This is a genomic window from Bacillus sp. RO2 (assembly GCF_012911845.1).
Classification (GTDB): Bacteria; Bacillota; Bacilli; order Bacillales; family Bacillaceae_I; genus Sutcliffiella_A.
Map to the genome: position 1 here is coordinate 1 of NZ_JAAXCU010000055.1, position 57,671 is coordinate 57,671.

At 40.9% G+C, this 57,671-nt stretch carries 61 protein-coding genes, 1 riboswitch and 1 other annotated feature (1 of these 63 running past the window's edge); of the genes, 20 read left to right on the plus strand and 41 right to left on the minus strand.

Features of this window, described 5'->3' with window-relative positions; all coding sequences use genetic code 11:
• Positions 1–409 precede the first annotated feature (409 nt).
• Positions 410–928 (minus strand): hypothetical protein, encoded by a 519-nt coding sequence (locus HF078_RS18545; RefSeq protein WP_060664728.1) that lies wholly within the window; start codon positions 926–928, stop codon positions 410–412.
• Between the two features lie 170 nt (positions 929–1,098).
• Between HF078_RS18545 and HF078_RS18550 the strand changes: the two genes are divergently transcribed.
• Positions 1,099–1,539 carry a YtoQ family protein gene (locus HF078_RS18550; RefSeq protein WP_169292482.1) on the plus strand — a complete coding sequence of 147 codons (441 nt, stop codon included), beginning with the start codon at positions 1,099–1,101 and terminating at the stop codon, positions 1,537–1,539.
• A gap of 11 nt (positions 1,540–1,550) precedes the next feature.
• On the opposite strand, the gene HF078_RS18555 is transcribed toward HF078_RS18550, so the two are convergent.
• Both HF078_RS18555 and HF078_RS18560 read right to left on the minus strand, forming a co-directional pair.
• Positions 1,551–2,087: a DUF84 family protein gene (locus HF078_RS18555; protein WP_169292483.1), complete on the minus strand. Its 537-nt coding sequence runs from the start codon at positions 2,085–2,087 to the stop codon at positions 1,551–1,553.
• Positions 2,088–2,154: 67 nt separating this feature from the next.
• Positions 2,155–3,225, minus strand: a complete 1,071-nt coding sequence (locus HF078_RS18560) for a M42 family metallopeptidase (RefSeq protein ID WP_169292484.1) — start codon at positions 3,223–3,225, stop codon at positions 2,155–2,157.
• 245 nt (positions 3,226–3,470) lie between these two features.
• On the opposite strand from HF078_RS18560, the gene HF078_RS18565 reads away from it, so the two are divergent.
• Positions 3,471–3,782 carry a PepSY domain-containing protein gene (locus tag HF078_RS18565; RefSeq protein ID WP_060664724.1) on the plus strand — a complete coding sequence of 104 codons (312 nt, stop codon included), beginning with the start codon at positions 3,471–3,473 and terminating at the stop codon, positions 3,780–3,782.
• 36 nt (positions 3,783–3,818) lie between these two features.
• On the opposite strand, the gene HF078_RS18570 is transcribed toward HF078_RS18565, so the two are convergent.
• Together HF078_RS18570 and trmB are read right to left on the minus strand one after the other, a co-directional pair.
• Complete coding sequence (locus tag HF078_RS18570) at positions 3,819–4,667, minus strand: YtnP family quorum-quenching lactonase (RefSeq protein WP_169292485.1); 849 nt, start codon at positions 4,665–4,667, stop codon at positions 3,819–3,821.
• A gap of 97 nt (positions 4,668–4,764) precedes the next feature.
• Positions 4,765–5,406 carry a tRNA (guanosine(46)-N7)-methyltransferase TrmB gene (gene trmB / locus HF078_RS18575; RefSeq protein WP_169292486.1) on the minus strand — a complete coding sequence of 214 codons (642 nt, stop codon included), beginning with the start codon at positions 5,404–5,406 and terminating at the stop codon, positions 4,765–4,767.
• A 143-nt stretch (positions 5,407–5,549) separates the two neighbouring features.
• Between trmB and HF078_RS18580 the strand changes: the two genes are divergently transcribed.
• Positions 5,550–5,828: a YtzH-like family protein gene (locus tag HF078_RS18580; RefSeq protein WP_148987943.1), complete on the plus strand. Its 279-nt coding sequence runs from the start codon at positions 5,550–5,552 to the stop codon at positions 5,826–5,828.
• On the opposite strand, the gene HF078_RS18585 is transcribed toward HF078_RS18580, so the two are convergent.
• From HF078_RS18585 to thpR, 6 genes are all read right to left on the minus strand, one after another.
• The gene (locus HF078_RS18585; RefSeq protein WP_205831683.1) at positions 5,823–6,623 is read right to left on the minus strand and encodes a phosphotransferase family protein; all 801 of its coding nucleotides are present in this window, start codon (positions 6,621–6,623) and stop codon (positions 5,823–5,825) included. The two genes, HF078_RS18580 and HF078_RS18585, sit on opposite strands and share 6 nt — an antisense overlap.
• A 169-nt stretch (positions 6,624–6,792) precedes the next feature.
• A complete protein-coding gene (gene pulA, locus HF078_RS18590) occupies positions 6,793–8,943 on the minus strand; it encodes a type I pullulanase (protein WP_169292488.1) in 2,151 nt (716 codons plus the stop codon).
• 102 nt (positions 8,944–9,045) lie between these two features.
• Entirely contained in the window at positions 9,046–9,987 is a 942-nt protein-coding gene (locus HF078_RS18595; RefSeq protein WP_169292489.1) for an NERD domain-containing protein, read from the minus strand.
• A gap of 16 nt (positions 9,988–10,003) precedes the next feature.
• Positions 10,004–10,693, minus strand: coding sequence for an LrgB family protein (locus HF078_RS18600; RefSeq protein WP_169292490.1), 690 nt, complete (start codon positions 10,691–10,693; stop codon positions 10,004–10,006).
• Positions 10,683–11,069, minus strand: coding sequence for a CidA/LrgA family protein (locus HF078_RS18605; RefSeq protein WP_169292491.1), 387 nt, complete (start codon positions 11,067–11,069; stop codon positions 10,683–10,685). Before HF078_RS18605 ends, HF078_RS18600 begins: the two co-directional genes overlap by 11 nt.
• Before the next feature lie 24 nt (positions 11,070–11,093).
• On the minus strand, positions 11,094–11,651 hold the full coding sequence (gene thpR, locus HF078_RS18610) for an RNA 2',3'-cyclic phosphodiesterase (protein WP_169292492.1): 558 nt from the start codon (positions 11,649–11,651) through the stop codon (positions 11,094–11,096).
• A gap of 131 nt (positions 11,652–11,782) precedes the next feature.
• Here thpR and cysK point away from each other — a divergent pair, with 131 nt between their 5' ends.
• Complete coding sequence (gene cysK / locus HF078_RS18615; RefSeq protein WP_169292493.1) at positions 11,783–12,772, plus strand: cysteine synthase A; 990 nt, start codon at positions 11,783–11,785, stop codon at positions 12,770–12,772.
• 414 nt (positions 12,773–13,186) lie between these two features.
• Here cysK and HF078_RS18620 read toward each other — a convergent pair whose 3' ends face one another.
• The 4 genes from HF078_RS18620 to HF078_RS18635 all read right to left on the minus strand — a co-directional run bounded on the left by HF078_RS18620 (position 13,187) and on the right by HF078_RS18635 (position 17,742).
• Complete coding sequence (locus tag HF078_RS18620) at positions 13,187–14,365, minus strand: MFS transporter (RefSeq protein WP_169292494.1); 1,179 nt, start codon at positions 14,363–14,365, stop codon at positions 13,187–13,189.
• 107 nt (positions 14,366–14,472) lie between these two features.
• Positions 14,473–15,888, minus strand: coding sequence for a dipeptidase PepV (gene pepV, locus HF078_RS18625; protein WP_169292495.1), 1,416 nt, complete (start codon positions 15,886–15,888; stop codon positions 14,473–14,475).
• A gap of 7 nt (positions 15,889–15,895) precedes the next feature.
• Entirely contained in the window at positions 15,896–17,032 is a 1,137-nt protein-coding gene (locus HF078_RS18630) for an ABC transporter permease (RefSeq protein ID WP_169292496.1), read from the minus strand.
• The gene (locus HF078_RS18635; RefSeq protein ID WP_169292497.1) at positions 17,032–17,742 is read right to left on the minus strand and encodes an ABC transporter ATP-binding protein; all 711 of its coding nucleotides are present in this window, start codon (positions 17,740–17,742) and stop codon (positions 17,032–17,034) included. Before HF078_RS18635 ends, HF078_RS18630 begins: the two co-directional genes overlap by 1 nt.
• Positions 17,743–18,039: 297 nt before the next feature.
• On the opposite strand from HF078_RS18635, the gene HF078_RS18640 reads away from it, so the two are divergent.
• Positions 18,040–18,261, plus strand: a complete 222-nt coding sequence (locus HF078_RS18640; RefSeq protein ID WP_010195377.1) for a DeoR family transcriptional regulator — start codon at positions 18,040–18,042, stop codon at positions 18,259–18,261.
• A 73-nt stretch (positions 18,262–18,334) separates the two neighbouring features.
• Here the strand turns inward: HF078_RS18640 and HF078_RS18645 are convergent, their stop codons facing one another.
• The 3 genes from HF078_RS18645 to HF078_RS18655 all read right to left on the minus strand — a co-directional run bounded on the left by HF078_RS18645 (position 18,335) and on the right by HF078_RS18655 (position 21,169).
• Positions 18,335–19,045 carry a pseudouridine synthase gene (locus HF078_RS18645; protein ID WP_169292536.1) on the minus strand — a complete coding sequence of 237 codons (711 nt, stop codon included), beginning with the start codon at positions 19,043–19,045 and terminating at the stop codon, positions 18,335–18,337.
• 52 nt (positions 19,046–19,097) lie between these two features.
• Positions 19,098–20,711 (minus strand): putative polysaccharide biosynthesis protein, encoded by a 1,614-nt coding sequence (locus HF078_RS18650; protein ID WP_169292498.1) that lies wholly within the window; start codon positions 20,709–20,711, stop codon positions 19,098–19,100.
• A 77-nt stretch (positions 20,712–20,788) separates the two neighbouring features.
• On the minus strand, positions 20,789–21,169 hold the full coding sequence (locus HF078_RS18655; RefSeq protein WP_169292499.1) for a hypothetical protein: 381 nt from the start codon (positions 21,167–21,169) through the stop codon (positions 20,789–20,791).
• Between the two features lie 128 nt (positions 21,170–21,297).
• On the opposite strand from HF078_RS18655, the gene HF078_RS18660 reads away from it, so the two are divergent.
• A complete protein-coding gene (locus tag HF078_RS18660; RefSeq protein WP_169292500.1) occupies positions 21,298–22,575 on the plus strand; it encodes a BaiN/RdsA family NAD(P)/FAD-dependent oxidoreductase in 1,278 nt (425 codons plus the stop codon).
• Here HF078_RS18660 and HF078_RS21120 read toward each other — a convergent pair.
• Positions 22,561–22,683 carry a hypothetical protein gene (locus HF078_RS21120; RefSeq protein WP_262372513.1) on the minus strand — a complete coding sequence of 41 codons (123 nt, stop codon included), beginning with the start codon at positions 22,681–22,683 and terminating at the stop codon, positions 22,561–22,563. The two genes, HF078_RS18660 and HF078_RS21120, sit on opposite strands and share 15 nt — an antisense overlap.
• Positions 22,684–22,847: 164 nt before the next feature.
• Positions 22,848–23,027 carry a sporulation protein Cse60 gene (locus HF078_RS18665; RefSeq protein ID WP_060664705.1) on the minus strand — a complete coding sequence of 60 codons (180 nt, stop codon included), beginning with the start codon at positions 23,025–23,027 and terminating at the stop codon, positions 22,848–22,850.
• 209 nt (positions 23,028–23,236) lie between these two features.
• On the opposite strand from HF078_RS18665, the gene HF078_RS18670 reads away from it, so the two are divergent.
• Entirely contained in the window at positions 23,237–23,848 is a 612-nt protein-coding gene (locus HF078_RS18670; protein WP_169292501.1) for a hypothetical protein, read from the plus strand.
• A 39-nt stretch (positions 23,849–23,887) separates the two neighbouring features.
• On the opposite strand, the gene HF078_RS18675 is transcribed toward HF078_RS18670, so the two are convergent.
• The 12 genes from HF078_RS18675 to HF078_RS18730 all read right to left on the minus strand — a co-directional run bounded on the left by HF078_RS18675 (position 23,888) and on the right by HF078_RS18730 (position 37,838).
• A complete protein-coding gene (locus HF078_RS18675; protein WP_169292502.1) occupies positions 23,888–24,280 on the minus strand; it encodes a hypothetical protein in 393 nt (130 codons plus the stop codon).
• A 316-nt stretch (positions 24,281–24,596) separates the two neighbouring features.
• Positions 24,597–25,586 carry a nuclease-related domain-containing protein gene (locus tag HF078_RS18680; protein ID WP_169292503.1) on the minus strand — a complete coding sequence of 330 codons (990 nt, stop codon included), beginning with the start codon at positions 25,584–25,586 and terminating at the stop codon, positions 24,597–24,599.
• Positions 25,587–26,110: 524 nt separating this feature from the next.
• Positions 26,111–26,416, minus strand: a complete 306-nt coding sequence (locus tag HF078_RS18685; protein ID WP_169292504.1) for a rhodanese-like domain-containing protein — start codon at positions 26,414–26,416, stop codon at positions 26,111–26,113.
• Positions 26,417–26,539: 123 nt separating this feature from the next.
• On the minus strand, positions 26,540–28,957 hold the full coding sequence (gene leuS / locus HF078_RS18690; protein WP_169292505.1) for a leucine--tRNA ligase: 2,418 nt from the start codon (positions 28,955–28,957) through the stop codon (positions 26,540–26,542).
• A gap of 51 nt (positions 28,958–29,008) precedes the next feature.
• Positions 29,009–29,254: a binding site (T-box leader), on the minus strand.
• Positions 29,255–29,361: 107 nt separating this feature from the next.
• Positions 29,362–30,138: a 3-hydroxybutyrate dehydrogenase gene (locus tag HF078_RS18695; RefSeq protein ID WP_169292506.1), complete on the minus strand. Its 777-nt coding sequence runs from the start codon at positions 30,136–30,138 to the stop codon at positions 29,362–29,364.
• A gap of 29 nt (positions 30,139–30,167) precedes the next feature.
• A complete protein-coding gene (locus HF078_RS18700; RefSeq protein ID WP_169292507.1) occupies positions 30,168–31,490 on the minus strand; it encodes a GntP family permease in 1,323 nt (440 codons plus the stop codon).
• Positions 31,491–31,742: 252 nt separating this feature from the next.
• A complete protein-coding gene (locus HF078_RS18705) occupies positions 31,743–33,113 on the minus strand; it encodes a sigma-54 interaction domain-containing protein (protein WP_169292508.1) in 1,371 nt (456 codons plus the stop codon).
• Positions 33,114–33,242: 129 nt separating this feature from the next.
• The gene (locus HF078_RS18710) at positions 33,243–33,623 is read right to left on the minus strand and encodes a VOC family protein (protein ID WP_169292509.1); all 381 of its coding nucleotides are present in this window, start codon (positions 33,621–33,623) and stop codon (positions 33,243–33,245) included.
• 129 nt (positions 33,624–33,752) lie between these two features.
• Complete coding sequence (gene htpG, locus HF078_RS18715; RefSeq protein WP_169292510.1) at positions 33,753–35,633, minus strand: molecular chaperone HtpG; 1,881 nt, start codon at positions 35,631–35,633, stop codon at positions 33,753–33,755.
• A gap of 167 nt (positions 35,634–35,800) precedes the next feature.
• Positions 35,801–37,000, minus strand: a complete 1,200-nt coding sequence (locus HF078_RS18720) for an MDR family MFS transporter (RefSeq protein ID WP_169292537.1) — start codon at positions 36,998–37,000, stop codon at positions 35,801–35,803.
• Between the two features lie 394 nt (positions 37,001–37,394).
• Complete coding sequence (locus HF078_RS18725) at positions 37,395–37,559, minus strand: glycogen biosynthesis protein GlgD (RefSeq protein WP_148987966.1); 165 nt, start codon at positions 37,557–37,559, stop codon at positions 37,395–37,397.
• Positions 37,560–37,574: 15 nt separating this feature from the next.
• Positions 37,575–37,838 carry a YtzC family protein gene (locus tag HF078_RS18730; protein WP_010195299.1) on the minus strand — a complete coding sequence of 88 codons (264 nt, stop codon included), beginning with the start codon at positions 37,836–37,838 and terminating at the stop codon, positions 37,575–37,577.
• Between the two features lie 156 nt (positions 37,839–37,994).
• Here HF078_RS18730 and mnmL point away from each other — a divergent pair, with 156 nt between their 5' ends.
• Together mnmL and mnmM are read left to right on the plus strand one after the other, a co-directional pair.
• Positions 37,995–38,963: a tRNA modification radical SAM protein MnmL/YtqA gene (gene mnmL, locus HF078_RS18735; protein ID WP_169292511.1), complete on the plus strand. Its 969-nt coding sequence runs from the start codon at positions 37,995–37,997 to the stop codon at positions 38,961–38,963.
• Positions 38,960–39,532, plus strand: coding sequence for a tRNA 5-(aminomethyl)-2-thiouridylate-methyltransferase MnmM (gene mnmM, locus HF078_RS18740; RefSeq protein WP_169292512.1), 573 nt, complete (start codon positions 38,960–38,962; stop codon positions 39,530–39,532). Before mnmL ends, mnmM begins: the two co-directional genes overlap by 4 nt.
• A gap of 101 nt (positions 39,533–39,633) precedes the next feature.
• On the opposite strand, the gene HF078_RS18745 is transcribed toward mnmM, so the two are convergent.
• On the minus strand, positions 39,634–40,704 hold the full coding sequence (locus HF078_RS18745) for a tetraprenyl-beta-curcumene synthase family protein (protein WP_169292513.1): 1,071 nt from the start codon (positions 40,702–40,704) through the stop codon (positions 39,634–39,636).
• 2 nt (positions 40,705–40,706) lie between these two features.
• Positions 40,707–41,498, minus strand: coding sequence for an alpha/beta hydrolase (locus HF078_RS18750; protein ID WP_169292514.1), 792 nt, complete (start codon positions 41,496–41,498; stop codon positions 40,707–40,709).
• 81 nt (positions 41,499–41,579) lie between these two features.
• Between HF078_RS18750 and HF078_RS18755 the strand changes: the two genes are divergently transcribed.
• The 5 genes from HF078_RS18755 to abc-f all read left to right on the plus strand — a co-directional run bounded on the left by HF078_RS18755 (position 41,580) and on the right by abc-f (position 46,397).
• Positions 41,580–42,098, plus strand: a complete 519-nt coding sequence (locus tag HF078_RS18755) for a gamma carbonic anhydrase (RefSeq protein ID WP_169292515.1) — start codon at positions 41,580–41,582, stop codon at positions 42,096–42,098.
• A gap of 330 nt (positions 42,099–42,428) precedes the next feature.
• Positions 42,429–42,968 carry a phosphatase PAP2 family protein gene (locus HF078_RS18760; protein WP_169292538.1) on the plus strand — a complete coding sequence of 180 codons (540 nt, stop codon included), beginning with the start codon at positions 42,429–42,431 and terminating at the stop codon, positions 42,966–42,968.
• A 17-nt stretch (positions 42,969–42,985) separates the two neighbouring features.
• A complete protein-coding gene (locus HF078_RS18765) occupies positions 42,986–44,128 on the plus strand; it encodes a glycosyltransferase family 4 protein (RefSeq protein ID WP_169292516.1) in 1,143 nt (380 codons plus the stop codon).
• A 122-nt stretch (positions 44,129–44,250) separates the two neighbouring features.
• Positions 44,251–44,382, plus strand: a complete 132-nt coding sequence (locus tag HF078_RS21125) for an RAxF-45 family protein (RefSeq protein ID WP_263290307.1) — start codon at positions 44,251–44,253, stop codon at positions 44,380–44,382.
• Positions 44,383–44,513: 131 nt separating this feature from the next.
• The gene (abc-f, locus tag HF078_RS18770; protein WP_169292517.1) at positions 44,514–46,397 is read left to right on the plus strand and encodes a ribosomal protection-like ABC-F family protein; all 1,884 of its coding nucleotides are present in this window, start codon (positions 44,514–44,516) and stop codon (positions 46,395–46,397) included.
• A gap of 70 nt (positions 46,398–46,467) precedes the next feature.
• On the opposite strand, the gene metK is transcribed toward abc-f, so the two are convergent.
• Entirely contained in the window at positions 46,468–47,667 is a 1,200-nt protein-coding gene (metK, locus tag HF078_RS18775; RefSeq protein WP_148987974.1) for a methionine adenosyltransferase, read from the minus strand.
• Positions 47,668–47,844: 177 nt separating this feature from the next.
• Positions 47,845–48,010: riboswitch (SAM riboswitch) on the minus strand.
• Between the two features lie 402 nt (positions 48,011–48,412).
• On the opposite strand from metK, the gene pckA reads away from it, so the two are divergent.
• Complete coding sequence (gene pckA, locus HF078_RS18780; protein WP_169292539.1) at positions 48,413–49,999, plus strand: phosphoenolpyruvate carboxykinase (ATP); 1,587 nt, start codon at positions 48,413–48,415, stop codon at positions 49,997–49,999.
• A gap of 757 nt (positions 50,000–50,756) precedes the next feature.
• Here pckA and HF078_RS18785 read toward each other — a convergent pair.
• Positions 50,757–51,578 (minus strand): alpha/beta hydrolase family protein, encoded by an 822-nt coding sequence (locus HF078_RS18785; RefSeq protein WP_169292518.1) that lies wholly within the window; start codon positions 51,576–51,578, stop codon positions 50,757–50,759.
• A 73-nt stretch (positions 51,579–51,651) separates the two neighbouring features.
• On the opposite strand from HF078_RS18785, the gene HF078_RS18790 reads away from it, so the two are divergent.
• Genes HF078_RS18790 through HF078_RS18800 form a run of 3 tightly spaced genes read left to right on the plus strand, consistent with a single transcriptional unit; the run spans position 51,652 to position 54,222 of the window.
• On the plus strand, positions 51,652–52,647 hold the full coding sequence (locus HF078_RS18790) for an ABC transporter substrate-binding protein (RefSeq protein WP_169292519.1): 996 nt from the start codon (positions 51,652–51,654) through the stop codon (positions 52,645–52,647).
• Positions 52,648–52,658: 11 nt separating this feature from the next.
• Complete coding sequence (locus HF078_RS18795; protein ID WP_169292520.1) at positions 52,659–53,438, plus strand: ABC transporter ATP-binding protein; 780 nt, start codon at positions 52,659–52,661, stop codon at positions 53,436–53,438.
• Positions 53,416–54,222, plus strand: coding sequence for an ABC transporter permease (locus HF078_RS18800; RefSeq protein WP_169292521.1), 807 nt, complete (start codon positions 53,416–53,418; stop codon positions 54,220–54,222). Before HF078_RS18795 ends, HF078_RS18800 begins: the two co-directional genes overlap by 23 nt.
• Before the next feature lie 17 nt (positions 54,223–54,239).
• Here HF078_RS18800 and ytkD read toward each other — a convergent pair whose 3' ends face one another.
• From ytkD to HF078_RS18815, 3 genes are all read right to left on the minus strand, one after another.
• On the minus strand, positions 54,240–54,713 hold the full coding sequence (gene ytkD, locus HF078_RS18805; protein ID WP_169292522.1) for an RNA deprotection pyrophosphohydrolase: 474 nt from the start codon (positions 54,711–54,713) through the stop codon (positions 54,240–54,242).
• A 105-nt stretch (positions 54,714–54,818) separates the two neighbouring features.
• Positions 54,819–55,139 (minus strand): hydrolase, encoded by a 321-nt coding sequence (locus HF078_RS18810; protein ID WP_169292523.1) that lies wholly within the window; start codon positions 55,137–55,139, stop codon positions 54,819–54,821.
• 73 nt (positions 55,140–55,212) lie between these two features.
• Positions 55,213–55,611 (minus strand): phage holin family protein, encoded by a 399-nt coding sequence (locus HF078_RS18815; protein ID WP_169292524.1) that lies wholly within the window; start codon positions 55,609–55,611, stop codon positions 55,213–55,215.
• Positions 55,612–55,758: 147 nt separating this feature from the next.
• Here HF078_RS18815 and HF078_RS18820 point away from each other — a divergent pair, with 147 nt between their 5' ends.
• Positions 55,759–55,995 carry a hypothetical protein gene (locus HF078_RS18820; protein WP_169292525.1) on the plus strand — a complete coding sequence of 79 codons (237 nt, stop codon included), beginning with the start codon at positions 55,759–55,761 and terminating at the stop codon, positions 55,993–55,995.
• Between the two features lie 66 nt (positions 55,996–56,061).
• Here the strand turns inward: HF078_RS18820 and HF078_RS18825 are convergent, their stop codons facing one another.
• Complete coding sequence (locus tag HF078_RS18825) at positions 56,062–56,502, minus strand: Dps family protein (protein ID WP_169292526.1); 441 nt, start codon at positions 56,500–56,502, stop codon at positions 56,062–56,064.
• 158 nt (positions 56,503–56,660) lie between these two features.
• Here HF078_RS18825 and ytzI point away from each other — a divergent pair, with 158 nt between their 5' ends.
• A complete protein-coding gene (ytzI, locus tag HF078_RS18830) occupies positions 56,661–56,816 on the plus strand; it encodes a YtzI protein (protein WP_169292527.1) in 156 nt (51 codons plus the stop codon).
• 114 nt (positions 56,817–56,930) lie between these two features.
• Here ytzI and HF078_RS18835 read toward each other — a convergent pair whose 3' ends face one another.
• A protein-coding gene (locus HF078_RS18835) for a TIGR03943 family putative permease subunit (RefSeq protein ID WP_169292528.1) crosses the window boundary here: on the minus strand, positions 56,931–57,671 show its 3' portion. The gene runs 267 nt beyond the window's last position; 741 of the gene's 1,008 nt are visible here — the last part of the coding sequence; its start codon lies beyond the right edge, outside the window; the stop codon is at positions 56,931–56,933.

The following is a 57,671-nucleotide window of genomic DNA, read 5'->3' on the forward strand; positions in this document are numbered from 1 at the left end:
CTCGGCTACGCCTGTGGGGTCTCCACCTAGCGCTATCTCCCTCAGGACAAGGAAGGCTTCGGCAGCGAAACATCGCACGAAGAAAATGCGTAGCATTTTCGAGGAGTCTTCGCCTTTTGCTCCAATCCACAGCTAGAAATAACAAGAACAATAGAGTTGATTCTTTCAGTTAACTCAAATACCTAATTATAAACCTTATGTTTAATGAAGAAACCTTTGATTGAAGTGGAAGGGGCGAAGACGCCCGCGGGAGGAAGGGACAGGTGAGACCCCGCAACGGAGTGAGGAGGCTCACGGACCGCCCGCAGGCAAGCGAAGCGCCTGGAACGGAAATCAACTAGATTAACTGCTTTCTTATCTTTTAAAAGTAGATTACTCCAGGATTCCCCTTTTCATTCTTTACTCACACTTATTTAATTTTCACAGAAGAAATAATCTCCATCATGCTCTTTGTACTAGCTTCCATATTGCCCGTTTCTGTTACCGTTGTCATTTTTACTCCGCCCAACCCCACTGTCACTTCGTAAAGCTCTTCCTCTTCCCCATCAACAGGAGAAACCAGCAAGTAACCTAAACGACCTTCATCAGTTATTGTATGATCTACCAATAGATCAGAGAAATTCACTTTTGTAGAATCATATAATACCTCTGAATCTTTTGGTTCAAAAGGGTTTACAAACAAAAGGTAAGTTTGCTCGTCCTCTGTAAGAACAATATTGTTCTCCGATTCCGAATCAATGGTAAACCCAGTGGGTAAATGATAAGCAAATATATCTGTATCCTCAGAAGTATCTAGTGATTGCGCTTTAAATGTTTCTTCAAAAGTATCAACAGATTTTTGTGTTGCGTCTTCAATAGACACAGAGCAACCTGTTAAAAATAGTAATGATAAAAATAAAATAGAAATAATGGCTCTTCCAAAAGTCAAACTCTCCACTCCTTTTAGTACAATAAGACTAGAAAATACACACCAAACTTATCATACCTATAAATCTTCACCCTTGACAAGGATAAGTTGGAATTATCACTTAATTCCCCTATTTTATGATAGACTAGAAAATAGGTAAATAACAAGAGGTACTATTTGGAGGGATTGTAATGAAATTTACTGTTTACCTTGCTGGTGAAGTCCATACTAATTGGAGAGAAGAATTAATAGAAAAAGCACAAGCACTGGATCTTCCATTAGAGTTTGTAGGACCAATGACAGACCACGAGCGCTCAGACAACATAGGAGAAGCAGTTATGGGTACACAACCTAGCTCTATTGCAAAAGACGAAGCAGCATCTCAAATCAATAATCTTCGTACGGAACTCTTAATGAAAAAATCTGACCTTGTTATCGCCCTATTTGGAGAAAAATATAAACAATGGAACACTGCGATGGACGCAAGTGCCGCCATTAGTTTACAAAAACCGCTTATTTTAATTCGTCCGGAAAACCTTCATCATCCATTAAAAGAGTTATCTAATAAAGCAAATGTAACCGTAGAAACAGTCAACCAAGCTCTAAAAGTACTTACCTACGTATTGGAGTAGAAGCAGGCAATTTAAGCCTGCTTTTTCTCATTATATCTCCACTGTCCAATCAATAGCTTGCTAACATGCTGAAACATTTCCTTTCTTGAAACTACACCATCGGAAAAGATCCCCAACGCTCCTTCATGTTTCCTAATGTCTTTCCGCTGACAGTACTCATCCATTATGTCCCCTAGCTCTTTTCCTGCTAAAATCTCCTCTTTAAAAGCATCAGGTAAAGGTATTCTAGCACCACCAGCTATGTATTCCTTGCCGTCTTTAGCAACTAGCGCTCCCCAATTACAGACCATTACTTCTAAGGATGGTGTGGAACCAAGAACCACGCCACCTTCAAGTCCGATAGCAAAGTCTGCATCTTCTATTTCTTTTAGAGCCCCTCTTGCACGGTGCAATGCCCCTTCAATCGTTTCTTGATCTGTCATGGGTTGTTTACTTACACCAGATTCTACTTCAAGTGAAATTGTTTCAACTTCCATCTCAAGCTCTCTTATTGCACCCTGAACCGCCTCGTATTTTGCAGGGTTTCTTGAACCTACTACCACTTTCATCTTTATCTCACCTTCCCATTAAAAGAAAAACGATGGGGATTCCCCATCGCTTCCCAACTTTATATTATTATCTGCTTCTAATGGACTCTACTGTGGAATGATCCGCAGATTTTACAAGTTTGACAATGAGCTCTCTTGCCGCGGCATAATCATCCACATGGACCATGGAAGCGTGTGTGTGGATATATCTTGAACAAATCCCCACTACCGCTGAAGGAACTCCCTCATTAGATGTGTGGACACGACCAGCGTCTGTTCCACCTTGAGAGATGAAATACTGATAAGGAATGCTGTTAGATTCAGCCGTATCCAATACAAAATCCCTCATACCAGTGTGAGTTACCATAGAGCGATCATAAATACGCAATAATGCACCTTTGCCTAAATGGCCAAATTCCTTCTTATCACCAGTCATATCGTTTGCAGGTGAAGCGTCAAGTGCAAAGAAAATATCAGGCTTAATCATGTTCGCAGCTGTCTGTGCTCCACGTAAACCTACTTCTTCCTGAACCGTAGCTCCTGAGTAAAGGATATTTGGTAATGTTTCACCTTGAAGATCTTTCAATAGTTCAACGGCAAGTCCGCATCCATAACGGTTATCCCATGCTTTAGCCAGAATCTTCTTCTCGTTTGCCATTGGTGTGAACGGACAGATAGGAACAATCTGTTGACCTGGTTTAATGCCGATGTTAATTGCGTCCTCTTTATTGTCTGCACCTATATCAATTAGCATATTTTTTATATCCATCGGCTTGGCACGTTTCGCTTCATCTAATAGATGCGGAGGAATCGATCCAATAACTCCAATAACTGGACCATTGTCTGTCATTACTTGCACACGTTGAGCAAGCAAGACTTGGCTCCACCAGCCGCCAAGCGTTTGGAATCTTAACATTCCGTTTTCTGTAATAGAAGTGACCATAAAGCCGACTTCGTCCATATGGCCTGCGACCATGACTGTTGGGCCAGTTTCGTCGCCTTTTTTCACTCCGAAAATACCACCAAGTCGATCTTGTACCACTTCATCTGAGTACTTTTCCAATTCACTGCGCATAAAGCGGCGAACTTCATGTTCAAAGCCAGGTGCCCCTTGTAGCTCCGTTAACGTTTTAAATAAAGTCAATGTTTCCTGATTCAACTAAGTCAGCTCCTTTTTTCAAAACCTATATGTAGAATGATCCTTTATACTTCGTTAGATTATCGAAATATTTTAACTATATTGTATCGAACTTTCTCTATTGTTTCCAGCTTTAGCATGACATTTATTTGTTTTACAAGTTATACTATTAGTAAGATAGGCAGAATCAATTCAACTCATCAGCTACTCCCATTTGAAAAGGCTTACGTAAAATAAGAGTATGATATATGGAAGGATGATACGAAATGAAATGGAAAGCACTTCTAATCGGTGCTGGAATTGGTGCAGCAGCCGCATATCTTTTTACTGAAGCATCAAAGCAGCAAGCCATAAAACCTGAAAAAGCGTTAAAAATTGCCAAGGAAGCTTTTAAAAAGCGTGGCCCTGTTGATGGCTCCTGGATCCAAATGGTGCCTGAAACGATTATTCGAAATGATATGTCCTACTCCATCTACAGAGGCGGAATTTCCCGAAGAATAGAGGACGTCTTGGAGCAATATGAATTTATTGTAGACAAGAATACGGGAGTCATATTGGATGTTAATCAATTAAAATGAAAACATGCCTGGCAGATAAAAACTGCCAGGCATATTTTATCTTTTCCGCTCTATTTTTTCTTGTATTTCATAAGTTTCATTCCATTTTACTGCGCGGTAAAATGCATCATGATAAAAAGTAAACCAGGCATTACGTCTTACTCCCTCTTTAATCCATTTCTCTTTTGCTTCAATCGATGTCATCGGATAATCATCATAGGCAAGGACCCACAAAGACGGAGAATGCGCATGGGTAGGCATGAGATCTGCCATATGAATAAGGCTTTCCTCCCTTTGTGTCATTTCAATAATGGCATGGCCATCACTATGGCCTCCGGTATGTATCATTTTTATTCCATTGATGATGGTTGTCTCGTCTTGAAATGTTTTTACCTGTTCTTCAATTCCTTGCCAGTTTATCTCCCAATACGTATTTCTTGAACGTATATTAGGGTTTCTCATTTCATTCCATTCAACCTCTGATACATAAATAGTTGCATTAGAAAATACAGATACGTATTGATTTTTTTCGGCATCCCATTTGGTCAGTCCGCATACATGGTCAAAATGAAGATGAGTCATGATGATGGTGTCTATGTCTTCTGGTGTCAATCCAAGTTTTTGCAAATCTTCCTCCACAGACGACTCTTCTGTTGCACCATAATTTCGTCTTTGTTTTTCAGAGAGCTTCCCTTTCCCAAGTCCTGCCTCAATAAGGATATTACTCTCCTCTGTTTGAATAAGAATAGGATCCGTTCTAAGCTCTATCTGATTTTTGTCGTTCACAGGATATTTTTTTGACCATAAGGCCTTCGGGACCACTCCGAACATTGCACCACCATCAAGATGCGTTACTCCACCGTTCAACCAAGTCAGCTTCCACTTACCGAATGTTAGCGTTTCCATATCAGCCATCTCCCTCTTTGTACAATTTGTATGTATGCCCCTATTGTATCAAAAAAAGCGCCCTTCCACTAAAGGAAAAGGACGCTTCGTGTTTTATTCATTTTGGATATTTTACCTCACAACGATAGATAGGGAATCCCTTGCTAGAAAACTTCTCCTCATATTCCGTCATGATGTTTCCTTCAAACTCACTATTATGAAGGTCTAGACTAACATATTTCAATAATAACCCATACTCAGAAAAGCTCATTAACGAATACTCAAAAAGTCCACGGTTATCTGTTTTAAAGTGAATCTCACCTTGTGGAACCAAAACTTCTTTATACAAGTCCAAGAACCCTTTGTACGTTAACCTTCTTTTTTCATGTCGGGTCTTTGGCCATGGATCAGAGAAGTTCAAATAAACTCTGTCCACTTCACCGGCCTCAAAGTAATCAGATAGCTTTTGTGCATTGACATTCAACAGTTTGACGTTTGGAATATCAGCTGCTACTGCTTTTTCCAGTGCTTTTACAATAACACTTTCAAATAATTCTATGCCGATATAATTTATGGTCGGATTAGCTTTTGCCATTTCCGTAACAAATGTTCCTTTTCCCGTTCCCACTTCAATGTGGATCGGGTTGTCATTTCCGAAAATCTCACTCCACTTCCCTTTTTTATTTTCGGGATCTGGAATGCAGTAATAGGAATTTTCAGCAATAAAATCTGCTGCCCATGGTTTGTTTCTGAATCTCATGTCGTTTGGTCACCTCGGCGTTTTATTAGTTTATAGTCGATGACAGAAAAAAACCGATCGCGATGGACCGATTCTTTTGTCGTGTATAAGAATGATAAATAAACAAAGGCTAGTACATATATAAAATAAAGGAGTGCTGACAAATGCCGTTAAATTATCATGATCAAATACATCTTCTAAAGGATATTTTGGCGGATCATCAAATTGATTGCTGCGGTTCTGTTGCTGAATACGAGCAGTTGGAGCGCGTCATTAAATCATTAATGGTCAATAATGAAATCGATCATAATGTAAAGAATATCTTGCAAGACATCTATACCTATAGCCAAGCTGGCATCAATTCCAGCAATGACCATGATCACAATCAATTGCATCAATCAAAATTCACCAACTGGATCGATAGCATCGATCAATACTCATAGTTCAACCGGTAAAAGTCTTTCCAAATAGTTCAACCAGTTCTGTTTCTCTTTTTCAATGTCTTTATGGTGATACCATTGTACGGATAGAATAGTTTGAGCTATCACATACCAGTGCATACGGTGGCGCAAATCGTCTGTAAGTGGTATCCCATAAGTGGAAAGCCAGTCATTCCACTCCTGTTCAGGAATATACCAATATAATAACATGCATAAATCGATGGCTGGATCCGCTATAACAGCTCCATCCCAATCAATTAAGAAAAGCTCTTGATTATCGGAAAGCAACCAATTGTTATGGTTCAAATCACAATGGCAGACTACCTTATCTCTATACTGGACATTTTTAATTTCCTTTGTAAGAAAATCGAGTGATTTTTGAATCACGTCCAAAGAAAAGAGATCTAAAGCCATCCCATTCTTAATATCTTCCAGTATAGTGGATGGTTCCACAGGTTCTTTACCCAATCGAGTAAGCATATCAAGCAACTCTTTGGAGTGGTGAATCTTGTGAAGAAGCTGAGCCACTGTTTCCATATTCATGTCGTTTGGTTTAAGTTCTCTTGCACTTATCCAGTGCTGAGCCGTAATGACATCCCCATTTTCCAGGCGTTTCGTCCAGACCAATTTCGGGACAATTCCCTCTGCTGAAAGAACAGCCAAAAATGGCGATGAATTCCTTTTAAGGAAGAGCTTTTTCCCTTCATTTTGAGCGAAATACGCATCTCCCGTCAAACCACCCGCAGGACTGATTTTCCACTCATCACCTAATAAATGTTCCAACCATTTCACCTTCAATTTCAACACAACTTTTCATTATCAAATATTAGAAAAGCGCAAGCGCTAAATAAGAATTTTCATATTAACAACTTTTTTAAGCAAAAAAACAGCTATTGAACAATTTCGCAATAGCTATCTTTTAAATTTTATCGTTATTTCCCAATTAAATCAAGTCCTTGTGTAACAATTAATATTGTGCCAATACAACCGTGCTGATGGGTGGCACCTGTACTTCATAGTTTACTTTTCGGATTGGTAAATCGCCTGCTGTACTGCCTTCTACAAGAACTTCCCACTCTCCTGAGAATGGAAGGGTTACGTTTTCCGTATTCGTCCCGTTATGGAAAATAATCAATAGATGGTTGTACTTTCCATACTGTTTCACATCACTGAGGTGATACATGAGCATATTTCCTTTATCGAGAGGAAAGCACACATGCCTTTTTATTTCCGTAACTGTCGATAACCGTAAAGCTTTATGTGCTTTTCGAAGCCAGATCAGCCCCCTCACATAAGCCACATTCTCTGAGTAACGATTTTTTCTTTCCCAATCCAAGCTATTGACGGAATCTGGAGATTTGTAGCTGTTCTCTTCCCCGCCTTTTGTCCGGAAAAACTCTTGCCCTGCGTGTAAAAATGGGATGCCTTGAGATAAGAGTGTGACGGAAGCGGCAAGGCGATGACGCTTCATTCTTGTTTCTTCATCTTCATGGCTATTGCAGACGGCTATTTTATCCCACATTGTATGATTATCATGTGATTCAATATAGTTGATCGATTGAGCAGGCTCAAGAAAAAGTCCTTTATGGTTCGGATCAATTTGTACACTACCTGCAAGCGATTGTTTCAATAGAGCCGTTTTGTGGGTATTGCCAAGCGCAAATCCCCTGTCGAATAAGTTGAACGTACTACCTTTTACCGAATCGCGAACCATGTCATTAAAGAATGCGATTCCCGGCATCTTCTTGGCATTCAGTATCATTGCTTTACGGTCAGCTGCTAAAGGGGTGTTCAGTTCCCACCCTTCTCCAAGGATGATGGCACCTGGTTTGATGACAGATACCGCCTCTTTTACTTCATTCATTGTCTGAACGTCTAATATTCCCATCAAGTCAAATCTGAAACCATCCACATCATATTCCTGCAACCAGTATCGAATGGAATCCAGAATAAACTTACGTACCATTTTCCGTTCGGATGCAATGTCATTACCTACTCCCGTCCCGTTAGATGGCATGCCATGCTCATCATGTCGAAAATAATAACCAGGCACTATTTTTTCAAAAGAGGAGTCCTCGCGGATATACACGTGATTATATACAACATCCATAATTACCCTTAAGTCTTTATGGTGTAATGTATTTATTAGATTTTTCAGTTCCAATATTCGAGAGTAAGGGTCATTTGGATCGAGCGCGTAGCTTCCTTCAGGTACATTAAAAAGAAGAGGGTTATAACCCCAGTTGTAGTCTTTATCAGGTTCTGCTTCGTCCACTCCGCCAAAGTCATTTAATGGTAATAACTCAATATGAGTTACTCCAAGACTTTGGAGGTAAGGAACGCCTGTGATTCCAATATCGGACACCTCTAAAGGATCCTCTGTAAAAGCGGCATACTTACCCTTATGAACCATTCCGCTTTTTGAATGGGAGGAAAAGTCACGAACATGCAACTCGTATATAATGGCATCTGTTGCATCGTTAAAGGGAAGCATAGACACTTTTGGAACGTTTATTCTTTCTTTATCTAAAATCACGGCAGACTCACTATTAATAGTAGATGCAATCGCATACGGATCGACGGCTTCCCTCCATACAAGATTCACGCAAACTAGATAAGTGTAATGAAAACCTTCTAAATCTCCCTGTACCGTAATTCGCCATATCCCTTTTTCCTCACGAATAAGACTATAGAATATGCTCTCCTTACTTTTAGGAGCTACAAGTTTTATTTTCACTGCAGATGCCGTTGGCGCCCAAAGGGTAAAGGTGGATTCCCCCTTTTGATATTGCGCCCCAAGGTCATCCTTTTCATAATAAAATGCTTCATCAAAAGCTGGTGAGCGGATAACTGCCCCAATTTGCAAATCTGTTTTCCTACTATGTTCATCAATAATCATATATTTGGTGCCTATGAAGATTTGCGTATTTGTTTTACATATATATTTAACCGAGCCCTGTAGGGTTTTTCTATCTATAATTTCAAGCGGGTAAGTAGATTTTTCGTCTGATAGGGTAAAGGAAGCTGATTCTCCATTGTAACTTCCGTTAGGCAAAAGGATTGTGATCTGATCCATTTCATCTAAATAGGCCTCGAATTCTCTTTTGATGAAAATCATGCATTTCCCTCCCTGTCTCCTAAAGTGTTCTTCTAGAACTGGCCATCTTCTATATTATTCAAGCATAGTCATGACCTTGACATATATTCATACAATTCTTCATTATTGCCATTCTGGTCTGTCTATATAAGTGGACTGACAATGAGAAAGCAAAGCTCCAGCCGCTTTTAGCTGACTATGTTTTAAAGGAAGTTTGTTCGCCCGCATTTTCTCAAACCATTTTGCATATGTACGCTTATCTACTACTTGAACATCTGCCGGCCCATCCGTTATGTCAATATACCCTTTTGGGTGCAACAAAAGTTTAGTAACAGGCAAGCTCACATCATATAGCGGAAGGATATTTTTAATGATGGCCCCCATCCTGTTGAGGCTGATCGTTGGGTTTACTATTTTTCTTTCCTTTTCTCTTTCCCGAATGGACCAGAAGCGGTCATTATTTCCTAAAACCACACTCTCTTCTTGCTCCTCCATGTAATAGAGCACCATAATTTCGTTTGGGGTAATAAGGATGATTTCAAGTTCCACTGGTGCTTGCTTTACTAAAAAGATAGGTTTATACATCACAAAAAACGTATCTGGAAACCTTTGCAAAAAATATTTCAGTAACCATTCACGTTTATAATTCTTCTGCAGATAGGACATTTCTCTGATGGTGGAACTTGCCCATTTTAACTGAAGAGGAAGAATGGAATCAAGAAATTGTTGTTTGCTCTCTTCTGCCGTCTTACTGCCTGTGACACGGGGAAGTTCCCACTCTTCTTCGTGTTCGTTATCAACGTTTAGGATGTTAACAGTGAACGACTCATCTTCTTGTTCCTTTTTCCTAAAGGACTTCATAAGGCTGATTAACCTGCCATCTTTTGAGGATGTTACCTCCGTATGAGCATTAGGAGAAGGGCTCTTTATATCAACCGGGTTTCTTAACATCTCTTGATAGGTATTCCATTGTTGCTTTTTTAATCTGATATATTGGTTTGGATAGCGATATATATCGGCTTCATAACGGGTGATATAATCTTGCAATTTTATTAATTGTGCCAATGGTGGTCACTCTTTTCTATAATAAATAATGAATGGCTACAGGTAATATTATGGCGTATAGTAATGCAGATAGTGTCATGCTGATGGAACTGAATGCCGCTTCCTCTTCTCCATATTCCATCGCTTTAGCAGTCCCAATCCCGTGTGCAGCACACCCAAGCCCCACTCCAACCCCTAAAAAGTGGGTTATTCCAAGTATTCTCATTAGGACTGGCCCAAACAATGCACCAAAGATGCCACTTAGTATAACGAGCGCTGCCGCTAAGCTTGGTATACCCCCTGTAAGGTCTGCAATCTCCATGGCGATAGGGGAAGTCACAGATTTAGGAAGGAACGACGCGGAGTATATAGAAGGAAGGTTAGCAACCTTTACATACAAAAACCCAGTAACCATGCCGACAACTATTCCAGACAATATTCCTGCAATCAATGGGATCCGATAACGTATAATTTTTGAACGTTGATGGTATAGGGGGTAAGCAAGCGCAACAACCGCCGGCCCGAGCAACTCCTGAATCCACCAACCTCCTAGCATATATGTATCATAAGATATATCAGTCAAATGCAAGCCAATAATAATTACTAGAGTCGTAGTGGCGACAGGATTGAAAATCGGCATACGTAATCGGTTATAAATATGTCTCATTGCCAGAAAAGCTAGGTAGGTAGTAAGGATGAACAAGAAACTAAACCAACTATTCACCATTCAACACACCTGTTGCTTCTGTCTTATTATCGACAGATACTGCCGTTTTTTGAGCAACCACTCCCGAACATACCAAGACGATAATGGTTCCTACTAAAAGAGCGAGCAACATAATCATTCCTTCTGTTCCTGATAGAATGCTAAAGTAGTCCATCACTCCAACAGTGGCGGGGACAAAAAACAAAGGGAGATAGAAAAGAAGTACATTTGCTCCGTCTTGCAAATATCTCTCCTTCACTACACCTGTCAAAAGCAGAATAAGCAGAAAAACCATTCCAATAATACTACCTGGAACTGGGATGTCAAAAGTACTTTGTAGTACTACACCAATTTTGTAAAACAAATAAAATACAATTACTTGAATTAATAGTTTCATTCCCCTCATTTTCTAATCCTACTCCTATACTAAAGAAAAAAATTCCTTTTCTTCATATTTGGGCAATCTGTTTAAATGTGTTTCATATAAAATGATATTGTTCACATTAAACGTCTCTTTCTGCGAACTGTGGACAGGAAGCAGATCATGATTAATGGATCCTGGCCCCTTCCACTTCCTTGCAATGGTGATATGTGGATGAAATGGCCGTGAGTCGAGCTGAAGTCCAACCATCTCACATGCATCATATACAGATTTTCTCAGCAGATTAAGCTCCATTGACTTTTCGATACCGTACCAAAAAATTCGAGGTGACTGAGGATTCCCAAATGTACCAAGCTCACTTAATGTGATCGAAAACTGCTGATGATTTGTGACAGTTTCTGAAAGAAGGGTTGTCAACTTTTCTTTTTGTCCTTCTTCCAAATCACCTAAAAAAGCGAGTGTGATATGAAGGTCTTCCGGATGCACCCATCTTGTAAACGGAAAGTGGTTTTTTAATTTTTTCATATATAAATGGAACGCTTCCTTTAACGGTTGTGGAAGAGGTACAGCAACAAAATAATGAGTTTGAGTCGTCATATTCTCACCCTTCTTAATTTTACCAGATATCTTTTATTGTCTTGCATATTATCTTAGCACCAAACAGACGATATAGTTAATTTAATCTTAATCCCTTAATAAGCCATGTGCTTAGTCCGTTTTTATAATTTATGATACAATACGGATTATTGAGACATGAAAGAGAAAGGTTGTGCGTAGTAGTGAAGGTAGTTTCAAATATGGCTGATTTAATTGGAGATACTCCACTTGTTAAGTTAAACCGCATTGTGCCTGAAGGAGCGGCGACGGTTTATTTAAAATTAGAATTCCAAAACCCTAGCGGCAGTGTAAAAGATAGAGCTGCGTTTAATATGATTATCCAGGCAGAAAAGGATGGCCTCATCAAACCTGGTGCAACCATCATTGAACCAACTAGCGGAAATACCGGGATTGGTTTGGCGATGAATGCAGCAGCAAGAGGCTATAAAGCGATATTGATCATGCCGGATACGATGTCTAAAGAACGGATAAACCTTTTGAAAGCATATGGTGCAGAAGTAGTATTAACACCAGGCGATGAAAAAATGCCAGGTGCTATTAAAAAGGCCAAGGAGCTTGTAAAAGAAATACCTAACAGCTTTATGCCGATGCAGTTTGAAAACCATGCCAATTCTGATGCACACAGAAAGTCTACGGCACTCGAAATTATTGATGGTATGCAACAAATCGGCAAGCCATTAACCGCTTTCGTAGCAACGGCCGGAACTGGCGGAACCATTACTGGTACAGGAGAAGAGTTGAAAAAGCATTATGAAGGGTTGACTGTCCATGTCGTGGAGCCTGCAGGATCACCTGTCCTTTCCGGCGGGAAGCCTGGCAAACATAAGCTTGTGGGAACTAGTCCTGGGTTCATTCCAGATATCTTGAACCAGGAAGTTTATGATGAGATTTTCAAGATTGAAGATGGGGATGCATATGAAATCACTCGTAAGCTTGCTCGTCATGAGGGCATATTGGTTGGACCGTCTTCCGGTGCTGCTTGTTATTCTGCGATTGAGGTGGCAAAAAGGTTGACTCCTGATGATGTGGTAGTTTGTATCGCATGCGATACGGGAGAAAGGTATTTGTCTACCGACCTTTTTGATTTTGAGAATGAATAAACGAAAAGACCCTTGGCTGCATTAGCTGAGGGTCTTTGTAATTTTAACCGTTCCTTTGCGCTGCAGGCACTCGCTTTCCGCGGGGCGGTGCTGGAGCCTTCTAGGCTTTGCCAAAGCTACTGAAAAAGTCTTAGAATTTATATATTGTTTTAGACACCGCTGTGGATTTCCGCAAATGGCTTCGCTTTCCTAGGAGCTGACGTGAGCCTCCTCGGCTTCGCCTGTGGGGTCTCCACCTAGCGCTATCTCCCTCAGGAGTCTTCGCCTTTTGCTCCAATCCACAGCTCAAAATTACTAAGTACTATATCATATCTGTTTTTCAGTGGTTTCACTTTGCCTATGGGGACTCAAGTCTGCCGCTATTTCCCGCCGGAGTCGAGTGCCTTCCGCTCCAATCCACTCATTTTTATGAACTTATGATGCTTTTGCGAGTTGTTTTTTATCGGCTTGGTTGATCATCAGGATGAAGACTAATCCGCACATTGTTAAAAGGCCGAAGAACAAATAGACATGTGCAACGGAATAGTACTCTGCAATAAAGCCGCCAAAGAATGTACAGAACCAACTCCCTAACCCATTACCGATGGCAGTATATAGAGAAACCGCCGTTGCACGTGCAGAGGTTGGGGCGATATCCCGTACAAACTGCAGCGCTGCAGGTATGAAAAGTCCAACAGAAAAACCTTGGGCAATCGTAGTCGCATACACCACATACAGTGGCGGCTCGAAGAAATATAGCACCCAACGGATCATCGCAATGGATCCCGCACTGATCATGATTGTATGAAGGCCAAAGCGCGCTATCCACTTTCCTGCCACTCTCATAAAAGGCGCCTCACTTCCAGCAGCAAGCAAGAAGGCAATCCCTACTCCCGTAACGGTGCCTCCAATATCAGTAATAAACAGCCCAAAATAAAAGTTGTTGGCAAATACAGGGCCGAATACAAGAAACGTTGTCACAAGGAACATCACAAACTTAGGCAACTTCATAAGCGTTCCGATGCCATCGCGGACATTGACACTGATTGTCTGACTTTCCTTCGGCAGGAAGCTCGATACCACCGTACCTAGCAATAGAGCTATTGCAAAGGTAAAGAATATTACTTTTAAAGAAAAGAAATCAGAAAGCCATCCCGCAACTAGAACAGCCACAGCAAAACCTATCGCTCCCCATAACCTGATGGAACCATAATTCCCTTTTGTCCTCTGAACATAATTAAGGGTAATGCTGTCTGAAATGGGTACAAGGGCGCTTTGCGTAACTGCCAACAGAAACGCGACAGCAAGCAAGGCTCCATAGCTCTCCATAAATGAAAAGGCAATACCTGTTACTGCTGTGAGAAAAAGCGTCCAGAGCAGGATTTGTTTTGGTTTTTGGGTATAGTCGCTAAAGACTCCCCACAATGGCTGTATGAATATCATTACAACAGGACTAATCGACATGATCATCCCAATTTGTGATCCGCTCAGCCCCACATCTTCTTTTAAATATACTGTTAACAATGGGAATAGAGCCCCAAAGCTGAAAAATGTTAAAAAGTAAAAACTGTAAAAGTAGCGAGTTGTTTTGTCTTTCATTGAGGCAGTACTCATGATATATCCTTCTTTCTTCTCGTCAAATAAAGGAAAAAGTAAAAGGCTACTGCCCCATAGGGAAGTAACCTTTACATTCTACCACAATTATATTTAGGATAAATATGTTATTTTGCTAATTCATAGATAGCTTGTGCATAGATGGCAGTCGCCTTGATGAGATCTTCAATGTAAATATGCTCATCTTTTTGATGCGCCACGTCCTCCCTACCAGGGAAAAGCGGACCAAAAGCCACACCTGCTTCAAGCGATCTTGCATATGTTCCACCACCGATGGACAATAACTCCGCTTTATCTCCAGTTTGTTCTTCATAAATCTTCTGAAGAGTTTGGATAAGCTCGTGATCTTGTGGCACATGGTGTGCAGGAGAAACATTGAATTTTTTCACGTCAAAGCCAAACGTCTCTGCCTCATTACGCAACTGCTCTTCCACTTTCTTTGTATCGCATGTAACAGGAAAGCGAATGTTAACCCCTAAAGTGCCGACAGATGCTTCGCGGTCATATCGGAAAACACCTGTGTTGATGGTTAGGTCGTCAGTAATCTCGTCGTGGAAATTGATGTTAAGCTTTTTCCCACGAGAATCAAATGAAAGCTTTTCACTGATAAAACCGACAAAGGATGCACCACTTGCATCTAGCCCTAAAGAGTGAAGGAAGTTCGCCAAATGGTAACCTGCATTCGTACCATTATCCGGCTCCATGGCATGGGCTGACACCCCTTTGATGTTAAGGTACAAAGCATTGCCTTCCTTCGTATAGCCACCCTCGATACCTTTTTCTGAAATGTATTCATTAAAAGCGTGCGTGATTTCGTCCATTTCTTCCGTCACTTCAAGTGACGCTTTCGCATGATCTGGCACCATGTTCAACCGGCGACCTGATTCAAATGTTAACAAGGTGACATTTGAAGATGGAGTCTCACCTTTGAAATCAAGCCCTAGCTGAATATCACCTATTCCTTTTTCCGCATAGATGATTGGGAAGTCCGCGTCAGGGGCAAACCCCATTGTAGGCATTTCTTCATGTTTAAAATAGTGCTCTACACACTGCCAGTTGCTTTCCTCGTCTGTACCAATAATGATGCGCACACGTTTAGAAAGTGGGAGATCTAGCTCTTTTACTATCTTCAAAGCATAATAAGCCGCCATTGTCGGACCTTTGTCATCCATTGCACCACGTGCGAAAATTTTCCCGTCACGAATGGTGGCACTGAATGGTTCATCTGTCCAGCCGTCTCCTTCTGGGACTACATCCACATGACATAGGATTCCTACAAGCTCTTCTCCTTGGCCGTGTTCGATATGACCGGCATAATGGTCAACATTTTTTGTAAGAAAGCCGTCAGCTTTCCCCTTATGTAACAAATATTGAAGCGCCTCTTCTATTCCTTTTCCAAAAGGAGTCTCTGTGCTTGCCTCTTCTTCATTCAAGACACTATTAATTTGTAAAAATTCCTGTGTATCTTTTATTAAGGAATCTTTTCTTTTCTCTACTTCTTCCAACCAATTAATATTTCCCATTTAATCATCACCTCATTAGAAAATGAAAAAGCGTATTCATCATAAGTACAAATCCAACTAATCCGACGGCCGGATAATACAGCCATCTTGTTACAAGATCTTGATAGTGTTCTTGAACCAGCTTCTTCCCCTTATGCATATTCAAGAAGGGATGTCCCACCAATTCATCATATACTATATTTAACCACTCTTTTAGAAAAAAGAAAAACGCCATAAACAAGCCGAATGTCATCCATAACGGGAGATACCCCATGACAGCAATAGTGATACCAATCAGCTGCAAATACGAAAAAATATGACGAGAGTTTCGCAACAGATATTTAAAGAACAATTCCGTCAAGGCACTATGGGGGCTCCTGTCTTCGATTATCCTTTGAGACCGCCTGAAAAATAAAGGCTTGTTTCTCTCAGAAGAACGAGGAACATGCACATATTCCGAAACATAGAAAATCATTCCGACATATTTCTGACGCACCTTTTCGTTATGAACCATATCGACCATAAAACTCTCTGTTCGCAAGTAAATGGTAAAAAAGGTTATGAAACCAAGCATAAGGAGAGCAGTTGATACAATCCACATAGATTGATTAACTGTTAGATAAGTAAAAAGTCCAAGAAATAGAAAAGCTGTGAACGTAATCAGTTTTCGCTTCCATCCAGACCAATGTAAATCTATCACTTTACCTAAAACGGTAGTGAATAGAAACAATGCAAGATAAAATGATATCCACTCAAGCAATGGGAAAGTAGACGGGCTGATCGCCTCCATTAGCAAATAGGTAAGAATAGCAATGAGCAAGGCTTTTATCACATTCAATCCCATACTCGCTATCACACCCCACTTTTTCAACCCTTGCAATAAATCTCTTCGGTGAACAAAAAAGTACATATCCGCTTGCTGATAATAAACACGGATAGCCCCCGTCCAAGCTAGATAATAGATAGCAAAAAGGGTTAAACCGTATGGAAGTTCCTGAAGCAAAGCAATGAAACTCGGAAACATATCATAAATCATGGCTGCAACGAATAATAATGTAAGGACCATATAGACCAGGATCGTCCAATCAACAACAGCTTTTGTATTCTTCCATTGATACTGACGCTCTTGTTTTAAGCGATCCTTGTATAAACGGAATGCCGTCATCACTCCTGCTCCCTTTCGGATAGTGTGTAAAAACAATCTAGCAATGAAGCACCGGGAAGTTGGCAATTTATTTGTATATCTTGTAGGGTCCCTTCTGCTTTCTTGCGCCCGTCAGCCAAAAGAATAAACCTGTCACAAATCTTTTCCGCCGTATCCAGAACATGGGTACACAACAAGATGCCTACACCCCTAGCCTGTTCCTGATGAAAAAGCTGGAGAAGCTTCTTCGTTGCAATCGGATCAAGCCCGATAAACGGTTCATCCACAATATATAAAGTAGGCTTAGACATGATGGCAAAAATCAGCATGGCTTTTTGCTGCATCCCTTTTGAAAAGGTAGCAGGAGACTCGTGAATGACTTTTTCCAAATCAAACAACATCAATAGTTCCTCTACTCTCTCTTTCCAAACCTTTTCTTCTATCTCCAGCAAAGATGCCATCAAATCTATATGCTCCCATAATGTCATATCATAATAAAATACAGGCTTCTCAGGAATATAGGCATATGATTTATCGGAAGGAAGTGATATCTCTCCTTCAAAAAAAGGATTTAAGCCAAGTAAGGTTTTGATAGTTGTACTCTTACCGGCGCCGTTTGGACCAATCAGCCCCACCATCTCACCTTTTGAAACAGTAAAATCAATATTCTGCAAGACAGACATTTCATCATCATATCCTGCTTTATCTAACTGTAAGGTTAGTAATTTCATTTAGGGTCACACCTCTCTCCTGTCTTATACGATGTTTTAGGTCTAAAGTTTCATATTTTTCAAATAATTACTAGCAGAATAATGTCGAGTAGTGTAAAATAATGTATATAGACTCATAATTTATTCATTTACTCTTAACACATCCAAGACTAAATGTTAATATTGTGTAAATTGCATCATTATTCTAGAATTTTTTCCACATATTCGTGTACAATATAAACTAACTAAATACCTAACACCTATCATCAAGAATTTAGCGAGTAGTACCATGTTAAATACCGGATAAGGAGTGGTTTTTTGAAGCCTTCAACTAACCGTATGCTAACCCGTATTAAAGCCGTCTACATGTTTATTCATGAAAAGGGAACTGTCTCTACACAGCAGTTGGTCGATGAATTTGGGATTACACCCCGAACCGTCCAGCGTGATTTAAATGTGCTGGCATTTAATGACCTGGTTCAAAGTCCTACGAAAGGTAAGTGGACTACTACGCAGAAAAAAGTTAGGTTGACTTCATAAGACTACATATACAATGTATGACACCATAATAAAGCCCCATTCCTTTTTTATATGGAATGGGGCTCTTCGTTATTTATCTTCGCTGCAGTAGTTCCAATTCTTCATCTGTCAGCTCACGGTACTCCCCAAGCTCCAGATCTTCATCTAGCTTCAGTTCTCCCATGCTCAAACGCTTCAGGTAGATAACCGTTTTTCCAACTGCCTGGAACATCCTTTTCACTTGATGGAACTTTCCTTCAACGATGGTAATCTCTATTTGTGATTCCGAACCAGCATCAAGTATTTTCAGTTCAGCAGGCAAAGTTTCATAGCCATCATCTAAGGTGACTCCTTGTTTGAACGCTTCAATATCCTCTACTGTCACCTCTCCATCAATTTTTGCATAATAAGTTTTCGGTACATGTTTTTTGGGAGACAACAACTGGTGTGCAAGCTGCCCGTCATTTGTCAGAATAAGTAGACCTTCTGTATCTTTATCCAAGCGTCCAACCGGGAATGGTTCGAACATCTTATCCTCTTCTTGCAAAATATCTACTACGGTTTCTTGTCGGTAATCTTCCGTTGCAGATAATAGTCCAGGTGGCTTGTGCATCATCAAGTAAATGAACTCACGGTATTCCACGATATCATCATGGACAGTTACCTCCTGCACCTCCGGATCCACATGCACCTTCGCATCCTTTACCACATTTCCATCCACTTTTACCACACCAGTTTTTAAAAGCTTCTTTACTTCTTTTCGCGTTCCAAACCCGCTGTTGGCAAGCATTTTATCCAATCTCATATTTCGTGCCGCTCCTTTCATAGGGAAAGAGGCCCCCTTTGACTCGAGACCTCTATCCTCTTTGTTGTCTATTTAAAAATGAAAAACGATTTCCAAAAAGGTACATTAATAGATTACTTCTGTAGCTCAGGAAGAAGTAGATGCCGGCTCCCACTAGACCGCTGACAGCCACTACGATGATAGCTTGAAGTCGGCCTTCGCTGTAAGGGACAAAGCCTTCCAATAGTTGAAGGACAATTAAGACTGCAGCAATCATGATGACGTTGAAGATGGTCATAAGAAAACCACGTCTTATTACCATGGAGTAATCAAATTCAGTAAACTTCTTAATAGCCCATAGATTTATCACAACACTGGCTGTATAGCCAATTGCCGTTGCAATGATAGATCCTTCCGCACCCATCAACAGAATAAGCGGATAATTGAGGACCAGTTTCAATAGCAATCCAATCGCAAGTCCTACAACCGTATATTTCTGTCTGTTTATACCTTGCAATACGGAGGCAGTGACTGTGAAAATTGCCAATGGTATTGCTGTGGGAGCATACCAAGTTAATAGTTGCCCACCTAATTCATCATTGGAAAAGAATGCTGCATATGCTGGCCCTCCGAGAAGGGATAACCCTATACAAGCCGGGACAGTCAAATAGAGTAAAATCTGCAAAGTCACACTAAGTTGTTTTTGCAAACTTTGTTGCTGACCATTAGTAAACGATTTTGTTATTGCAGGAAGGAGACTCAGTGCAAAAGCAGTCGCAAGAGTAATTGGAATCATAATCAACTTCTGACCATAGTTGTTGATAATACCAAATGCGGTGTCTGCGTAGATTGCAGTGAATCCTGCTAACACCATTGCATCGTTAAAAGAAAATGTATCTATTAATTGATAAAGGGGCATGGCCAATCCCACGAAAACGAATGGCATCGCATAGGAAACCAATTCCTTATACATATCTTTATAAGAAAGATCCACTGTCTCTGGGTCTTTTTCCAGCATGGCATCCAAATTCTTTTTCCGACTAAACCAATACCAAACTAATACGACAAGACCTCCAATGGCCCCGATAAAGGCAGCAAATGTTGCAAAGCCAATCGCAACTGTCATATTCCCATTTAAAACTTCCAGTATGAAATATAGACTTCCCAATAGGAAAACAATTCTTACTAGCTGTTCCACGACTTGAGAAATTGCCGTTGGGCCCATGGATTCATACCCTTGAAAAAACCCACGAATCAAACTCATAATAGGAACCACCAGCAAAGCCACGCTTACCATTCTGACGACAAATGTAATATCTTCATAAGTATGTTTACCTTCTTTTATGATCATAGGAGAAAGATATGGTGCCAACAGAAACAGCGCCAAAAATGATATCACTCCTGTAATACTCATGACCATAATACCGGAACGGAAAAGCTTTCTCCCAACACTATACTCACCCAAAGCATTATACTTTGCGACAAACTTGGAGACTGCCAATGGAACCCCAAGTGTAGCGATACTTAAGAAGACAGAATATAACACATAAGCATATGAATAAAGAGCTCCACCTTCATTACCAACCATGGCATGAAACGGGAAAATATAAACTAAACCTAGAATTCGTGACAGCATCGTTCCCACTGTCAAAATTAAGGTACCTCTCAATATATTAGATGTCGACATAAAATCCCTACCTACTATTTGTAACTTTTTGTCTAACCTTTGTATTTTAGCACACTTCATATTGCAGAAGCACTATTTTACCATCCCGCCAGTAAACTTCTAGAGAGTGAAATCTTTGGAAAAGATAGATATGGCGTATCGTCTTTCAAGTTCTCCAGGTCCTCTTTTGTCACAACTACAGTGAATTCGTCATACGCCTCCTTATCTAGTAAGAGAACTCCCGCTTCTTTTTGACTAAAAATAAGTCCGAATTCTTCTTGATTATTTAGTCGGATGCAAAGGACATAGGCATTCATTTCTTTTTCAAAGAGCCATGTATACGAGAATTTATGTATTTTTGTGTTCATTTTTAATGGAAGCGTCGGGACAGAAAGCAGCAGGACCGGGGTTTCATTTTCCTCTGTCCAACCACCGTCATATGGAATATGAGCTTCTGAAAGATTTGGTGAATATGTCATGGGATACCCCTTTTCTTTGATTTTTAATCTATTTAAAAATCATACGGAATGTTGCTCTTTTTGTCCAACAAGAGAATAGAGGGTATAATAAGCAACATGTAAGCAAAAAATAGTTGGTTGGTGAAAAAATGAAATACGATGTGATTATCATAGGCGGCGGTCCATCAGGGCTTATGGCCTCCATCGCTGCAGCAGAACAAAAAGCAAGAGTATTACTGATTGATAAAGGAAATAAACTTGGGCGGAAACTTGCCATTTCAGGAGGCGGTCGCTGTAATGTGACGAACAGGCTTCCTGTGGATGAAATCATCAAACATATCCCTGGTAACGGGAGATTCCTATATAGCGCATTTTCGGAGTTTAATAATGAAGATATCATCAAATTTTTTGAAAAGCTTGGGATACAACTCAAAGAAGAAGATCACGGCCGGATGTTTCCTGTTTCAGATAAAGCGCAAAGTGTGGTTGACGCGTTGTTGAACAGGATGAAGGATTTGCGCGTGGACATTCGAACCAATACTTCTGTGGAAACAGTGGAATATGATGAGGAACGTACGCGTGGTGTGTTGTTAAAAACGGGAGAATTTTTGGAATGCTCATGTGTAGTCATCGCTGTTGGTGGAAAATCAGTACCGCACACAGGTTCCACTGGTGATGGATATCCTTGGGCAAGGAAAGCTGGGCATACCATTACAGATTTATTCCCAACTGAGGTTCCGTTAAATTCACAAGAAAAATTCATACGCGAGAAAAGATTGCAAGGACTGTCCCTGCGCGATGTAGCTTTAAGTGTCTTAAATCCTAAAGGGAAAGTGGTAAAAACACATCAAATGGATATGATTTTCACTCACTTTGGGGTATCCGGTCCTGCTGTATTACGCTGCAGCCAATATGTTGTGAAGACGATGAAGAAATTCGGTGTAGATCGAGTAACGATGAATTTGGATGTCATGCCTTCATTGAATGAAGAACAAGTATTTCAACAGCTTAACAACGCTTTGAAGGACGAACCAAAAAAAGCCATCAAGAATGTTCTTAAAGGGCTTGTACCTGAGCGTTATTTATTGTTTTTGTTAGAAGTTTGTGGAATTGATGAACAGGAGATTGGCGCGACCTTGGCTCACGAAAAAATAAGGGAACTTGCGAAAATGTGCAAACAGTTCCGTTTTGAAGTATCCGGCACCCTTTCCATTGAAAAGGCATTTGTTACCGGAGGCGGCGTTTCGGTGAAAGAAGTTCATCCGAAAGAGATGTCTTCCAAAATGAAAGACGGATTATATTTTTGTGGAGAAGTGCTAGATATCCATGGATATACTGGTGGTTATAACATCACCTCGGCCTTGGTGACAGGAAGACTTGCAGGCCTGAACGCCGGGAAAAAGGCGGCAAGCCTACGTCGTTACTAGCAATACGAAAGACATAACAAATGCTAGTCCTACTCCATACATGCCAAACTCATTGATAAATGATTTACTTTCTTCTTGAAGTACCTCGTTTTGAGTGTGGTGGTTCATAGTGAATACATCCTTTCAGTTTTTATGTTTTGGTTGTTGATTATATGACCTGTTACTAATTAGACGAGTAGTGTTACAAAAATGTTTCAATTATTTATGAATTATTTTAGATATTTATCAATACCCACAAAAAAGAACCTGATAAACATCTTTCTGGGAAGTTTTCAGGTTCTAAATATTACCATTGCAGAGAAGCAATAGATCTGTTCATCTTCGTCGTTGATACACCCGACTTGATACTTAATGTCTATCACATCCCTGTCAGACAACCCCTTAAGAAAATCATTAACCGCATCCTCGAGGTCCCGCTCATGCTCCTCATCAAACACCCTAATCTGCACCAACCCCGACACCCTCCTTCAAGCATGGTTTATATAGCTTGTATTCTATTACTATGTATAGGAGGAATGTTTGGGTTTTATACTTTTGTTTGGGGGAAATGGAGAAAAATGAGAAAAAAACCCTTTGGGGGTCAGACCCCCAAAGGGTTTTTGCACTTTACGTCGAATATAATAGAGTTAGATAATTTTATTGATTTGAAGGGGTAATGTACGTGAAAGAAGTTTGGATTTCAGAAGATGGAGATTTTAGTGAAATAGAGGATGATGGGTTTTATCGTTTTTATCTTTACAGGTTTGAAGATGTGGATTATCAGGAAGAAAATAAACAGTTGCTTTTAGATTTTATTGGGAAGCTTAATATTTTCCCTTTAAATGTATTGATTGAAGGTTATGATGAGGAAGAAGAAATGCGGCAGATTTTTGACGGCTTATCTTTCCCCTATTCGGTTGACTATTTTACCGATAAGCGAATGTATTCCACGGGAGGGAAAAACTTTACCTTCCATCCCCCATTTTTTCAAATCAAAGCCTCCTCCCTTAAAGAGTTGCAATCAATTTTGAAAGAAACCTACCATTTAGCAACCCAAAATCAATTTTACGGTATATCGTTAAAAAATAATGTTCATCTTACATCTCGAAATGGATACTCTTTTCCTAAGCTAAGTAAAAACAAAGACATTGCCGCGTTGAAGGTGGGCCATGACGGGCAAGGGTTCTATTTTTATTCCAACATGCCTTCTCTTCAAGATATGGAACAAGTGATTTCCATGCTCCCAGAAGGATATGTCGTAACACAAATAAATGATAGGGTGATTGAAAAGTAAAAGGAGCTTCGCTGTTAATAAGCGAGGCTCCTTTTATGTTTAGAATCCAAGCAATTGCATGCATCCAATGTATATAGCAATTGCTGCGATAATCAATGAAATTTTGTTGAATTTGAAGAATGAGATAGGTGGCCTTTCCTCACGAAGATCCCCCACCACTTCCTTTATATAATCCTTATCGGCGAAATTTTGGAACTCCACCTCTAAACCACTTGTTTCAAGATCCTTCCACTTGATTTTGATAGTTTGATTAGAATCATCTAAATAATACATCGTGACATAGTTACTGCTGATATAATCATCATTTGCTTTGACATCTTTTTTATAAGAATATCTTTTGTCGTCCAGGTTTCTTTCTAAGATATCCATGACAGTCTGGGGTTCATATTTCTTGATATGTATCTCGTCTTTTTTTCTTTGCATGATCATCATGATAAATGGCACAAGGATGGGACTCAGGGCGATATAAAGAGAGTTAATATCCCAATAATTTTCATTAGAAGTCGTGTACACCAAGAGGCCAAACGTTATGAGCCCTGTTATTAGTATTCCTTGAAATCTATTACCAGTAGAGATCTTTTAAACTCCTTTTTGATGGAAGTTTGTAATTGCATTTATGAAGAGTATTGCACCTATCACAAGAAGAAAAAGTGGAAAAATATTTTGGTCGATGAAGTCCATGGTTAATGTGGCCTCCTTTCTGATTGATGGTCTATATATCACTATACGACTGGGATTGGGAATGGTTTCAAGTTTTTGTTAGGAGTGGGGTGAGGTTGTAGGTGCGGGATTTGGTTCCTCCTATAAATTCAATATTGAGGTTTTTCAGCAAACTGATAATGGTCAATCTATTTTCTAATCCTAAATAAATCTTTAACTCTTTCATAGTGATGAACGGACTTATTAAAAGGGCATAATCCTTTAATGCTACTATATGTTCACTATCTGATCTTTCTAGACAATTGGGGCACTCCCATGTACCGTAAATTCTTTTCATAATTTTATAGGGATTACAACTGGCACATAATACACCTTTTATTATATCTGAAGGCAAAATTCCATATTGAGCAATGGGGGATGAGTTATCTGGTGAATGATCTTTAAGTAATTGTTTTATTAGCTTTTTTATTAATTTCTTTTCCAGAGGCTGCGAGGAATAACGTTTTAGTAGCGCACTAGCTTTAGCAGCGAGTGCGGGGCTTTTTATTACATATCTATCCACCTCGCTAGGAGAGGAAAGGACTTTCGTAATAACTTTAGGATTAGTTAGTATTGCTAGCTTTTCACAGGGAAGTTCAGGAAACTGTTTGGTTCTTAGCCATGATTCTAATTTGGAGCATTGATTAGAAGCTTGCAATATAGGATCTGGATATACTTTAAGCGGACTCTCGTCAACTTCTTGTAAAAGTTGATAGTTTTTCGGATCAAAGTAGAGAGTTCCTTTAAAAAATTTAACTTCTAATACTAAAATGAAATTCGAATATAAGATGAGGGTATCCATTTGAAAGAAGGTGTTCCTAAATGGAAGTCTTAGTCCGTGGAAAATGTAGTAGGGATGCTCTGTTTCTGGAAGAAGTTTTAAGTAATAGTCTAAAGTTTGTTCACCGAAGATTCCTGCTTCTTTCCTACCTAATTCGTTGAGGAAATCTTGAAATTTTTCATGATTCGGGGGAACTCGCCTCTTCATTGCTCTTAAAATATGCACTCTCATGGGGACACATCTTGGTTTTTTTATCAAAAAATCACCTCTTTTTTCAAGGATAAGAGTATTCTTTGACATCTTTCTACAGATTTCCTTCTTTTCTGAAAAAAATCTTTTAGGAAGTTACCTCTTTTTATTAAATGAAGAGGAATTCCCCTTTACAGAATATGCATTCTTGATAATTTGAAGCGTTTTTTTGACTATTTGGAAGGATTATTCGTATAATTGGAGGGGTTTTTTGACTATTTCAGCTCGTTTTTTGACTAATTCCTCTTATAAACTTTAAATTCGCTTCGCCACGAGAAGTAACTCACTCCTTAGGGCTCTATTACTATAAGCGCCTCCTGTTACCTACTTCTGAAAAGTTCCAAGATCCAAACCTAACCCCCTATTACCTACTTTTGAAAAAAGCAAAAATCCAGACCAGTAACCCTCAATTACCTACTTCTAGAAAAAACCAAAAATCCAGACCAGTAACCCTCAATTACCTACTTCTAAAAAAACAAAAACCACCAACCAGCGGCCCATTACTCGCCCACTAGTCAGTGGTCACTTTCAGATTATTCTACGTCGCCTTCCCACTCTAGCATGCCGCCGACCATGTTGCGGACTTTGTAGCCTTGGTCTTGCAGGTAGTGGCAGACGTTTTCGCTGCGGCGTCCGGAGCGGCAGATCACGATATATTCTTTGTTTTTGTCGAGCTTGTCCAGGTTTTCTGGGATATCGCCCATGCGGATGTGTTCTGCTTGTTTGATTTTGCCCATTTCGATTTCTTCGTCTTCGCGGACGTCGACTAGATGAAGTTCTTCGCCTGCGTCAAGCTTCTTTTTCAGCTCATCAGTGGTAATTGTTTGGATCTCTGACATGTGTGAAAACCTCGATTCTATGTAGTGTAATGCTAATTACCTCTATTTTAACAAAAAGAAAACAAGACTGCCAATTCGGACGATGGCAGCCTTGCATTCGCATGCTAATTTTTCGTTCTACACTTAGTTCGCAACGATATTCACAAGTTTTCCTGGAACAGCAATGACTTTGCGGACTGTCTTGCCTTCGATGCTTTCTTTTACCGTGTCATCGGCAAGAGCGATTTCTTCCATTTTTTCACGGGTTGCGTCGGATGGAACGTAAAGTTTCGCTTTAAGCTTCCCGTTTACTTGGACCACGATTTCGATTTCATCTTCTACTAGTTTGGATTCATCGAATGTCGGCCATGCCTCATAAGTGATAGTGCCTTCGTTGCCAAGCTTTTCCCATAGTTCTTCTGCAATATGTGGGCAGACTGGGGAAAGCATTTTTACAAAGCCTTCGACGTAATCTTTCGCAATAGTGTCTGCTTTGTACGCTTCATTGATGAAGACCATCATTTGCGAGATAGCCGTGTTGAATCGTAGGCCTTCGTAGTCTTCTGTTACTTTTTTCACAGTAGCATGATACGTTTTCTCTAATGTGTCTTCTTCTGTCACTTCGACAACTTTGGCACTTAATTTGCCGTTTTCTTCAACAAACAATCTCCACACACGGTCAAGGAAGCGGCGTGATCCGTCTAGTCCGTTGGTGGACCATGCGATGGATGCTTCAAGTGGTCCCATGAACATTTCGTATAGACGAAGGGTGTCGGCACCGTGGGATTCCACGATGTGATCAGGGTTTACGACATTCCCTTTGGATTTACTCATCTTTTCGTTATTTTCGCCTAGGATCATTCCTTGGTTGAATAACTTTTGGAATGGCTCTTTTGTTGGAACCACACCGATATCATATAAGAATTTGTGCCAGAAGCGAGCGTATAGCAAGTGAAGTACTGCATGCTCTGCTCCACCGATGTAGATGTCTACCGGCAACCATTCTTTTAGTTTTTCAGGGTCAGCTAATTTCTCACTGTTTTTCGGGTCGATATAGCGCAGGTAGTACCAGCAGCTTCCGCCCCATTGCGGCATTGTGTTTGTTTCACGGCGACCTTTTTTGCCTGTTTCAGGGTCTACAACATTTACCCAATCCTCTATGGCAGCAAGCGGGGATTCGCCTGTACCGGAAGGACGGATTTCTGACGTTTTTGGTAATACAAGTGGAAGCTGGTCTTCCGGTACCGCTGTAGTTGTGCCATCTTCCCAATGGATGATTGGAATCGGCTCGCCCCAATAGCGCTGGCGGCTGAACAACCAGTCACGAAGGCGGTAGGATACTTTCTTTTCGCCTTTTTCGTTAGCAGCTAACCAATCGATCATGTTAGAGATTGCTTCCTCTTTGCCAAGACCGTTCAAGAAGTCGGAGTTAACGTGCTCGCCGTCACCTGTGTAGGCTTCTTTCGTAACATCGCCACCTGCCACTACTTCTACGATTGGTAGCTCAAATTTCGTTGCGAATTCCCAGTCGCGCTCATCATGTGCAGGTACTGCCATGATTGCGCCAGTACCATAGCTCATCAGCACATAATCTGCAATCCAGATTGGCAATTTCTCGCCATTAGCTGGATTCACTGCGAATGCACCAGTGAACTCACCGGATTTTTCTTTGGAAAGCTCGGTACGTTCAAGGTCGCTCTTGCTTTGAACTTTTGTGATATAAGCTTCTACTGCGTCACGTTGCTCATCAGTTGTGATTTTTTTCACTAAAGGATGCTCAGGAGCAAGCACTGCATAAGTTGCACCGAAAAGTGTGTCTGGACGTGTTGTGAAAACGGTGAAGTTCTCATTCGTACCGTCGATGCTGAAATGTACATTGGCACCTTCTGAACGTCCGATCCAGTTGCGTTGCATGTCTTTTAAGCTTTCCGGCCAATCCAATTCATTTAAGTCTTCCAATAGACGATCTGCGTATTCTGTAATTCTAAGGATCCATTGTCGCATTGGACGGCGTTCTACCGGGTGTCCGCCACGCTCGGATTTTCCGTCAATTACTTCTTCGTTAGCTAAAACTGTACCTAGTGCAGGGCACCAGTTTACAGGTACTTCATCCACATATGCCAAGCCTTTTTCGTAAAGCTTCAAGAAGATCCATTGTGTCCACTTATAGTACTCAGGATCCGTTGTGTTTACTTCGCGATCCCAGTCATAGGAGAATCCTAGGGACTTAATTTGTCTGCGGAATGTGTTGATGTTTTGTTCCGTGAATTCTGCTGGGTCGTTTCCTGTGTCCAAAGCATATTGCTCTGCAGGTAGACCGAATGCATCCCACCCCATTGGATGAAGGACGTTTTGTCCTTGCATACGTTTCATGCGGGAAAGGATATCTGTTGCTGTGTATCCTTCTGGGTGACCTACGTGTAGGCCTGCTCCAGATGGATAAGGGAACATGTCTAGTGCATAGAATTTTTCTTTCCCTTTTTCTTCTTGCGTTTTAAATGTTTTGTTTTCTTCCCAATACTTTTGCCATTTTTGTTCCATGGACTGATGTTGAAATGACATCTTTTCTTCCTCCTGTTAACTCAAATAAATACAAAAAACCCCTCATCCCAATAAAGGGACGAGAGGTTTGAATATACTTAACCTACCGCGGTACCACCCAGATTATTATCATAGAAAAATGATAATCACTCGAATCCTTAACGCGGATGATACGGCGAAATATTACTGCCTTCCATTTAGAAGGGTTCACACTTGCTACTCCAAGGCGAGTTCATGTCCGATCGTTTGTTGACTTCCACCACCCGTCAACTCTCTATGCTCGTTTCGTCCACTACTAATCCTTTTCAACGTAAAAGTTTTAGTTGTTAGTTTGTATTGTAATGAATTTAGTTAAAAACTGCAAGGGGTATTTTCACTAATATTCATTATGGACGTTTTTCTAAATTGTATACTGCAGCCTGCTTTTATTGCACCGTATAGCCGCCGTCAATCACGACTGCCTGACCGGTAACGCCCCCAGCAGCGTCACTGCTTAAGAACATTGCATAATCTGCTATTTCTTTTACATCTAACAATCTCCGCTGTGGAACCAATGGGTAAATGACTTCTTCGAGCACTCTTTCCAAAGGGACCTTTCTGGTTTCTGCAAGATCCTTCAACTGGCCTCGGACAAGCGGTGTATCGACATAGCCAGGACACAGTGCATTGACAGTGATTCCATCTGCTGCTCCCTCTAGGGCAGAAACCTTTGTCAGACCAATCACGCCGTGTTTCGCACTGTTATATGCCGCTTTCCCTGCAAATCCAACCAAGCCATTAATGGAAGCCATATTCAATATCCTTCCGAACCCTTGAGCTTTCATAACTGGAAATGCATGCTTCGTCGCGACAAATGGTGCCACGAGCATCACGCGAGTTAGGAGCTCAAACTTTTCAGTCGGGAAGTCTTCCAACATAGAAACATATTGCAGTCCCGCATTATTAATCAATACATCCAATCGTCCGAATTCAGAAACCGTTGCATCAATCGCGGATTTAAGATCTTCTTCAGACGTTACATCACAACGCAATCCTCTAGCTGTCAATCCAAGACGGTTTAATCCTTCTCCCGCCTCCACAACATTCTCTTCATGCAAATCTGTCAGCACGACCTTTGCACCAGCTTCGGCAAATTGTTTTCCTATTTCGTATCCTATTCCTTGAGCTGCTCCCGTGATGAGTACTACTTTATCTTTAACCACTGCTCTAAACTCCTTTCAGGAAAAAAATATTAGATTCCTAGTCCCATAGAGAACAATGCAATCGCAATAGCCAATCCAATCAATGGGACGATGACAGTCAAAGCTGCGACAGGTCCATATGCTGCCTGATGCGTCTCCCCACAGATTGCACGGACGGTTGTTACAACATAACCGTTATGTGGCAAGGAATCGAGGGCACCAGAAGAAATCGCAACTGTACGATGAAGTGCCTCTGGATTGACGCCCATGTCCATATAATGTGGGGCAATTAATGGCAAGGCAATTACCTGGCCACCAGAAGCCGATCCCGTCATACCTGCAATCACGCTGACTGCAATTGCTGCACCTATTAACGGGCTGCCCGGAATGTTGGTCATTGCCTCAACGACTGTGCCAAATGCAGGTACCGCTTTGGCGACGCCGCCAAAACCTACTACTGCAGCCGTGTTACCAATAGCAATTAAAGCACCCATTGTTCCCTCTGAGATTGCATTCCAAAAATTCTTAAAGTATTTTCTGCCAAGTACATAAGTCGTGATGATACCGCCTAGTAAAGCGATGATTAGTGCAGATTGCTTCAAATCATCATGGAAAATGAAAGAAATAATTAAAACTACTGCTAATGGAATAAAACTCAATAATGGATTTGGAAGTGGCCTATTTCCATCAATAGTAGGGTCAGTATCTCTAGAAACAAACGTCTCTCCTCGACCAACCGCTTTGGAAATCATTCGTTTCAACCACCAATATCCGAAAATCATCATGAACACCGCAACAAGCACACTTACTTCCCATCCTGCATATGGGGTTGTATCCAAATACGGAATTGGAATCCAGTTCTGGATTTCCGGAGAACCTGCAGAAGTCATCGTAAATGTTACAGAACCAAAAGCAAGTGCGGCAGGGATGAATCGACGCGGCAAGTTAGCCTGTTTGAACAAGCTGATTGCCATTGGATAAACGGAGAAAGCAACAACGAACAAGCTTACTCCTCCGTAAGTTAAAATGGCACAAGCTGCAACAATAGCCAGAACAGCAAATTTCATGCCCAGCTTATCCACAACCAATCTGGAAACGGAATCTGCCGCTCCGCTATCCTCCATTACTTTTCCGAAAATGGCACCAAGCAAGAACATTAGATACCAGGCAGTCACAAAGGACGAGAAGCCGCCCATATAACTACTGACAAAGTTTACTTCCCCTTCAGCTACCAGTTGAGGAAATAACGGCATTCCACTTAAAAGAGCGACAAATAATGCTGACAGAGGACCTACTACAAGAAGGTTCATCCCTCTCATCGTTAAAAAAATTAATAATGCCAAACCACCGATAAGACCAATCATGCTCCACATTTTTCTTTCCCCCTTTTTCTTCTTTTGGTAAACGCTTACAAAATAACGTAAACTATTTACCTATTATTTTTCTTTCCGTATTTATCAATGCAAGAAGCATGCCAACTAAATAGTTTAATTGTTTCAATATTTCGAACAAAAAGTTTTTCCGGAAATCTGGACAAAAACAGACGAACTGCAATAAAACAAAGGAGTCCAGATATCTGGAACATTTTCCGGATATCCGGACTCCTAAATCAAAAATTTTGATGGTTATTTTATCCCATATTTCTTTAATTTTTCATAGAGGCTTGATTTACTAATACCAAGTTGTTTCGCTGTTATCAACTTGTCATACTGAAACTTTTCTAACGTTTGAAGAATAGCCTGTCTCTCCGCATCCTCTAACGTTTCTTTTAACGGTTTAGAGCCAATTGGAATAGAATATGAATCTCTTAAGTAATCCGGAAGTGCTTCCGATGTCAGTTTTTCACCTGTTGATAAATGTACAGCAGCTTGAATGACATTTTCAAGTTCCCTTATATTCCCTGGCCACCGATAACGCAACAATGCATCAAGGGCTTCCTCAGTAACAGATGTCACTCTTCTACCTGTCCGTTTACAAATTTTCTGTATAAAATGCTCAACAAGTAACGGAATATCTTCCGTTCTCTCACTTAGTGAAGGAATCTGAAAAGGTATCACATGAATGCGATAATAAAGATCCTCTCGGAACCGTTTTTCTTCCATCATCTTTTCTAGTGGTCGGTTAGTAGCTGCAATCACACGCACATTCACTTGTATCGGCTTTACAGCACCAACCGGTTCCACTTCTCCTTCTTGCAAGGCACGCAATAGCTTAATTTGCATTGGCAGGGACATATCCCCGATCTCATCCAGAAACAGCGTACCACCATCTGCAAGCATAAATTTCCCTTTTTTCCCGCCTTTTTTTGCTCCTGTAAAGGCTCCTTCTTCGTATCCAAACAATTCGGATTCCAAAAGATGCTCTGGGATGGCCGCACAATTCAGTTTGATAAAAGGCATTTGACTTCGATTGCTTAGCTGATGGATGCTATGCGCAAACAGTTCTTTTCCAGTTCCGCTTTCTCCCCTAATGAGGATGGATACGTCACTTGCGGCAATCTGCTTTACCTTCTCTTTTAACAATTTGATAAGTTTGGAGTTCCCGATAATATCCTCCAGTGTGTACTTCACACCTGTTTGTTGCTCGTACTCATGTAGGTAGTTTCGAATTCTCCCCAGCATGCTTTTCACATGACTGTTCATCTTGTCCCATTCACTAGTGTCCCTGAAAATTACCGTCCCGTATGCACCAATTACTTCTCCGTTCTTATTAAAAATAGGCACACGATTGGCTATCATGTAGTTTCCTCTTATATATTGAAGATCGGCAAGCTCTTCCTTTCCCGTCTTGACCACTTCATGCATCCGGGTGTTTTCTATGACTTCCGTTACGTGTTGGCCTATAACTTCTTTATTGTCTACCCCGATAAAATCACAATAACTATCATTCATGTAGATGATTTTGCCTTCATGATTGACCACCACGATCCATTCAAAAGCGTTGGCAATTATGGTATCCATCATTTCATCTGTAAGTAAGCTTTCTTTTACTCCCATCTATACCCCTCCTGCTTATCTGAAATAAATATATCACAAAAATCAGATAGGAATGCGAGCGATTTCATAAATACTACATAGCCGATGAAACGAAAGTACTTCATCGACTTTAATTTATGTTGGTTATGATTAGCAATTACATACCATGACCACATTACCGTCGGGATCTTTAATGTTAAACCAGGCTGTATCTTCTACCCTCTCTATCTCCCGGGTTACTTCAATGCCTTTTGATTGGATATATTGATAAGCTTCATCAATGTCGGGCGCATAAAAATTGAACAGAGGTGCACTGCTAGGCACATGCTTAAATCCGGGATCAAAGGTGTGATCATCTAATGTCAATGAACTACTTCCTACTAAGGGGATGTTGTACACAGGAGATTGTACCAAATCTGGGTTGAGGTCCAACCCCAGTAAATCAGAGTACCACTTAGCGGATTTTTTCAGATTAGATACGTGAATAAAAACACCATTCATTTGATTTTTTATTGGCAATGTTTTTTGCATGTTTCTTCTCCCTCCTTTTTATGTTCACTTGTTTACTATTCGGTACTGTATGGAAAATCCCTTTGAAAACCTGGAATCAAAAAAGCCAATCCCACTCATCAATGAGCAGGATTGGCATGTATTATTTTCTTACACCATCACTTTGCAGATATCATTTGTAAACTCAACAGGATCTTCAAGTGGCAAGCCTTCGATCAACAACGCTTGGCTGTACAATAGGTTAGTGTACAACGCAAGTTTTTCACGATCACCCTCATGCGCATTTTTCAACGCAGTAAACACTTCATGATTCGTGTTTATTTCCAGTACCTTATTAGCCTTGATATTTTGGTTATCCGGCATCGCACTTAGGATTTTTTCCATCTCTATGGTTACTTCTCCTTCCGTTGAAAGGCAGACTGGATGTGTTTTTAAACGTTTAGATACCTTAACCGCTGAAACTTTATCCGCAAGGATCTCCTTCATCGCTTCAAACATTTCTTTGTTTGCTTCTTGCTCGGATTCCGTTTGCTTGTCATCTTCTTCAAATTCAATGCCAAGATCCCCGCTTGATACGTTTTTAAACTCTTTCTCTTTGTAATTCATCAGCATCTTGATAGCGAACTCATCGATGTCCTCTGTGAAGTAAAGGATTTCATACCCTTTGTCAGATACTAACTCTGTTTGCGGCAGCTTTTCAATTCTTTCTTTGGACTCACCCGTTGCATAGTAAATGTACTTTTGGTCCTCTTTCATGCGGGAAATATACTCATCCAAAGTCACAAGCTTTTTCTCTGTGGAAGAATAGAACATCAGTAAGTCTTGCAACTGCTCTTTGTTAGCGCCATATTCTGCATAAACTCCATACTTCAATTGACGACCGAATGCCTCAAAGAATTTCTCATATTTCTCGCGCTCGTCCTTCATCATGGTAAGCAAAGCACTCTTGATTTTCTTTGCCAAGTTCTTCGCGATGAATTTCAGTTGACGATCTTGCTGCAGCATTTCTCGAGAGATGTTAAGGGACAGGTCCTCAGAATCCACCAACCCTTTCACAAAACTGAAATGGTCAGGAAGTAAGTCAGCACACTTGTTCATAATTAGTACACCGCTTGAATATAGCTCCAACCCTTTTTCGAATTCCTTAGAATAGTAATCAAATGGGATGCTCTCTGGAACATACAGAATAGAGTTATAGCGGATGGTACCATCTACACTTATATGAAGATGCTTTAAAGGCTTGTCGAAACCATAGTGTTTTTCATGATAGAATTTCTCATAATCTTCATCAGTCAGTTCTGTTTTATTTTTACGCCAGATCGGCACCATGCTGTTGATGGTCTGCTCTTCTGTCACTTCTTCTAATTCCTCTTCATTGTCCGCTTTCGGTTTGGAAGTTGTTACATCCATCTTGATTGGGTAGCGGATGAAGTCCGAATATTTTTTGATGATGGACTTTAATCTGAACTCTTCTAAGTACTCATCATAACTTTCATCTTCTGTGTTTTCTTTTATTTTCAGAACGATTTCCGTACCGACTGAGTCTTTTTCAGCAGGCTCGATTGTGTATCCATCTGCACCTTCTGATTCCCATCTGTACGCCTCATCGCTTCCGAGCGCTCTACTTGTCACCGTCACTACATCCGCAACCATGAATGCCGCATAGAAGCCGACACCAAATTGTCCGATGATGTCGTGTCCGTCTTTGATTTCATTTTCTTTTTTAAATGCCAAGGAACCACTTTTTGCAATAACACCAAGGTTTGCTTCCAGTTCCTCTTTTGTCATCCCAATACCTGTATCCACAATGGTTAAGGTTCTATTTTCTTTATTTGGGATAACTTTTACAAAATAGTTGTCTTTTTCAAAAGTAAGAGAATCATCTGTCAAGGCGCGATAATAAATTTTATCCATCGCATCACTTGCATTAGATATAAGCTCTCTTAGAAAAACTTCACGTTGGGAGTAGATGGAGTTGATCATCATTTCTAGCAGTCGTTTGGATTCAGCTTGGAATTCTTTTTTTGTCATGTTCTGATTTCTCCTTCCAATTATGTATAATTATATTTTAGCACTCTCAGATCACGAGTGCTAATACTCTATAAAATAATTATCATATTTGGATATTTTATGTCAATAGAAATGGACAAAAAAACGGTGCGATTCGATTATCGAAATCACACCGTTTAGTTGCTAGGTTAGGATGCACTTTTTGACAGCTCAGGAACTTGTGTTGCTGCTACTTTTAATTTCCGATCATAAATGGACGTGGTAAAAATGGCTACCAACATAAAGGCCATCAGCACTCCAAACAGCATACCCATGCCGGAAAGGTCCACCAATACTCCACCCATGAAAGGTCCAAGCATTCGTCCTCCTGTCGCAGTTGAGTTCACAATTCCTTGATAGAATCCTTCGCGCCCCTTTGGAGCAAGCTGATTCGCAACAGTTGGAACGGCCGGCCAGACAAACATTTCTCCAATAGTAATAATGATCATGGCTGCGACGAAGGCCGTGTATTGTTCTGCAACTCCAACGACTGCAAAAGAAATAATGAAGATAACCAAACCGACGATGATTTGGGTTTTTAGCGTTTTTGTATATTTTTTTACAATCCACGAGATGATAGGTTGCGCCAACACAATCATTGCCCCGTTGATCGTCCACAAAATGCTGTACTGTTTAAGCGATATGCCAAGAGATTGAGTATGTGTAGCAATGGTCGTCTGCCACTGTACATAGCCCATCCAGCAAAGCAAATATCCGATACATACCGTTAACAACGCGTAAAGTTTAGTATGATCTTTAATTCTGCGCTTTTGATCCAATACCGAAGTCTGGCTGGTAGGGTTTGCTTGGATTTTTCGATAACCGAATAATGCTATAGTGAAAAAGACCGCATATGTGACCGTATTCGCTAAGAATATGTAGTCAAAGCGGATATCTGCAACAAGTCCACCTAATGCCGCTCCAATTGCCACTCCGAGGTTTTGCGACACATACATGGCATTAAATGCTTTGCGTCCTCCCTCTTTCCAGACAGAACCAGCCATTGCGTACATGGATGGAAAAACAATACCGGAACCGAAACCAATGATGGTGAGGTACACCACATAAAAAGTCCACGAGTGATTGATGGTCATCCCAATCAATGCTGTGATGGTGATGGAAATACCCAACAGTATCGAGCGGTAGCCCCCAATTTTATCAAAGAGGATTCCCCCAATCAGGTTACCAATGACACTTGCTCCAGCATTGACCATCAGAACAAGCCCCGCTACAGACAGGGATTTTCCAAGTATGTCATGAATGTATATTGTATTTAACGGCCATAAAAAAGAAGCCCCTGTTACGTTTATTGCCATTCCAATAACTAATAACCAAAGGGCTCTGGGCATTTTCCGCATCACTGCATGCCCTCCTTCAACCAATTATTTCGAAATCCAAAATAATTGTAATCCGTTTTGAAGGGAGTTTCAATATAAAAATCTTGAAATTTGAAAGTGTATGTATTCTGACTTTTGGGACGAGGTGGTGGGGGATGTTGGTTATTAGAGTGTTATTGTGACTTTTGCAGAGGTTATTGTGACTTTTGCAGAGGTTATTGTAACTTTTTCGAGGGTTATTGTGACTTTTGCAAAGTGGATTGTAACTTTTTCAAGGGTTTTTGTGACTTTTGCATAAACTTTGTTACTTTGCGCATTTATCTCTAGTTTGCCGAGGGAATGCAACATTTCTCACTTATCTAGAAGACTCAAATTGCATGTGAAAAAGCAGCACTAAGGCTGCTTCCTACTCGTTTTCGCTATGATTTTTAGAACGGACAGGCTGGGACTTTTTCAGATTCTTTTGCTTAACTTCTCTTACCGGATTATACTCTGCACCCATTTCAACTGCTGTGTTCTCTGCATTTCTCGTTTTTTGTTCCGGGTTATTTTGCTTAGAGCGTTTTTTCATTGATGGTAACCTCCCTTAATGTCTCAATAAAGTCATTTCATTTTGCAGGTTTTGCAATTGAAGACGCATGCGGTTTAATTGCTCGCGCTGCTGTGCGTTACAACTTTGGGAAAGGTGCATTAAGTCGTTATACGTTGCCTCAATCTGCTCTTGAGCGCTCGTAAACTCTGTATCATTGTAGTGTTCCAATTGTTTTGCTTCAGTGTACTGTGCATGTGCATTGCGCAGTGCATCTTCACATTGCTGTATAAACTGTTCAACAGATTCTCTTGTTGCCATGATTCCATTCACCCCACATTTTTTCTGTGTACTCGGCTTTATTTTGCTCATTTTTCTTTAGACCATGCTAAAAAAATGAGGAGCATTGAAGCAGTAGCAATTTACATGCTAAAATGGTTTGTTAGCAATAATGGAGAAAAAAGAGGAGGAGTACGGATGAATAAAACAAATGAGCAAAATCCGTTTCCATATTCCGTTGAAGATAAACGATATCACACTTGGAATTATCATTTACGTAACCATTTTGGGCATAAAGTATTTAAAGTCGCATTAGATGGCGGCTTTGATTGTCCGAACCGGGACGGTACAGTGGCACATGGCGGCTGTACTTTTTGCAGTGCTGCCGGATCTGGTGACTTTGCCGGAAATCGAGCTGATGATCTGATTACACAATTTAATGAAATTAAAAATAAAATGCATCATAAATGGAAAGACGGCAAATACATGGCTTATTTTCAAGCTTTTACCAATACGCATGCACCTGTCGAAGTTCTTCGCGAAAAGTACGAAACGGTGCTAAAACAAGAAGGTGTAGTCGGACTTTCCATCGGTACACGTCCAGATTGCTTGCCAGATGATGTGGTAGAATATTTGGCAGAGTTGAATGAACGTACGTATTTATGGGTGGAGCTTGGCTTGCAGACCGTTCATGAGCGTACCGCGTTGTTGATCAACCGTGCCCATGACTTCCAAACGTATGTAGAAGGAGTCAACAAGCTGCGTAAACACGGTATTCGTGTATGTTCTCATATCATTGATGGCCTGCCGCTTGAAGATAACAAAATGATGATGGAAACTGCAGAGGCTGTGGCAAAGTTAGATGTTCAGGGTATCAAGATTCACTTGCTTCATCTTCTGAAAGGCACTCCGATGGTGAAGCAATATGAAAAAGGGATGCTTGAATTTCTGTCTTTTGAGGATTACATCCAACTTGTTTGCGATCAGCTTGAGATCTTACCGCCTGAGATGATCGTTCACCGCATTACAGGAGACGGACCTATTGATATTATGATCGGTCCTATGTGGAGTGTTGACAAGTGGTCTGTTTTAAATGCCATTGATGCAGAGTTGAAAAGACGAGATAGCTGGCAAGGGAAATATTATACAAGTGGTGATGGACGATGAAATTGGAACGAGTATTGCCGTATAGCAAAAAGATCATGAAGCTCGCCTTATCTGAGGGAGATATAGCTGTGGATTGTACGGTCGGAAACGGCCATGACACCCTATTCCTTTCAGAGCTTGTCGGGAAAAACGGCCATGTGTATGGCTTTGATATTCAGGAAGAAGCACTGTTGAACACGAAGACTTTGCTAGCAGAACATGGGTTGGAGTCTCGAGTCACCCTTTTTGAAGACAGTCATGCCAAAGTGTTGAAACGCATTCCTTTGGAAAAACAGCGACAAATCAGAGGAGCCATTTTCAACCTTGGCTATCTTCCTGGTGGCGACAAAGACATTGTGACAGTACCAGAAAGTACGACACAAGCCGTCGACAGCCTATTATCTATAATGGAAAAAGAGGCGGTGATCGTCCTTGTCATCTACCACGGACATCCTGAAGGACAAATTGAACGCGACGCCCTTCTCGACTACGTCACCAAACTGGACCAAAAAAGAGCCCACGTCCTTCAATACCGCTTCATGAACCAAATCAACAACCCACCATTCATCATCGCAATCGAAAAAAAATAAAGGAACCGGCAGAGATGCCGGTTCCTTTATTGTATTAACGCATTGAGGGTCAGACCCCTTTTCAACTCTCTAAATCACTAAAGTTTTTCCTTCTTCAAGCTTTATGCCCCTCGCCAGCTTTGAAATTTGCGGTAAGCCCGTCCGTTCATGTAGAAGAAGTAGGCGGTGCCGCCACTTGCTTTGATGATGCTTTTGGCCATGGAGGAGATGTCTTTGCATTTGTGGACTTTACGGTCTGAAAGATAGACTCCGAGCAGGCCACGATTTATAAGGCGGTGAAACTTCTCAAATGGCAATCCAGCTGTATAGGCATCTGCCTGATCCATAAAATGCTGTAATCTGTCCAAAAACACAGACTCACTTTCATAATAAGTACAGAAATTGAGATCCCCACCATCTATATCCTCTTCCTGATCAATGAAATAATCCAACAGAATATGTAGCCCCTGAATATAAGGGAAATAGCCACCTACTATTTTCTCGGCATGTTGGGAGGTGAATGTTTCTCGGTATGCTTGAGAAACCAAACAGAATATCCCAAGAGTAGATCCTGTACAAGCCGAGAATTCATACCATTCCATAGGAGGCAGTTCCTCTTTGTAAAGAGAGAACCATTCTTCCAGCCTTGGCACCCGTTCTTCCTCGATCACATGCTTATGTACCTGCAAATCACAATAATAGCCTGCAAGCTTAACTAGATGCGGAGCTATTAATTCATAGTTACGATGAGAACTCAGCACTTCCTGACAGGTCGTCACCAAACTGGCAAGATACCCTCCATCATTCTGTTCATCCCGAAATCGGTAATACTCTTTCAAAGGTTCTCCGACTGTCAAAGCATCTGGCATGGACTCATGCAGTGCAGCAAAGTCTTCAGGGTCCAACGAGGTGCTTCTGTCGCATAAGTTATCCAAATAGTCACTGATGGTCTGATAGGCAACAATAAACTTCACCGCATGACGAAAATCAGCACCTGCAAGTAAAGACAGGATCCCGCCCCCTTCACAATGGAAAGCTTTCGTCTCAATACTTGCTAGCGCCTGCTTGCGAAGCTCCTCATCTGGAATAACTGAAGCCCTCTTTTTCCAAAGCTCCAGCTCCTCATATACAACAGGAAACACATCTCGATACACTCTTTTCATCAAAGAAAAAGGATGGGTGGGTACCTTCAAATTCAGTCACTTCCTTCTAATTGTAAGTCCACAAATGCTTTTGCATAACGGAAAACACGTGCACGCTCTGGTTCATTGAAAATCTCATGGTAAAGTCCTTCCCACTCCTTATACGTTTTCTCTTTGGCAGAAAGGGAATTAAACCATGTTTCTGATGCAAATTTATCAACAATCAAGTCATCTCCTGCCTGCAAAAGCAAAACAGGAACATCCGGGAATTTTTCAATGCCGGTAAAAGCCTGATTCATCGATTGAACAAGTTCACGATACCATCTAACAGACACTTTCGTGATGTAAAGCTCATCTCCTTCAGCAGTTTTTCGTATTTCTTCATTTCTTGTCGCTTTATCTATCGTCAAACCAGTTTTGAACTTTGTTTTCGGCAAAATAAAGTTAAGCCCTTTGGAAAGGACGTCAAGACCTTTGGTTGGATGATGCAACAGCTTCAAACATGGTGAAGATAAGATAACACCGTCGACCATCAACGGTTTCTTTTCTTGAAGTGTGCGGATAACTGCAAGTCCTCCCATACTATGTCCGATAACAAAGACAGGTGGTTTCAAGAGGTATGCTTCTTTAATCCATTTTTCCACTTCTTCTATATATTCATCAAAATTATCGATATGCCCTCTTCTTCGTGTGGAAAGACCTTGCCCAGGCAAATCCCCCATAATGACATTATACCCGTTTGTTTTCCACTGTTCTAACAGCCACGTGTATCTCCCGTGATGCTCCTGAGCTCCGTGGACAATGACAATGGTGCCTTTCGGATTTTCAGCCTCCCATTTCCACATTTCAAACACTCCCTTAAAAATATAAAATTCTTTCTGATATAATAAAATAAAACTATCAAATCTTACAAGCTGGAGGACCACATGTATAAAATATACCCATATCTAGATAAAAAACCACAAATTGATGAAACAGCCTATTTGGCAGATTTCTCCGTCATCACTGGTGATGTGACCATCGGAAAAGAAAGCAGCATATGGTTTCATACTGTCATTCGTGGAGATGTTGCGCCGACCATTATCGGGAACAGAGTAAATATCCAAGATCAATCCCTATTACATCAAAGTCCAAACAAGCCTTTGATAATAGAAGATGATGTCACAATTGGGCATCAATGTACACTACATAGCGCATTTGTTCGCAAAAACGCCTTAATTGGCATGGGCTCCATCATTTTAGACGGAGCTGAAATTGGAGAAGGCTCCTTCATCGGTGCCGGCAGCCTTGTTCCACCTGGAAAACGTATTCCACCAAATTCACTTGCATTCGGCCGCCCCGCCAAAGTCGTCCGGGAACTAACAGAAGAAGACAAACTAGACATGGCCCGCATACGCAGAGAATACGTCGAAAAAGGCCAATTTTACAAATCTGTACAAAATTGATTTTTTGATTAAAGAAAAACCCAGTTGATTGCAGTGGAAGGCGCGAAGACGCCCGCGGGAGGAAGGGACAGGTGAGACCCCGCAACGAAGTGAGGAGGCTCACGGACCGCCCGCAGGCAAGCGAAGCGCCTGGAACGGAAATCAACCGTTAATGCAAAATATACTTTCCACACACCACCCAACTCCTGGGTGGTGTTTTCATTCTAAAATTTCTGTGAATTTTTCACCACCAAATTCTTACCCATTCTTTACATAGTCTTATAACTTCCTAAATATTCTCCATCTAAAATAAAAATTAGAATAAAACCTAGCTAAAAAGGAGTCCTAATGATGGTCAAATTACTAGCTAATTTCTACGAATTTGAATGCAACTTGTTTCGCAGTGTGAATCGCCATTTTGACAAAAAGTATGTAAATTTCTTTTTTCGAAACATTACACATGTTGGCGGTGCCACTTTTACTATTTGCACCCTCTTACTTTTCATTATCTTCAGCAATCATTCCCTAAAACATACAGCTATTGCTTCGGGGCTATCATTGGCGCTTAGTCACATACCTGTAGCCATTGCAAAAAAATTATATCCAAGACGCCGTCCATACCTAGCGCTTGCTGAGATCAAAGTGGCCACTAATCCGCTTAAAGATCACTCTTTTCCATCTGGACATACTACTGCCATTTTCTCAAGTATTATTCCTTTTGTCCTATTTTTTCCGCCACTGGCAATTCTATTAATTCCTCTGGCGTTATGTGTAGGCATTTCAAGGATATATCTTGGACTTCACTACCCATCTGATGTTGCAGTTGGGATGATACTCGGAAGCAGCACAGGAATATTTTCCTTTCTACTAATCGTTCCCCTATTTTCATAATAAGAAGGAGGCTCACTATGAAAATTGCCATTTTTACAGACACTTTTGCACCAGATGTCAATGGTGTAGCAAAGACGTTAAAACGATTGACCAATTACTTGGACAACAAAGGATTGGAATACCGAGTATTTGCACCAGAAAGTACGGACAAAGACCTTTTTTCCAGCCAAGTCCACCGCTTTGCAAGTCTTCCATTCTTCTTATATCCCGAATGCCGACTTGCATTACCGAATATGCTATCCGTGAAGGCCGAGCTAATAAAATTTAAACCAGACCTCATTCACGTTGCAACCCCATTTAATATCGGCCTTTGCGGACTTCACTATGCAAAAAAACTGGACATTCCAGTTGTCGGTTCTTACCATACTGACTTTGATAAATACCTCGAATACTACGACCTTCAATTCCTGACAAAAGTGCTTTGGAGCTATATGCGTTGGTTTCATCGTCCATTACGCAAGATTTTTGTTCCATCCACTGACACCCAGAATCACCTCAAGAATCACGGATTCATCAATACTGCTATCTGGCCTAGAGGGGTTGACTGCTCAGTATTCCAACCACTTACATCCTCTCAACTCATAAAAAACAAATTTAATATAAAAGAAAAATATATCCTTTCCTACGTTGGGAGACTTGCCCCTGAAAAAGATGTGGCCCTACTTCCAAACATTCAATCTTCCTTGCCGGAAACTATACGTCATGATGTGCACTGGCTTATAGTAGGAGACGGGCCGATAAAACAAGAATTACAAAATAATGCCCCGACTAATATGACTTTCGCTGGCTTTCAGTCTGGACATAACCTGGCAGAGATCTATGCCGGTTCTGATGTATTCGTCTTTCCTTCTGCAACCGAAACCTTTGGAAATGTCGTCTTAGAATCCTTGGCATCGGGGACACCTGTAGTGGGTGCTAATGCTGGAGGTGTCCAGACAATCATTAAACAAGGGGTAACAGGGCATCTGTGCAACCAAAATGACGCTATTTCTTTTGCTGCTGCCATCACTAGTCTTATAGAAGACGAAGAAAAACGAGAACAAATGGGTTATGCCGGCCGCCACTATGCATTGGAGCAATCTTGGGACTCCGTTTTCGAAAGACTCCTTCACGATTACCAAAGTGCGTTAACACCACAAAAACTACAAATACTTGCATAAGAAAAGGAGGCCACTACGCCTCCTTTTCCTTGTAAAACGAAGAAATTATTAAAAAATTTGCAACTTTAAAATGGAATATTATATAATGTATCTATCTTACTTGTTCGGAAGGAGGGAAAAAGATGTTACTATCTGTAAATGCTCGCACACAATACATGGCATACTTGCATATTTGTCGTGCAATTTTTCATGATTCAGCTATCAACGGGACACGTATGTCCATTTTTAGACAGCTGAATAGAAAAGACAGATAGTAAGAGATCTTTTGCCCGACACACACCTGATGCATCCTGTACTTTGCGTCTAAGTAAAAACCATGGGAAAGAAGGCTTCTTCTTACTCATGGTTTTTTTGTGCGTTTAAATTCTGAAGGAGTGAACTTAATATGATGATATGTACATTAAATAATATAAGTAAAAGCTTTGCAGGCACGATGATTTTTGAGAATGTTTCCATGGAAATCCAGGCAAACGACCGAATTGGACTTGTTGGTAGAAACGGAAGCGGAAAGACGACAATTTTCCAACTGATCAGTGGATTGGAAGCTCCAGACAAAGGAGCTATTCATATAAAAAAAGGCACTAAAATCGGATACCTTGCCCAAATCCCCTTCTATCCTGATGGGACAACAGGAGAAGATGTCTTACTTTCCGCATTCAGAGAAACTGTGGAACTGCAACATAAGTTAAGATCTTTAGAGTACCAAATGACGGAGGTTGGGGAAGAGAACGAGTTAAACAAGATTATGCAGGAATACGGAGTACTGCAAGAACGCTTTGGTTTTATGGGAGGGTACGATATGGATGCCTCCATTCAGCGGATTGCAAACGGGCTAAAAATCACCTCCTTACTTTCTCAGCCATTCTCAAGCTTGAGTGGCGGAGAGCAAACAAAAATATGCTTAGGATTTATCCTGTTGCAAAAACCTGATGTATTATTGCTTGATGAGCCGACCAACCATCTTGATATTTTTTCAGTAGAATGGCTCGAGCAATATTTAAAAGAATATGATGGTACAGTTGTTGCAATATCACATGACCGCTATTTTCTTGATGAAGTAGCAACTAAAATTATAGATTTAGAAGACGGGGAGATCCACACGTACCACACAAACTACAGTGGTTTTCTTAAAGAGAAAGAAGAACGATTGCTGTTGGAATTCTCAGCGTATCAAGAGCAGCAGAAAAAAATCAAGAAAATGAAAGAAGCCATCAAACGCTTGAAAGAATGGGCGAATCAAAGCAATCCGCCTAATGCAGCCATGCACCGTCGTGCTAAAAGCATGGAGAAAGCATTAAATAGAATGGAAAAATTAAAACGTCCTATCCTAGAAAGAAAGGCGATGGGTCTTCAGTTTGATGCCACAGATCGTAGCGGAAAAGATGTGGTAAAAATGGAAAGTGTACGTAAATCATTTAATACAAAAGATCTTTTCAAAAACATAGATCTTGCAGTTTATTTTAGAGAACGAGCGGCAATTGTAGGTCAGAATGGTACAGGGAAATCTACCCTTCTAAAAATACTTCTTGGGGAACTAAAGGCTGATAACGGTTTAGTGAAACTTGGCAGTAATGTAAAAGTAGGATATCTTTCTCAGCACATCAAGGCCAGTAATCCAAGCCAAACATTAATTGAAGCTTTCCGTGAAGACATTTCCATCACATTGGAACAAGCAAGACATGTGCTAGCTAAATTCTTGTTTTATGGCCCATCTGTATTCAAAAAAGTAGAGAATTTAAGCGGTGGCGAAAAAATGCGCCTCCGTTTGGCACAGCTCATGCACCAGGACATCAATTTGCTGATATTAGATGAGCCGACAAATCACCTTGACATAGATTCCCGTGAAGTGCTAGAAGAAGCGTTGGAGGAGTTTGACGGTACCATCCTCGCAGTCTCCCATGATCGGTACTTTTTAAATAAATACTTCGAGAAAACATGCTGGCTAGAGGATGGGATACTTGTTACCTATGAAGGGAATTATCAGTATGCCCGTGGAAAGCGCGAGGAATTAGAGAGAAAGAAGGTTGCAGACCTTCCTAAAGTTGTCGAAATAGAGAAAAAGATAAAGCATTCCGCTCCGAACTCTTCAAGTATTGATTTTGAAGAGGTTGAAAAAAAATTAGAGGATTTAGAAACAGATATTAATGAAATGGAAACTTTAATGAACAATGAAGAAGACTTGCTGACACTTCAAAGGATGCAAGAAGAACTCACTCTTTTAGAAACGGAAAGAGATTCATTATATTTAAAATTAGAAGAAATCCTTTAATACTAAAAACCGCCCAAGAATAAAGCTCTCAAAGAGCCTTATTCCCGGGCGGTTTTCTTTATTTACTATATTAAGCGTTCGCTTGCTCTTTCAAAGCATCAGCCTTATCTGTTTGCTCCCAAGGAAGATCCAGATCATTACGTCCGAAGTGGCCGTAAGCAGCAGTTTGCTTGTAAATAGGACGACGAAGGTCTAGCATTTTAATGATTCCTGCTGGACGAAGGTCGAAGTTGTTGCGAACCAATTCAACTAATTTTTCTTCAGAAACTTTACCAGTTCCGAAAGTATCAACTGCGATAGATACTGGTTGAGCAACACCAATCGCATAAGCCAATTGAACTTCACACTTGTCAGCAAGTCCGCTTGCTACGATGTTTTTAGCCACATAACGTGCAGCATAAGCACCCGAGCGGTCTACTTTCGTTGCATCCTTACCGGAGAATGCTCCACCACCATGGCGAGCGTATCCACCGTAAGTGTCAACGATGATCTTACGTCCTGTAAGACCTGCATCCCCTTGTGGTCCACCGATAACGAAACGGCCAGTTGGGTTGATAAAGTATTTTGTGTTCTCGTCAATCAATTCAGCAGGTACTACCGGCTTGATTACGTATTCCTTGATGTTGCGTTGGATACGCTCCAAGGAAACTTCAGGGTGGTGCTGAGTAGAGATAACGATAGTATCAATACGAACCGGTTGGTCGTTCTCATCATATTCTACTGTCACTTGCGTTTTACCGTCTGGACGTAAGTAAGGAAGAACCTCATCTTTTCTTACTTCCGTTAAACGGCGAGAAAGCTTGTGCGCCAGTGAAATTGGTAATGGCATTAATTCTTTTGTTTCATTACAAGCAAATCCGAACATTAGACCTTGGTCCCCAGCTCCGATTGCTTCGATTTCTGCATCAGACATTTGACCTTCACGAGCTTCTAGAGCCTGGTCAACACCCATTGCAATGTCAGCAGACTGCTCATCAATGGAAGTAAGTACTGCACAAGTCTCCGCATCAAAACCGTATTTTGCACGAGTATAACCGATGCCTTGGATTGTTTCACGAACGATTTTCGGGATATCAACATACGTGGAAGTAGTGATTTCACCAGCAACCAATACCAATCCAGTAGTTACGGAAGTTTCACACGCTACACGTGCATTTGGATCATTTGTAAGGATCGCATCTAGGATTGAATCAGAAATTTGGTCACAAATTTTATCCGGATGCCCTTCCGTTACGGACTCAGAAGTAAATAAACGACGTTGTTTAGTCATTAAAAAAAGTTCCTCCTTTTTACTTATGAAAAGCGTTTGACTTCTCTTCATGTACAGCAGTTATATTTGATACGGATCTCAGTTCCTATTGTGATGTTCTATGTTATCTTGTGTAAAAATAGAAAAAACCTTCCCACAAAATTGAGGAAAGGTTTGATGTCGAGAATTAGCCTTTCACTCTTATCGGTCAAGGTCAAAGCCTTGCTCAGGTTTAGCACCTTTTCTCAAGCGACCAAATGCTTGGCCTAATACAAAACAGCGGCGTGCTTTTTTCGCTCGCTCATCCTTTGAGCAGGTTGCTGGGTTTCATAGGGCCTGTCCCTCCACCAGCTCGGAATAAGAGTATCCGTTCAAGGTTCTATATTAGCGTACTAAAACCTTTCATGTCAACAAAAAAGAGAAATAATTCGACATCAATTTACAGGAAATAATTGCTTCCTTATAATATGGATCTTCTCTCTTGAAAATCTCTTTATCATTTCCTTTTACTTCTGGATGGCAGCGTTTATAATGAGATAGGGCGTTTGGTGAAAATTTTAGTGGACAGGCATAAAATGATAACGCTTTCATTTTATATATAGGATGCTTTTCCACTGGGATAAGCCTTTTTTTCACAAAATGTTAACGAATTCATATTAATTTTCATAAAATAAGTTAATTAGTATGGACTATTAAGTTAAATGTGTTATACTTTTTAACAGATGAGAAAAAAACAATTTATATAATTGAAGGAGAGTTATCCATGATGAAAACGGTCGGAATTGATAATGGGTTAACAAAATTAATTTACGGAAGCAACACACATGTTCAACTGTCTGTTCCTCAATTGGTAGAAAAGATATTAAACCGTAATGAAGGCTGCCTGACCTCAACTGGTGCAGTACTCGCAACCACTGGAAAATACACGGGTCGCTCCCCTAAAGATAAATTTATTGTAGAAGAAGAAATTAGCAGAGATAAAATTGACTGGGGTACCGTCAACAGTCCTATTTCTGAAGACGTATTTGATCGCCTATATAACAAAGTTCTCACATACTTAGAAAACAAAGATGAAGTATTCGTGTTTAAAGGATTTGCAGGTGCAGACGAGAAATATCAACTGCCAATTCAAGTAATCAACGAATTCGCCTGGCACAACCTTTTTGCTCAACAGTTATTTATTAAACCAAATGAAGAGCAATTGGCTAAACATGAAACCGCATTCAGCATTGTTTCTGCTCCGAACTTTAAAGCGGATCCTGCAGTGGACGGAACAAATTCAGAAGCATTCATCATAATCTCCTTCAGCAAACGAATTGTGCTGATTGGTGGGACAGAATATGCCGGAGAAATGAAAAAGTCCATTTTCTCTGTTATGAACTACCTTCTACCAGAAAACGGAATTATGCCTATGCACTGCTCTGCAAACGTAGGACGTGAAGGCGATGTAGCATTATTCTTCGGACTATCCGGCACAGGTAAAACAACACTTTCTGCCGACCCTAATCGCAAACTTATTGGTGACGATGAGCACGGCTGGTCTAACACAGGTGTATTTAACATTGAAGGAGGATGCTACGCAAAATGTATCGGTTTGACTCGCGAAAAAGAACCACAAATCTTTGATGCGATCCGTTTTGGCTCCGTCCTTGAAAATGTGGTCATTGATGGTCAATCCCGAATCGCTGACTATGAAAACTCTACGTTAACTGAAAATACACGTGCAGCTTATTCACTGGACGCAATGGAAAATATCGTTCAGCCTAGCATTGCTGGTCATCCGAATACTATCGTCTTTTTAACAGCCGATGCAACAGGCGTATTGCCTCCAATTTCTAAGCTATCTAAAGAACAAGCTATGTTCCATTTCCTAAGTGGTTACACAAGCAAACTTGCAGGCACAGAGCGCGGAATCACGTCACCACAAGCTACTTTCTCAACATGCTTTGGCTCACCGTTCTTGCCACTACCTGCTACGACTTATGCAGAAATGCTGGGCAAAAAAATCGATGAGCATAATGTGCAAGTTTACCTTGTGAACACAGGTTGGACTGGCGGAGAGTACGGCGTTGGAAGTCGCATGAAGCTTTCCTACACAAGAGCAATGGTACAGGCGGCACTAGAAGGCGACCTGACAAATGTAGAAGTCGAAAAAGATCCATACTTTGGCGTTTCCATTCCTGTACACGTTCCTGGTGTACCTGACGAAGTGTTACAACCAAAGAAAACATGGCATAACGATGAGAAATACGATCATTTTGCACGTGAGCTTGCAGGCAAGTTCAAAATGAACTTCAAGAAGTTTGAAAATGTACCTGCGGAAGTCCTTGAGTTGGGCGGACCTACAGTATAATTTGGGAAAAATTTTTAGGCCAACCAAGGCTGTTAGAGCCTTGGTTGGCTTTTTGGTTTATTGGGGGGGCGCAAAAAAGTCACCCTATTTGACTGTTTCCATTTGTTCAGCGACGGTTGGGGCATTTAAGGCCGTTCTATTTGACCGTTTCTCTCTTCCTAACCGGCGTTCGGGCTTATAGAGCTGTTCTATTTGACCGTTTCTCTCTTTCTAACCGGCGTTCGGGCTTATAGAGCTGTTCTATTCGACCGTTTCTCTCGTCCTAACCGCCGTTCGGGCTTATAGAGCTGTTCTATTCGACCGTTTCTCTCTTGCTACCCGGCGTTCGGGCTTATAGAGCTGTTCTATTCGACCGTTTCTCTATTTTTTCATGGGATCTGGCGTATAGTTTGCTTCCTCTCCTACCGTTTTCCCTCCCCACTTTGCGTTTCGGGCGGTGAGAGGCCTTCTCTCCTACCGTTTTACCTTTCCCAAAAGTTTTTCGGTAGGAGAGACACCCTCTCTACTACCATTTTTCCTTTCCCCAAAGCTTTTCGGGCAGAGAGACACCCTCTCTCCTACCGTTTTTTCTTTCCCCAAAGCTCTTCGGGCAGAGAGGCACCCTCTCTACTACCGTTTTTCCATTCCCCGGAGCGTTTCGGGCGGTGAGAACCCCTCTCTCCTACTGTTTTCCCTCCCCACATTGCGTTTCGGGCGGAGAGAGAAGCCACCTCTCTGACATAGAAAGCGGAAGCCCCTGCTTCCATCGCCAGCTCCATCACTGCTCCTTCATCCACCTCGTCAACCGCGCCACAATCCTCCTATTTTCCCTAGGCGGAAAATAATGCGTGTACTCCGGATAATACCACGCCTCCACGTGCACCCCCATCTCCTTCGCACACTTTTCCAATCTATAAGAGTGCTCAATAGAAACGTTCTTGTCCTGTTCACCATGAATAATCAAAATCGGCGCATCTAGCCGGTCAAGTTCCAACAGCGGTGTCCTCCACTCATATCGCTCAGGATATTTATTCGGAGTCCCTCCAATTACCCGCTTCATCATACGGCGCAGGTCCACTCTCTCCTCATAGGTGAGAAACATATCGGAAACACCGCCCCATGACACAACAGAACACACTTCAGGAAATTCAATACCTGTCATGAGAGCCATCACACCGCCACGAGAGAAACCGAAGACATGAATACGATCACTCTTCACTTTTTCATGACCCGCTAACAACTGATAAGCAGCAAACGCATCCTTCCTGTCCTCTCCAGCAAAATCCTCATTTCCCTCTCCACCTTGGTTCCCACGGTAAAAGGGCGCCATCACCACAAAACCTTCTGAGGCAAATTGAACGATACGGCCAACACGTACCTGTCCGACATTTTTGATGCCGCCCCTTAAATATAGAAATCCATCATACTCCCCATCCGCTTTTGGCTCGGCTAGCAGTCCCTTCACCTTCAATCCAGCGCTATAATAGGTCACCGCAAAAACACTGATATGCGAACTCGGTGATGGAAATGGAGTTTTTTCAACAATCGTCCCGTCTTGCAAAAATATTGCCCCCTTTTGACGCACTAGGCATTCACACATATTTAGCCCAAATCATACGCTAATCTATAAAAACATACAAAGCATATGCCCACAATTTCCGAGGAGGTAGGACATGAAAGGTTTAAGAATAACGTTAAGTATTTTATTATCTTTTGTTTTAATCGCTGCGCTTGCAGCTTGCGGTGGCAGTAAAACAGAAAAGGTCCGGATTGCCGAAGTTACCCGCTCTATTTTTTATGCTCCCCAATATGTTGGGATTGAAAAAGGATTTTTTGAAGAGGAAGGTTTGGAAATTGAATTAACGACCACTTGGGGTGGCGATAAAACGATGACCACCTTGCTCGCTGACGGGGCGGATGTGGCATTGGTGGGTTCTGAGACGTCCATTTATGTGTATGCGCAAGGCTCTAATGACCCTATCATTAACTTTGCTCAGCTTACCCAAACAGACGGGACATTTCTTGTATCAAGAGAGAAACTCGATAATTTTGATTGGAATGATTTAAAAGGCAGTACATTTCTTGGCCAACGTAAAGGTGGTATGCCTCAAATGGCTGGGGAGTTTGTACTCAAAAAACATGGCATTGACCCACAAAATGATTTGAATCTTATCCAAAACGTCGATTTTGCGAACATTCCCAGCGCCTTCGCTTCCGGTACAGGTGAATACGTGCAGTTATTCGAACCGCAGGCTAGTATTTTTGAAGCGGAAGGCATCGGATATATCGTCGCCTCTTTCGGGGAAGAGTCAGGTCATTTGCCATATACGACATTCATGGCAAAGGAAAGCTATCTAAAAGAAAATCCTGAGGCCGCAGAGAAATTCACTCGTGCGCTTTACAAAGCCCAACAATGGGTGGAGAATAACCCTGCTTCTGAAACTGCCAAAGTCATCCTTCCATACTTTGAAGATACGTCGGTAGAATTAATCGAAACCGTTGTGGACCGTTATAAGAGTCAAGGTTCTTACGCCACTGATCCAATCCTGGATCAAGAAGAATGGGATAACCTGCAAAACATCATGGACACAGCCGGGGAGCTTCCACAATATGTGGAATACGGCACATTAGTAAATACAACCATTGCAGAAGAGGTAATGGAAGAATAGGATGATGAACGATGAGTTTATTATCAATTAATAATATAAATCACATCTATTTTACACCGGAACGCGCTACAAAGGTACTAGAAGACATCTCCATCTCTATTGAGGAAGGGGAGTTTATCTCCTTCCTCGGCCCAAGTGGCTGTGGGAAAACAACACTGTTATCCATTATTGCGGGTCTCCTTAAGCCGACAGACGGGAGCGTATTGTTAGGCGACAAACCTTCCAAAGACTGCATCTCCAATATAGGCTATATGCTTCAACAGGATTATCTTTTCCCATGGAAGACCATTGAGGAGAATGTACTTCTAGGGTTGAAGATTGCAGATAAGCAGACGAAACTAAATATGGAAAGAACTTTACATCTGCTAAAAGAAATGGGACTGCCGGATGTTGAAAAGTTATATCCTTCTCAGTTATCAGGCGGAATGAGGCAGCGTGCAGCACTTGTCCGTACACTTGCCACAGATCCTCAACTCCTGCTTCTTGACGAACCATTTTCAGCACTGGACTACCAGACGAAGCTAAAGCTGGAGGATTTAGTTTTTACCACACTCAAGTCCTTTAGAAAAACCGCTTTGCTCGTCACCCATGACATCGGAGAAGCCATTGCAATGAGTGACCGCATCTTCTTGTTGAAAGCGAATCCTGGTCGCTTGGCGAAAACATTCATCGTTCCAGAAGAATTAAGAAACATGATCCCATTTGAAGCAAGGCAGCACCCTGACTTCTCCTCCTTGTTCCAAAAGATTTGGAAGGAGTTGGAGCAACTTGAACAAGAAAGCGAACATTGATTTTCTTCACCAAGGCTATTTAAAACAGCTTAAAAAAGTAACTTATCAAGTAAGGTTTTATCAGCTAATCATCTTTATTGTTTTTTTTTCCGTTTGGGAGCTTGCCGGAAAAAACAGCTGGATTAATCCATTGCTGTTCAGTTATCCAAGTCGAATCTGGAATCTATTCATAGATAAAATAAAAGACGGTACGCTGCTTTCCAATATCAGCATCACAGTAACCGAAACCATCTTCGGGTTCATTCTCGGAACACTCATTGGAACGATCATGGCTGCCATCCTCTGGTGGTCGCCTATGATTTCTAGAGTGCTTGAGCCATATTTAGTCATTCTTAATGCAATGCCTAAAGTCGCCCTTGGCCCCATATTAATTGTAGCCATTGGACCCAATATGGGATCGATCATCACCATGGGGGCCATCATTTCGGTTATCATCACCACCATTGTCGTTTATACCGCCTTTAAAGAAGTAGATGATAACTATCTAAAAGTACTGAGGACTTTCGGAGCAACCCGCTGGCAACTTTTTCAGCAAGCAGTCCTCCCAGCGTCCTATCCTACTATTATTTCCACCCTTAAAGTGAACGTTGGTTTGGCTTGGGTCGGAGTCATTGTCGGCGAATTTCTTGTCAGTTCCAAAGGACTTGGCTATATGATTATCTATGGCTTTCAAGTATTCAACTTCACCCTCGTACTATTGAGCTTATTGATTATCGCAGTATTTGCGACAATCATGTATCAATTGGTCGAGTACCTTGAAAAAAAGCTTGTTAAACATACGTAAAAAGTAAGAGCAACCCCTCAAATGGAGTTGCTCTTCTTTATTTTATCAAGACAATGAGTCAGAACATCGTCTTTCATAATGAAACTAAACTTATTATCTTTTCTTATGTTTGCTGGTATCTCCTTCAAGAGGACAGGACCATTCGTTTCAAAGTATGTAGACTGCTTTTCTAACGTATCAATTACTGCAAAATATACATTTTTAACGATGACTTTTTCTCTTCCATCCACTTTATACTGCCCTATGTATTTCAGCTGGGACACATGTCCACCTGTTTCTTCCTTTACTTCTCTAATCGCACCTTGGTCGGCGGTTTCCCCATCTTCTACTTTTCCACCCGGAAACTCCATTCCCCTGTTTTTATGACTGGTCAACAGCCACTGATCCTGGTAACGACAAATAACCCAGACGTGTTTGGGGTCTCGAGAAAAAGGATGGTCTTCAAAGGATAACATCACTCGGTTGTTATAAATATCTTCAAACTCATACATACTATCGAAACTCCAATATCTCTTTTTTCTTATTTATCTTATCATAGTAGCATCGAAAATGTGAGAGTCAAGTACCTTATTTAGACCATCATGGATAAAAAACTTCTATTCGATTAAATCGTCCATTAATCCCTGATCTTTAATATGGGCCTTAGTTGCTTCATCTCCAAGCTCATAAATCATCTTAAACGCTTGTTGCAATCCGTTATCATATGCATCATTTGTTTTGTCAAAATGATATTGTACATACGGAATATGGGCACGCCAAAAACCTTGCCAATCAGAAGAATAATTTTGATCGAAAATTTCCCGTAAATGTGTTATTTCATCATCTGTTGCCTGTATCTGATAGTCCCAAGAAGATGCTGTACTCACTTGTGAAATTGAACCCTCTGCTAGTGAAATGTAGTATGTTTTACGCCCCATGTATCTTCACCCTTTCTAGTATCTTCTCTTATTTTCACACAAAATCCCTTCTTTATTCTTTTAGATTCACTTGTTACGGATCCGCCTTTTTTTTAATGGCATCTATAACTTTCTTCAAGATGTTCGGTATTGGTACTCCCATACGTGCCGCATTTTCCATAATGGATATGAACTCATTTACCAAATAAAATAAGATTGTAACGTCTTTAATTAGACTAGTACCTAAAATAATGTCCAACACATGAGCAATCGTTACTAATGCAAAAATAAATATCTTTTGTGCGATACCTTTAAAACTCTCTCGACTCGAAAGACGCTTTTCAACAAATGCAGCGATGACTCCTGTTAAATAATCCACGACTACAAACAAAATTAAAAAAGTTAATAGAGAACTAAAGCCTCCGTAAAAAAAAGAAGCTATGGAACCTAGGAATGATGCAATTCCCAAACAAAATATATTGTACTTGTCCATGACAAATTCCCCTACCCCCTCACTACTTTCTATATTGCATATTATGCAAAATATTAAAAGCCCGTTACGAAATAATAGAATTTTGTGTATGAACGAATATAATTGGTGAAAACTAATCATTATTTTACTAGAGGAGCTAGAAAAAACATGAAATCATTTGAGACGTTCGTAAACAAATATCATAAAAAATGGATTCGGGATGATGAAGATATTGATGCAGTTGCGTATTCTATCGTGAACAGTTTTACAAGGGAGCAATGCATCGATCTATTAGCGGAATTATCGGATGATGACCTTCATCAAGTGGTGGCAGAATTGGTGATGGAGCAGGTAAAAGAGTTGTTGATTAGTGGAGCTAATGGGGACCAAGGTCTGCTTCATTAACTGTGTCAGCAATATTAAAGCCTGATGAAAGGACTGTGGAAAATTCCTTTCATCAGGCTACTTTTTTTATTTTCCTAAGAATGCATGCAACATCCAGTTGTGTTTCTCCACGCTTTGGTGAATGGCAAGAAGCATATCACCAGTGGTTTCATCTCCCGCTTGGTCCGCAATCTCCATGCCTTCTTTTAACTCTTTGATGAGCGTAGAGAAGTCGCTTGCAATGGATTGGACCATTTGCTGTGCTGTTTCTTTCCCTTCTGCTTCATGGATAGTGGATATTTCCAGAATCTCTTTCATCGTTCCAACTGGAGTTCCCTCAATCGCTAGTAATCGCTCTGCCAATTCATCAATATGTGTGGCAGCTTCGCCGTATAACTCTTCAAATTTTTCATGGAGTGTGAAGAACTCCGGACCTTTTACAAACCAGTGATAATTATGTAACTTGATATAAAGAACACTCCAGTTTGCTACTTGCTTATTTACTACATCCGTTAATTGTTTAGACATTTTGTTCTATTACCTCCTTCAAATATACCAATATAATATATAGGTTATTTACCCCTTATAGCGTCCCCCTAAACAATGGACTTATGCCTTGATTAGTTTTTGTTAGAGGGTAATAATGATATATAATGAAAATTATATTATTCGGAGGTATACACACCATGATGACCATATTAATCATCTGCATCATCATCGTACTTGTCGTGCTAATTCTCACCCTACTCTCCACCAACAAAGCCTACAAATACGAACACACCATAGACCCAATCGAACCAACACAAAACCAAAAAGACCCTGATGATGAGGTGAAGAAATAAAAAAAATTCCTTTTAGGGGTCAGACCCCTAAAGGAATTTTGCACCAAACGTCGAACCCCCCTGAGCGTAAGGCTCAGGGGGGTTCATTTCTCTTAATTTTTTGGTTTAAGATTATTAGTAGTATTCATAGATATATGGTGATTCTGGTTGTTCGACTTTTTCAAGGGTTTCTACTTCGACGAATGGAAGGGTCCAGTTATTGTATTGAGTGGTTGTCAGGGTTCCGCTCACTTTCACCCAGTCATCGTTTTTAAGATCCCCTGCCCCACTCAAAGTGGACAACGTCCCATAAACACTGGCATCGGCTACGCAACATGACAATCCAAAACGCGCGACAACAAACTGGTTCTCCGTAAAGTCGGCTTCTCGGTACACAAATCCAATCATTTCGATCTTCTTGCCGACAAATTCATCAATACTCATATCTATGATGTTCATCATCGGAATGTATCTCTCATCATCCACGACAATCGTGTCCATCTCCAGCATCTCAGCCTTCAATTCTTCATAATATCCTTCCGGCGGCTCTTGCAGTTCAAATCCTTCTGGATGCTCTAACGGTGCGTCCGCTAATTTCTCATCAATTTCCGGTGCCCCGTTTTCTTGATCCTCCATATACCCTTCAGGATCATCTAAGTAAGCCTCCGCCCTTGAAGTTTCGGATTCACCACCGTTTCCTCCATCTCCAGCAGTACCACCTGCTGGACCATCAAATGCCCCCGCTTGCTCACGCTGTTCCACAATCACCTTTGAATTTGTAAAACCTCGTTTATCAATAATGGAGCTGTCCAAAATATTTTCCGGGAACATGAATCCTGTCACCACAGGCAACACAAACATAGAATAAATCAAAAT

Coding starts and splice junctions, on each gene's coding strand:
- HF078_RS18725 (WP_148987966.1), bottom strand. CDS start 37,559: ATGAAAAAACGCTCTAAGCAAAATAACCCGGAACAAAAAACGAGAAAT.
- HF078_RS18565 (WP_060664724.1), top strand. CDS start 3,471: ATGAAATGGAAAGCACTTCTAATCGGTGCTGGAATTGGTGCAGCAGCC.
- HF078_RS18785 (WP_169292518.1), bottom strand. CDS start 51,578: ATGTGTGAATGCCTAGTGCGTCAAAAGGGGGCAATATTTTTGCAAGAC.
- HF078_RS18810 (WP_169292523.1), bottom strand. CDS start 55,139: ATGGGGCGTAAAACATACTACATTTCACTAGCAGAGGGTTCAATTTCA.
- HF078_RS18550 (WP_169292482.1), top strand. CDS start 1,099: ATGAAATTTACTGTTTACCTTGCTGGTGAAGTCCATACTAATTGGAGA.
- HF078_RS18650 (WP_169292498.1), bottom strand. CDS start 20,711: ATGTCGACATCTAATATATTGAGAGGTACCTTAATTTTGACAGTGGGA.
- HF078_RS18700 (WP_169292507.1), bottom strand. CDS start 31,490: ATGTGGAGCATGATTGGTCTTATCGGTGGTTTGGCATTATTAATTTTT.
- HF078_RS18825 (WP_169292526.1), bottom strand. CDS start 56,502: ATGTCTAAACAATTAACGGATGTAGTAAATAAGCAAGTAGCAAACTGG.
- HF078_RS18580 (WP_148987943.1), top strand. CDS start 5,550: ATGCCGTTAAATTATCATGATCAAATACATCTTCTAAAGGATATTTTG.
- HF078_RS18635 (WP_169292497.1), bottom strand. CDS start 17,742: ATGAAATTACTAACCTTACAGTTAGATAAAGCAGGATATGATGATGAA.
- pulA (WP_169292488.1), bottom strand. CDS start 8,943: ATGATTTTCATCAAAAGAGAATTCGAGGCCTATTTAGATGAAATGGAT.
- ytzI (WP_169292527.1), top strand. CDS start 56,661: ATGATGACCATATTAATCATCTGCATCATCATCGTACTTGTCGTGCTA.
- HF078_RS21125 (WP_263290307.1), top strand. CDS start 44,251: ATGTTACTATCTGTAAATGCTCGCACACAATACATGGCATACTTGCAT.
- HF078_RS18605 (WP_169292491.1), bottom strand. CDS start 11,069: ATGAAACTATTAATTCAAGTAATTGTATTTTATTTGTTTTACAAAATT.
- HF078_RS18720 (WP_169292537.1), bottom strand. CDS start 37,000: ATGCCCAGAGCCCTTTGGTTATTAGTTATTGGAATGGCAATAAACGTA.
- HF078_RS18790 (WP_169292519.1), top strand. CDS start 51,652: ATGAAAGGTTTAAGAATAACGTTAAGTATTTTATTATCTTTTGTTTTA.
- HF078_RS18685 (WP_169292504.1), bottom strand. CDS start 26,416: ATGTCAGAGATCCAAACAATTACCACTGATGAGCTGAAAAAGAAGCTT.
- HF078_RS18705 (WP_169292508.1), bottom strand. CDS start 33,113: ATGGGAGTAAAAGAAAGCTTACTTACAGATGAAATGATGGATACCATA.
- HF078_RS18730 (WP_010195299.1), bottom strand. CDS start 37,838: ATGGCAACAAGAGAATCTGTTGAACAGTTTATACAGCAATGTGAAGAT.
- HF078_RS18815 (WP_169292524.1), bottom strand. CDS start 55,611: ATGGACAAGTACAATATATTTTGTTTGGGAATTGCATCATTCCTAGGT.
- HF078_RS18655 (WP_169292499.1), bottom strand. CDS start 21,169: ATGACATATTCACCAAATCTTTCAGAAGCTCATATTCCATATGACGGT.
- HF078_RS18645 (WP_169292536.1), bottom strand. CDS start 19,045: ATGAGATTGGATAAAATGCTTGCCAACAGCGGGTTTGGAACGCGAAAA.
- HF078_RS18750 (WP_169292514.1), bottom strand. CDS start 41,498: ATGTGGAAATGGGAGGCTGAAAATCCGAAAGGCACCATTGTCATTGTC.
- HF078_RS18755 (WP_169292515.1), top strand. CDS start 41,580: ATGTATAAAATATACCCATATCTAGATAAAAAACCACAAATTGATGAA.
- HF078_RS18765 (WP_169292516.1), top strand. CDS start 42,986: ATGAAAATTGCCATTTTTACAGACACTTTTGCACCAGATGTCAATGGT.
- HF078_RS18795 (WP_169292520.1), top strand. CDS start 52,659: ATGAGTTTATTATCAATTAATAATATAAATCACATCTATTTTACACCG.
- metK (WP_148987974.1), bottom strand. CDS start 47,667: ATGACTAAACAACGTCGTTTATTTACTTCTGAGTCCGTAACGGAAGGG.
- HF078_RS18570 (WP_169292485.1), bottom strand. CDS start 4,667: ATGGAAACGCTAACATTCGGTAAGTGGAAGCTGACTTGGTTGAACGGT.
- HF078_RS18760 (WP_169292538.1), top strand. CDS start 42,429: ATGGTCAAATTACTAGCTAATTTCTACGAATTTGAATGCAACTTGTTT.
- htpG (WP_169292510.1), bottom strand. CDS start 35,633: ATGACAAAAAAAGAATTCCAAGCTGAATCCAAACGACTGCTAGAAATG.
- ytkD (WP_169292522.1), bottom strand. CDS start 54,713: ATGTATGAGTTTGAAGATATTTATAACAACCGAGTGATGTTATCCTTT.
- cysK (WP_169292493.1), top strand. CDS start 11,783: ATGATACAATACGGATTATTGAGACATGAAAGAGAAAGGTTGTGCGTA.
- thpR (WP_169292492.1), bottom strand. CDS start 11,651: ATGACGACTCAAACTCATTATTTTGTTGCTGTACCTCTTCCACAACCG.
- pckA (WP_169292539.1), top strand. CDS start 48,413: ATGAAAACGGTCGGAATTGATAATGGGTTAACAAAATTAATTTACGGA.
- abc-f (WP_169292517.1), top strand. CDS start 44,514: ATGATGATATGTACATTAAATAATATAAGTAAAAGCTTTGCAGGCACG.
- HF078_RS18600 (WP_169292490.1), bottom strand. CDS start 10,693: ATGGTGAATAGTTGGTTTAGTTTCTTGTTCATCCTTACTACCTACCTA.
- mnmM (WP_169292512.1), top strand. CDS start 38,960: ATGAAATTGGAACGAGTATTGCCGTATAGCAAAAAGATCATGAAGCTC.
- leuS (WP_169292505.1), bottom strand. CDS start 28,957: ATGTCATTTCAACATCAGTCCATGGAACAAAAATGGCAAAAGTATTGG.
- HF078_RS18820 (WP_169292525.1), top strand. CDS start 55,759: ATGAAATCATTTGAGACGTTCGTAAACAAATATCATAAAAAATGGATT.
- HF078_RS18555 (WP_169292483.1), bottom strand. CDS start 2,087: ATGAAAGTGGTAGTAGGTTCAAGAAACCCTGCAAAATACGAGGCGGTT.
- mnmL (WP_169292511.1), top strand. CDS start 37,995: ATGAATAAAACAAATGAGCAAAATCCGTTTCCATATTCCGTTGAAGAT.
- pepV (WP_169292495.1), bottom strand. CDS start 15,888: ATGGGAAATATTAATTGGTTGGAAGAAGTAGAGAAAAGAAAAGATTCC.
- HF078_RS18675 (WP_169292502.1), bottom strand. CDS start 24,280: ATGATGATCATGCAAAGAAAAAAAGACGAGATACATATCAAGAAATAT.
- trmB (WP_169292486.1), bottom strand. CDS start 5,406: ATGAGATTCAGAAACAAACCATGGGCAGCAGATTTTATTGCTGAAAAT.
- HF078_RS18710 (WP_169292509.1), bottom strand. CDS start 33,623: ATGCAAAAAACATTGCCAATAAAAAATCAAATGAATGGTGTTTTTATT.
- HF078_RS18630 (WP_169292496.1), bottom strand. CDS start 17,032: ATGACGGCATTCCGTTTATACAAGGATCGCTTAAAACAAGAGCGTCAG.
- HF078_RS18620 (WP_169292494.1), bottom strand. CDS start 14,365: ATGAGTACTGCCTCAATGAAAGACAAAACAACTCGCTACTTTTACAGT.
- HF078_RS21120 (WP_262372513.1), bottom strand. CDS start 22,683: ATGAACCACCACACTCAAAACGAGGTACTTCAAGAAGAAAGTAAATCA.
- HF078_RS18660 (WP_169292500.1), top strand. CDS start 21,298: ATGAAATACGATGTGATTATCATAGGCGGCGGTCCATCAGGGCTTATG.